Source organism: Pantoea sp. QMID4, from assembly GCF_030270445.1.
GTDB classification, from domain to species: domain Bacteria; phylum Pseudomonadota; class Gammaproteobacteria; order Enterobacterales; family Enterobacteriaceae; genus Pantoea; species Pantoea vagans.
Window position 1 is genome coordinate 403,701 of the sequence record NZ_BSXL01000002.1, and the last position, 57,671, is coordinate 461,371.

The 57,671-nt window shown below is 56.0% G+C and carries 50 protein-coding genes and 1 riboswitch (2 of these 51 cut by a window edge); of the genes, 29 read left to right on the top strand and 21 right to left on the bottom strand.

Annotated elements, in window-relative coordinates; genetic code table 11:
• Window positions 1-716, bottom strand: partial view of an RNA polymerase-associated protein RapA gene (rapA, locus tag QSK07_RS06690; RefSeq protein ID WP_285721170.1) — the 5' end (the start) only. Its footprint begins 2,191 nt before the window's first position; only the first 716 of its 2,907 coding nucleotides appear in the window; its start codon is at window positions 714-716; the stop codon falls past the left edge of the window.
• A 153-nt stretch (window positions 717-869) separates the two neighbouring features.
• Entirely contained in the window at window positions 870-3,230 is a 2,361-nt protein-coding gene (polB, locus tag QSK07_RS06695; RefSeq protein WP_285721225.1) for a DNA polymerase II, read from the bottom strand.
• A gap of 168 nt (window positions 3,231-3,398) precedes the next feature.
• Here polB and QSK07_RS06700 point away from each other — a divergent pair, with 168 nt between their 5' ends.
• Entirely contained in the window at window positions 3,399-4,163 is a 765-nt protein-coding gene (locus tag QSK07_RS06700; protein WP_098051515.1) for a DedA family protein, read from the top strand.
• Between the two features lie 4 nt (window positions 4,164-4,167).
• Here the strand turns inward: QSK07_RS06700 and thiQ are convergent, their stop codons facing one another.
• The 4 genes from thiQ to sgrR form a co-directional block, all read right to left on the bottom strand.
• Entirely contained in the window at window positions 4,168-4,869 is a 702-nt protein-coding gene (thiQ, locus tag QSK07_RS06705) for a thiamine ABC transporter ATP-binding protein ThiQ (protein ID WP_285721171.1), read from the bottom strand.
• A complete protein-coding gene (gene thiP, locus QSK07_RS06710; RefSeq protein ID WP_285721172.1) occupies window positions 4,856-6,463 on the bottom strand; it encodes a thiamine/thiamine pyrophosphate ABC transporter permease ThiP in 1,608 nt (535 codons plus the stop codon). Before thiP ends, thiQ begins: the two co-directional genes overlap by 14 nt.
• Complete coding sequence (gene thiB, locus QSK07_RS06715; protein WP_285721173.1) at window positions 6,439-7,425, bottom strand: thiamine ABC transporter substrate binding subunit; 987 nt, start codon at window positions 7,423-7,425, stop codon at window positions 6,439-6,441. Before thiB ends, thiP begins: the two co-directional genes overlap by 25 nt.
• Before the next feature lie 46 nt (window positions 7,426-7,471).
• Window positions 7,472-7,574: riboswitch (TPP riboswitch) on the bottom strand.
• Between the two features lie 35 nt (window positions 7,575-7,609).
• Window positions 7,610-9,271, bottom strand: coding sequence for an HTH-type transcriptional regulator SgrR (gene sgrR / locus QSK07_RS06720; protein WP_275220561.1), 1,662 nt, complete (start codon window positions 9,269-9,271; stop codon window positions 7,610-7,612).
• A 253-nt stretch (window positions 9,272-9,524) separates the two neighbouring features.
• Between sgrR and QSK07_RS06725 the strand changes: the two genes are divergently transcribed.
• Complete coding sequence (locus QSK07_RS06725) at window positions 9,525-10,703, top strand: MFS transporter (RefSeq protein ID WP_098051510.1); 1,179 nt, start codon at window positions 9,525-9,527, stop codon at window positions 10,701-10,703.
• Window positions 10,704-10,936: 233 nt separating this feature from the next.
• On the opposite strand, the gene leuD is transcribed toward QSK07_RS06725, so the two are convergent.
• From leuD to leuL, 5 genes are all read right to left on the bottom strand, one after another.
• Window positions 10,937-11,542: a 3-isopropylmalate dehydratase small subunit gene (gene leuD / locus QSK07_RS06730; RefSeq protein WP_098051509.1), complete on the bottom strand. Its 606-nt coding sequence runs from the start codon at window positions 11,540-11,542 to the stop codon at window positions 10,937-10,939.
• A gap of 3 nt (window positions 11,543-11,545) precedes the next feature.
• Window positions 11,546-12,952 carry a 3-isopropylmalate dehydratase large subunit gene (gene leuC, locus QSK07_RS06735; RefSeq protein WP_285721174.1) on the bottom strand — a complete coding sequence of 469 codons (1,407 nt, stop codon included), beginning with the start codon at window positions 12,950-12,952 and terminating at the stop codon, window positions 11,546-11,548.
• Between the two features lie 4 nt (window positions 12,953-12,956).
• The gene (gene leuB / locus QSK07_RS06740) at window positions 12,957-14,048 is read right to left on the bottom strand and encodes a 3-isopropylmalate dehydrogenase (protein WP_098051507.1); all 1,092 of its coding nucleotides are present in this window, start codon (window positions 14,046-14,048) and stop codon (window positions 12,957-12,959) included.
• Between the two features lie 2 nt (window positions 14,049-14,050).
• A complete protein-coding gene (gene leuA / locus QSK07_RS06745; RefSeq protein WP_098051506.1) occupies window positions 14,051-15,613 on the bottom strand; it encodes a 2-isopropylmalate synthase in 1,563 nt (520 codons plus the stop codon).
• A gap of 90 nt (window positions 15,614-15,703) precedes the next feature.
• Window positions 15,704-15,787, bottom strand: a complete 84-nt coding sequence (leuL, locus tag QSK07_RS22830; protein ID WP_099257765.1) for a leu operon leader peptide — start codon at window positions 15,785-15,787, stop codon at window positions 15,704-15,706.
• A gap of 730 nt (window positions 15,788-16,517) precedes the next feature.
• Here leuL and ilvI point away from each other — a divergent pair.
• The 22 genes from ilvI (at window position 16,518) to mutT (ending at window position 42,367) form a co-directional block, all read left to right on the top strand.
• Complete coding sequence (ilvI, locus tag QSK07_RS06750; RefSeq protein WP_275220568.1) at window positions 16,518-18,242, top strand: acetolactate synthase 3 large subunit; 1,725 nt, start codon at window positions 16,518-16,520, stop codon at window positions 18,240-18,242.
• A gap of 2 nt (window positions 18,243-18,244) precedes the next feature.
• On the top strand, window positions 18,245-18,736 hold the full coding sequence (gene ilvN / locus QSK07_RS06755; RefSeq protein WP_010253849.1) for an acetolactate synthase small subunit: 492 nt from the start codon (window positions 18,245-18,247) through the stop codon (window positions 18,734-18,736).
• Between the two features lie 196 nt (window positions 18,737-18,932).
• Window positions 18,933-19,943 carry a catabolite repressor/activator gene (cra, locus tag QSK07_RS06760; protein ID WP_098051504.1) on the top strand — a complete coding sequence of 337 codons (1,011 nt, stop codon included), beginning with the start codon at window positions 18,933-18,935 and terminating at the stop codon, window positions 19,941-19,943.
• Between the two features lie 494 nt (window positions 19,944-20,437).
• Window positions 20,438-20,896, top strand: a complete 459-nt coding sequence (gene mraZ, locus QSK07_RS06765; protein WP_009092149.1) for a division/cell wall cluster transcriptional repressor MraZ — start codon at window positions 20,438-20,440, stop codon at window positions 20,894-20,896.
• A 2-nt stretch (window positions 20,897-20,898) separates the two neighbouring features.
• Window positions 20,899-21,840, top strand: a complete 942-nt coding sequence (gene rsmH, locus QSK07_RS06770; protein ID WP_098051503.1) for a 16S rRNA (cytosine(1402)-N(4))-methyltransferase RsmH — start codon at window positions 20,899-20,901, stop codon at window positions 21,838-21,840.
• Window positions 21,837-22,157 (top strand): cell division protein FtsL, encoded by a 321-nt coding sequence (gene ftsL / locus QSK07_RS06775; RefSeq protein ID WP_003854764.1) that lies wholly within the window; start codon window positions 21,837-21,839, stop codon window positions 22,155-22,157. The genes rsmH and ftsL overlap by 4 nt, the downstream gene beginning before the upstream one ends.
• 16 nt (window positions 22,158-22,173) lie before the next feature.
• Window positions 22,174-23,943 carry a peptidoglycan DD-transpeptidase PBP3 gene (gene ftsI / locus QSK07_RS06780; protein WP_013356760.1) on the top strand — a complete coding sequence of 590 codons (1,770 nt, stop codon included), beginning with the start codon at window positions 22,174-22,176 and terminating at the stop codon, window positions 23,941-23,943.
• On the top strand, window positions 23,930-25,417 hold the full coding sequence (gene murE / locus QSK07_RS06785; RefSeq protein ID WP_285721175.1) for a UDP-N-acetylmuramoyl-L-alanyl-D-glutamate--2,6-diaminopimelate ligase: 1,488 nt from the start codon (window positions 23,930-23,932) through the stop codon (window positions 25,415-25,417). The genes ftsI and murE overlap by 14 nt, the downstream gene beginning before the upstream one ends.
• Complete coding sequence (murF, locus tag QSK07_RS06790) at window positions 25,414-26,772, top strand: UDP-N-acetylmuramoyl-tripeptide--D-alanyl-D-alanine ligase (protein ID WP_285721176.1); 1,359 nt, start codon at window positions 25,414-25,416, stop codon at window positions 26,770-26,772. The genes murE and murF overlap by 4 nt, the downstream gene beginning before the upstream one ends.
• Complete coding sequence (mraY, locus tag QSK07_RS06795) at window positions 26,766-27,848, top strand: phospho-N-acetylmuramoyl-pentapeptide-transferase (RefSeq protein ID WP_013356763.1); 1,083 nt, start codon at window positions 26,766-26,768, stop codon at window positions 27,846-27,848. Before murF ends, mraY begins: the two co-directional genes overlap by 7 nt.
• 2 nt (window positions 27,849-27,850) lie before the next feature.
• Window positions 27,851-29,167, top strand: a complete 1,317-nt coding sequence (murD, locus tag QSK07_RS06800) for a UDP-N-acetylmuramoyl-L-alanine--D-glutamate ligase (protein ID WP_285721177.1) — start codon at window positions 27,851-27,853, stop codon at window positions 29,165-29,167.
• A complete protein-coding gene (gene ftsW / locus QSK07_RS06805; RefSeq protein ID WP_098051498.1) occupies window positions 29,167-30,381 on the top strand; it encodes a cell division protein FtsW in 1,215 nt (404 codons plus the stop codon). The genes murD and ftsW overlap by 1 nt, the downstream gene beginning before the upstream one ends.
• Window positions 30,378-31,436: an undecaprenyldiphospho-muramoylpentapeptide beta-N-acetylglucosaminyltransferase gene (murG, locus tag QSK07_RS06810; RefSeq protein WP_285721178.1), complete on the top strand. Its 1,059-nt coding sequence runs from the start codon at window positions 30,378-30,380 to the stop codon at window positions 31,434-31,436. Before ftsW ends, murG begins: the two co-directional genes overlap by 4 nt.
• Before the next feature lie 70 nt (window positions 31,437-31,506).
• Window positions 31,507-32,985, top strand: a complete 1,479-nt coding sequence (gene murC / locus QSK07_RS06815) for a UDP-N-acetylmuramate--L-alanine ligase (RefSeq protein ID WP_098051496.1) — start codon at window positions 31,507-31,509, stop codon at window positions 32,983-32,985.
• A complete protein-coding gene (locus QSK07_RS06820; RefSeq protein WP_285721179.1) occupies window positions 32,975-33,895 on the top strand; it encodes a D-alanine--D-alanine ligase in 921 nt (306 codons plus the stop codon). The genes murC and QSK07_RS06820 overlap by 11 nt, the downstream gene beginning before the upstream one ends.
• Before the next feature lies 1 nt (window position 33,896).
• On the top strand, window positions 33,897-34,736 hold the full coding sequence (gene ftsQ / locus QSK07_RS06825; protein ID WP_275220575.1) for a cell division protein FtsQ: 840 nt from the start codon (window positions 33,897-33,899) through the stop codon (window positions 34,734-34,736).
• Complete coding sequence (gene ftsA, locus QSK07_RS06830) at window positions 34,733-35,989, top strand: cell division protein FtsA (protein ID WP_003854739.1); 1,257 nt, start codon at window positions 34,733-34,735, stop codon at window positions 35,987-35,989. The genes ftsQ and ftsA overlap by 4 nt, the downstream gene beginning before the upstream one ends.
• 71 nt (window positions 35,990-36,060) lie before the next feature.
• Window positions 36,061-37,215 (top strand): cell division protein FtsZ, encoded by a 1,155-nt coding sequence (gene ftsZ / locus QSK07_RS06835; RefSeq protein WP_003854738.1) that lies wholly within the window; start codon window positions 36,061-36,063, stop codon window positions 37,213-37,215.
• A 101-nt stretch (window positions 37,216-37,316) separates the two neighbouring features.
• Window positions 37,317-38,234 carry a UDP-3-O-acyl-N-acetylglucosamine deacetylase gene (gene lpxC, locus QSK07_RS06840; RefSeq protein ID WP_285721180.1) on the top strand — a complete coding sequence of 306 codons (918 nt, stop codon included), beginning with the start codon at window positions 37,317-37,319 and terminating at the stop codon, window positions 38,232-38,234.
• Between the two features lie 301 nt (window positions 38,235-38,535).
• Window positions 38,536-39,042: a secA translation cis-regulator SecM gene (secM, locus tag QSK07_RS06845; protein WP_336748355.1), complete on the top strand. Its 507-nt coding sequence runs from the start codon at window positions 38,536-38,538 to the stop codon at window positions 39,040-39,042.
• 74 nt (window positions 39,043-39,116) lie between these two features.
• A complete protein-coding gene (secA, locus tag QSK07_RS06850; protein WP_285721182.1) occupies window positions 39,117-41,822 on the top strand; it encodes a preprotein translocase subunit SecA in 2,706 nt (901 codons plus the stop codon).
• 149 nt (window positions 41,823-41,971) lie between these two features.
• Window positions 41,972-42,367: an 8-oxo-dGTP diphosphatase MutT gene (mutT, locus tag QSK07_RS06855; RefSeq protein WP_098051491.1), complete on the top strand. Its 396-nt coding sequence runs from the start codon at window positions 41,972-41,974 to the stop codon at window positions 42,365-42,367.
• 27 nt (window positions 42,368-42,394) lie between these two features.
• Here the strand turns inward: mutT and yacG are convergent, their stop codons facing one another.
• The 3 genes from yacG to coaE are packed head-to-tail and all read right to left on the bottom strand — an operon-like array spanning window position 42,395 to window position 43,960.
• Entirely contained in the window at window positions 42,395-42,595 is a 201-nt protein-coding gene (yacG, locus tag QSK07_RS06860) for a DNA gyrase inhibitor YacG (protein WP_013356775.1), read from the bottom strand.
• Window positions 42,596-42,603: 8 nt separating this feature from the next.
• Complete coding sequence (gene zapD, locus QSK07_RS06865) at window positions 42,604-43,347, bottom strand: cell division protein ZapD (RefSeq protein WP_098051490.1); 744 nt, start codon at window positions 43,345-43,347, stop codon at window positions 42,604-42,606.
• Window positions 43,348-43,351: 4 nt separating this feature from the next.
• A complete protein-coding gene (coaE, locus tag QSK07_RS06870) occupies window positions 43,352-43,960 on the bottom strand; it encodes a dephospho-CoA kinase (protein WP_285721183.1) in 609 nt (202 codons plus the stop codon).
• 234 nt (window positions 43,961-44,194) lie between these two features.
• Here coaE and QSK07_RS06875 point away from each other — a divergent pair, with 234 nt between their 5' ends.
• Window positions 44,195-45,235, top strand: a complete 1,041-nt coding sequence (locus QSK07_RS06875; RefSeq protein ID WP_098051488.1) for a GMP reductase — start codon at window positions 44,195-44,197, stop codon at window positions 45,233-45,235.
• A 26-nt stretch (window positions 45,236-45,261) separates the two neighbouring features.
• Here QSK07_RS06875 and hofC read toward each other — a convergent pair whose 3' ends face one another.
• The 4 genes from hofC to nadC all read right to left on the bottom strand — a co-directional run bounded on the left by hofC (window position 45,262) and on the right by nadC (window position 49,350).
• Window positions 45,262-46,461, bottom strand: coding sequence for a protein transport protein HofC (gene hofC, locus QSK07_RS06880; protein WP_285721184.1), 1,200 nt, complete (start codon window positions 46,459-46,461; stop codon window positions 45,262-45,264).
• Window positions 46,454-47,839: a type II secretion system protein GspE gene (gene gspE / locus QSK07_RS06885; RefSeq protein ID WP_285721185.1), complete on the bottom strand. Its 1,386-nt coding sequence runs from the start codon at window positions 47,837-47,839 to the stop codon at window positions 46,454-46,456. The genes hofC and gspE overlap by 8 nt, the downstream gene beginning before the upstream one ends.
• On the bottom strand, window positions 47,826-48,281 hold the full coding sequence (ppdD, locus tag QSK07_RS06890) for a prepilin peptidase-dependent pilin (RefSeq protein ID WP_098051485.1): 456 nt from the start codon (window positions 48,279-48,281) through the stop codon (window positions 47,826-47,828). Before ppdD ends, gspE begins: the two co-directional genes overlap by 14 nt.
• A 172-nt stretch (window positions 48,282-48,453) precedes the next feature.
• Window positions 48,454-49,350: a carboxylating nicotinate-nucleotide diphosphorylase gene (gene nadC / locus QSK07_RS06895; RefSeq protein ID WP_098051484.1), complete on the bottom strand. Its 897-nt coding sequence runs from the start codon at window positions 49,348-49,350 to the stop codon at window positions 48,454-48,456.
• Window positions 49,351-49,547: 197 nt separating this feature from the next.
• Between nadC and ampD the strand changes: the two genes are divergently transcribed.
• Together ampD and ampE are read left to right on the top strand one after the other, a co-directional pair.
• Window positions 49,548-50,099, top strand: coding sequence for a 1,6-anhydro-N-acetylmuramyl-L-alanine amidase AmpD (ampD, locus tag QSK07_RS06900; protein ID WP_285721186.1), 552 nt, complete (start codon window positions 49,548-49,550; stop codon window positions 50,097-50,099).
• 16 nt (window positions 50,100-50,115) lie between these two features.
• On the top strand, window positions 50,116-50,970 hold the full coding sequence (gene ampE, locus QSK07_RS06905; protein WP_098051482.1) for a beta-lactamase regulator AmpE: 855 nt from the start codon (window positions 50,116-50,118) through the stop codon (window positions 50,968-50,970).
• Here ampE and QSK07_RS06910 read toward each other — a convergent pair.
• The 3 genes from QSK07_RS06910 to aroP all read right to left on the bottom strand — a co-directional run bounded on the left by QSK07_RS06910 (window position 50,952) and on the right by aroP (window position 54,874).
• Entirely contained in the window at window positions 50,952-51,911 is a 960-nt protein-coding gene (locus QSK07_RS06910; RefSeq protein ID WP_285721187.1) for a glycoside hydrolase family 43 protein, read from the bottom strand. The two genes, ampE and QSK07_RS06910, sit on opposite strands and share 19 nt — an antisense overlap.
• Complete coding sequence (locus QSK07_RS06915) at window positions 51,908-53,320, bottom strand: glycoside-pentoside-hexuronide (GPH):cation symporter (RefSeq protein WP_285721188.1); 1,413 nt, start codon at window positions 53,318-53,320, stop codon at window positions 51,908-51,910. Before QSK07_RS06915 ends, QSK07_RS06910 begins: the two co-directional genes overlap by 4 nt.
• A 198-nt stretch (window positions 53,321-53,518) precedes the next feature.
• Complete coding sequence (aroP, locus tag QSK07_RS06920; protein ID WP_098051479.1) at window positions 53,519-54,874, bottom strand: aromatic amino acid transporter AroP; 1,356 nt, start codon at window positions 54,872-54,874, stop codon at window positions 53,519-53,521.
• 516 nt (window positions 54,875-55,390) lie between these two features.
• Here aroP and pdhR point away from each other — a divergent pair.
• A complete protein-coding gene (pdhR, locus tag QSK07_RS06925; RefSeq protein ID WP_033731582.1) occupies window positions 55,391-56,155 on the top strand; it encodes a pyruvate dehydrogenase complex transcriptional repressor PdhR in 765 nt (254 codons plus the stop codon).
• 101 nt (window positions 56,156-56,256) lie between these two features.
• Window positions 56,257-57,671, top strand: partial view of a pyruvate dehydrogenase (acetyl-transferring), homodimeric type gene (aceE, locus tag QSK07_RS06930; RefSeq protein ID WP_285721189.1) — the 5' portion only. Its footprint extends 1,252 nt past the window's final position; 1,415 of the gene's 2,667 nt are visible here — the first part of the coding sequence; the start codon lies at window positions 56,257-56,259; its stop codon lies beyond the right edge, outside the window.

Sequence of the window (57,671 nt, forward strand, 5' to 3'; positions counted from 1 at the left end):
TGCGCTTCGGTATAGCGATCGTCATCAAACAGCGCAAAGCGCAGGTTGAAGCGGCGCAGCATTTCGACCAGCCACTGATGCTGTAAGGTTTCAGGCACTACGATCAGGACGCGCTCAGCACGACCCGCCAGCAGCTGCTGCTGGATGATCATCCCGGCTTCAATGGTTTTCCCCAGGCCAACTTCATCGGCCAGCAGCACGCGCGGCGCATGGCGACGGCCGACATCGTGGGCGATATGCAGCTGGTGAGGGATCAGGTTGGTGCGCATACCGCGTAAGCCGCTGATCGGCAGGCGGTACTGCTCGCTCTGGTATCTACGGGCGCGGAAGCGGAGGGCGAAACGATCCATCCGGTCGAGCTGGCCGGCAAACAGGCGATCCTGCGGCTTACTGAATACCAGCTTGCTGTCGAGCATCACTTCGCGCAGCATCACGTCGCTTTCTTCGGTATCCAGCCGGGTACCGATATAGGTCATCAGGTCATTTTCGTTGCGTACTTCATCGACGCGCATCTGCCAGCCTTCGTGGCTGGTGATGGTATCACCCGGATTAAAGATGACGCGGGTAACCGGCGAATCGTTGCGGGCGTAGAGGCGGTTTTCCCCCGTGGCCGGAAACAGCAGGGTGATCATGCGGGTATCGATCGCCACCACGGTGCCCAGTCCCAGTTCACTTTCCGTATCACTAATCCAGCGCTGACCTAATGTAAAAACCATATATTTTATGCTCAAATTTTAACGTTTTCAGAGGTGTTCCCAAAGCTCAGGCAATAGCGTTACCGCCAGACAAATGAGGTCTGGAGCGGAAGTAAGAGCGGTGAGTTTCAGGAGGGGCGCTATGGTACTGGATGGCAGGGCGTTCGTCACCTGTCAAAAAAGCCCCAGCTGCCCTGTAATCAGTGTAGCAAAGTCCCCTTTAACAAAGGGCAGAATCCCCTCCGCGACCGGCTGGAGTTGCTTCGTTACATAGTGGTCATAATCCAGTGGCGTGCTGCGCGCTTCCAGTGGTTCCGGGCCTGCCGTCGCCATAACATAACGAATACGGCCTCCCTTCTGGTACTGCAATGGCCGGTTTAATTTACGATTCTGCTCATCGGCCAGCCTGGCGGCACGCACATGCGGGGGCACGTTTCGTTCATATTCATTCAGCGGCCGCCGCAGACGCTTTTTATAGATCAGCTGATCGTCGAGTTCACCCGCCAGCAGCTGCGCTACGGTGGTGCGAATGTAGTCCTGCCACGGCTCACGATGAAAAATGCGATGGTAGAGCTGCTGCTGAAACTGTTTGGCCAGCGGCGTCCAGTCGGTTCGCACCGATTCCAGCCCCCTGAAGACCATGCGCTCACCGGCAGCGTCACGAATTAGTCCGGCGTAGCGTTTCTTGCTGCCCTGTTCCGCGCCGCGAATGGTCGGCATCAGGAAGCGGCAGTAGTGGCTTTCATACTCCAGCTCTAGCGCGCTGGTCAGCCCGTGGGTCTGTTGTAAGTGGTCACGCCACCAGGCATTTACTTTCTGCACCAGTTGCTGACCGATCGCGGCAGCATCTTCTTCACTGTGCGCCGACCTGAGCCAGACAAAGGTGGAGTCGGTATCGCCATAGATAACGTCGTAGCCTTCCGCTTCAATCAGCGTGCGGGTCTGCTGCATGATGGTGTGACCGCGCAGGGTAATCGAGGAGGCGAGACGCGGATCAAAGAAGCGGCAGGCGCTGGTGCCCAGCACGCCGTAAAAGGCATTCATGATGATCTTCAGCGCCTGGGACAGCGGCTGATTATTCTGCTTTTTAGCCGCTTCACGACCCAGCCAGATCTGCTCAACAATCGCGGGCAGGCAGTGGGTATGCCGTGAGAAGCGCGCTTCGCGGAAACCCTCAACTGAATCGGCATCATCCGGATGGGCCAGTCCCTCTACCAGACCCACCGGGTCGATCAGGAAGGTGCGGATAATCGACGGATAGAGACTTTTGTAATCCAGCACCAGCACCGAGTCATACAGGCCGGGGCGCGAATCCATTACATAGCCGCCCGGGCTGGCTTCCGGGGCGACATCACCCCTGTTCGGGGCGACAAAACCGGCGCGATGCATCCGCGGAATATAAAGATGGCCAAAGGCCGCCACCGAACCGCCGTGGCGATCGACGGCCAGGCCATTCACCGCCGCGCGCTCCAGCAGAAACGGCATAATCGCCGTTTTGTGAAAAATGCGCGTCACCAGCTCGCAGTCTTTCAGGTTGTAGCGTGCCAGCGCTGGTTTATCGTTGGCAAAGCGCCAGTTGATCTCCTCCATGCGCTGCCATGGATTGTCGATCGCTTTCCCTTCACCCAGCAGCTGTTGCGACACCGACTCCAGGCTGAACGACGGGAAATCCCAGAACGCCGATTTCAGTGCGTCGATGCCGTCAATAATTAACCGGCCGCTGGCCTGCGCAAAAAAAACGCCGGGCTTGAAGCCATGTTCGCGCCACTCCAGCGTGGTCTGCTGACGGCCTAGACGCAGCGGGATACTGTAGCGATCGGCATGCTTCTGCAGCACCCGCAGGTCAAACTGCACCACGTTCCAGCCAATCAGCACGTCCGGGTCATGCTCTGCAAACCACTGATTCAGCGCTTCAAGCAGCAGCGGGCGGCTGTCGAGATAGATCAGCTCGAAGTCCAGCGTGCTGGCATCACCGTTTGGCGGGCCGAGCATAAAGACCTGGCGCTGACCGCAACCCTCCAGCCCGATGCAGTAAAGCTCACCATGCTGCGTGGTTTCAATATCCAGTGAGACCCATTTCAGCGGCGGGCGATAGTCGGGGTGGGGTTTGAGCCGCGCATTGACCACGCTGTCGCCGCGCTGCTCGCCGTCAAACCAGACCGGGGCGGTGATGAAACGCTCCATCAGGTAGCGCTCCGGCGGGCGGATATCCGCCTCGTAGACCGGAATGCCCTGTTCGCGCAACCGTTTTTCGATGTGCTGTAGCTGACGGTTCTGCGGACAGTAGAGGCCAAAAACCGGGCGGCGGCGGAAATCTTTCAGCGCCAGCGACTGAATCCGAAACTGATGTTCATCTTTGAGTAATTCGCTGACCTGCGCCTGAAACTCCTCGGGAATAAACGCAACGGACTCCTGTACCGGCAGTACCACGCGCTGCGCGCCAGCATCCGTGGCGAGCCAGAGGATAATTTCGGTGCCTTGCGGGCTGTCGCGCCAGTGGCGGGTGAGCAGAAAACCTGCGCGGGCCATATTCAGATGTTCTCCGGACTCAGCAATTCAGGGATGAGAAAACGACTTTAGTATATCATGGATATTTATACAGTTCCCGCCGCCGCTTTTGTCAACATTGTCCTACAATTCTTGCCTTGACGCTGTGTGGCTGGCTCTGGACAATCCAGCCTTCTGCTTTGACTAAGGACGACTATGGAAGCCTGGATTCAACAACTGATTACGCAGTCCCTGGAATGGGCGCTGTTTGCCGTTGCGCTGGTGACGTTTCTGGAGTCGCTGGCGCTGGTCGGGCTGTTGCTGCCAGGTACGGTGATGATGGCAAGTCTGGGCGCGCTGGTCGGCAGTGGCGAGCTTGGCCTTTATCCTGCCTGGGCGGCGGGCTTTGCCGGCTGTCTGATTGGTGACTGGGTCTCCTACGGCATTGGCTGGAAATTTCAGGGGCCGCTGCATCGCTGGAAGTATCTGCAAAAATATAAAGGCCTGCTGGATAAAACCGAGCACGCCCTGCATCAGCACAGCATGTTTACGATTCTGGTCGGGCGCTTTGTGGGGCCGACACGTCCGCTGATTCCGCTGGCGGCAGGTATGCTGGAGTTGCCGGTGCGTAAATTCCTGCCGCCGAACATTATTGGCTGCATTCTCTGGCCGCCGCTCTATCTGCTGCCCGGTATTCTGGCGGGGGTGGCGATCGATGTGCCCAAAGCCGCGCAGGGCAGCAGCTTTAAATGGCTGTTACTCGGCGCAGCACTGCTGATCTGGCTGGGCGGCTGGTTATGCTGGCGCTGGTGGCGCAGCGGCAAGAGCCGCGACTGGGCCACTGCCTGGCTGCCGCCTGAACGTTTACGCTGGGCAGGTCCGCTGGGACTGGTAATCGCCGTCGCAGCGTTTGTTAGCATTCAGTTCCATCCGATGATGCCGGTTTTCCGTCATCTGCTGTGGCAGGTTTTCTTCGCGTAAAAGCTTAGCGACGCGGGATGCCTAGCACCTCAGCCTCCCGCGTCTCGCCCGACAGCAACTGTCGGGTTTCGCCATCCCAGTAGACCCGTCCATCCACAATCACCACACTGCGCGGTGCAATCTGCTGTGCATCTTCCAGACTGTGCGACACCATCAGCAGCGTGATGCTGCGCGCTTCGCACACTGAACCCACTCGTTGCAGCATCTCGCCACGCAGCGCCGGATCCAGCGCAGAAAAAGGCTCATCCAGCAGCAGCACCGGTCGGTCACGCAGCAGACAGCGTGCCAGCGCCACGCGCTGACGCTGTCCGCCTGACAGTTCGCCCGGCAAACGGTTGAGCAGATCGCCTAATCCCACCTGGTCGGCCAGCGCGGCCAACTGCTGACACTGCTCAGCGCTGAGTTTTAATCCCGGATGCAGCCCCAGCGCCATGTTCTGCTGTACGCTGAGGTGTGGAAACAGGTTGTTCTCCTGAAACAGCATGGAAACCGGTCGTCTGGCCGGGACGCTGTGGGTGTGCTCCTGACCGTCAATCATCAGAGTGCCCTGGTTCACCGGCAGGAAACCGGCGATCAGGCTCAGCAGCGTACTTTTACCCGCCCCGCTGGGTCCGAGGATCGCGATGCGCTCCCCACGCGTGGCACTGAGGCTGAAGCGCATCGGCAGATGCTGATAAAGGTAAGTGAGGTTATCAAGTGTCAGCATGGCGGCCTGGTAATTTTTCCATTAGTGTGAACAGCAATAAGCAGAGCAGCAGCAACAGCAGGGCGGTGACCGCGCCATCTGCGCCGCGATAGGCGCCAATCTGCTGATAAAGGTAGAACGGCAGTGTGCGGAAGTCGGTATTGCCAAACAGCGCCACCACGCCGAAATCGCCAATAGACAGCACGCTGGCAAAGGCCAGCGCCTGGGCCAGTGGGCGTTTCAGCGCCCGCAGCTCGATCAGCCGCAGCCGGTTCCAGCCGTGGATATCCAGTGAATCGCAAAGTCTGCCGTAGCGCTCTGCGACATCCCGCATCGGGTTTTCCAGCACTTTCAGCGCATAGGGAATGGCGATTAGCGCATTGGTAAAGATCACCAGCCCGTCGGCCGACTCGGGCAGGCCGATGGTGGCGTTGAACAGCAGGAAAAAGCCGGTGGCGAGCACGATGCCTGGCATTGCCAGAATCAGCATGCCACTGCTGTCGATCAACTGTGCCGCCGCCGGACGCTGACGCAGACGCAGTTCCCGACTGCTCCACAACAGCATCATGGTCAGCACCACTGAGAGTAAACCGGCACCCATGGCGATGCGGAATGAGGTAAAGGTGGCCTGCCACAGTGCAGGTTGCGCCAGCGCGCCACGCAGTCCGCCGTGCAGACCATCAACGATGACCGCCGCCAGCGGGGGCAGCAGCAGGATCAGCGCCAGCCCGATCAGCAGCGTATCGACCAGCTGTGCGCCGCGCGAATCCTGCGGGTCACGCCAGCCGTTCAGCTGGCTGGTTCCGGCGGGAATCGCCTTGCTGAAGCGCTGGCTGAGCAGCACCAGCGTCAGACAGCAGCCGAGCTGGATCAGTGCCAGCAGCGCAGCACGCCCGGGATCGTAGTCATAACTCAGCGCCTGAAAAATCGCCAGCTCAATGGTGGTGGCCTGAGGACCGCCGCCCAGTGACAGCACGGTGGCAAAGCTGGCGAAACACAGCATGAAAATCAGCGCGCCGGTTGGCAAGAGCTGACGCCGCAGCCACGGCCACTCCAGCAGACGAAAATGGTGCCAGCCGCGCAGGTCGAGCTGAGCCGCCAGCTGACGCTGTTCCGCCGGGATGCTCTCCAGCGCCTGCAGCATCAGGCGGGTCGCCAGCGGCAGGTTAAAGAAGACGTGTGCCAGCAGAATGCCCGGCAGACCATAGGGGGAGAAGTGATAATCCAACCCTGCCAGCTGGCACAGCTGCGCCAGCCAGCCATGGCTACCGTAGACGGTCAGCAGGCCAAACACCGCGACCAGCACCGGCAGCACCAGCGTCATGGCGCACAGGCGCAGCAGCAGGTGGCGGCCAGGGAAACGACGTCGATAGAGCGCCCGCGCCAGCGGCACCGCAGGCAGCAGCGACAGCAGGGCGGAGAGCAGCGCCTGACCGAAAGAGAACGCGATAACGTGATGCAGGTAATCATCCTGCAGCACGCTGCGCCAGTCCGTGTCCGGCGCGGCGTTCCACAGTGCACAGAAGGCCAGCATTGCCACGCAGGTTAACAGCAGCGTGGCGATGGAACCGGGAATCAGCCAGCGCGGCATCAGCGACTGACGGCGCGTTGCCACTGGCTAATCCAGACTGAACGCTGGCTGGCAACTTCCTCTGGCGAGAGCTGCAGAGCAGTTGAAGGCACGCTGAGCGCCGTGAAACCGGCAGGCAGTGGCGTGTCGATCACCGGGTACATCCAGTTGCCGGTGGGGATAGTGCGCTGGAAGTCAGGCGAGACCATAAATTTCATGAACTGCTGTGCCAGTGCCGGCTGTTTGCTGCTGGCCAACTGCGCGGCAACTTCAACCTGCAGATAGTGTCCTTCGGCAAAGGACGCGGCAGCATAGTTCTCTTTCTTCTCTTCGATGATGTGATAAGCCGGTGAGGTGGTGTAGCTCAGCACCAGATCGCCTTCGCCCTTCAGGAACAGGCCGTAGGCTTCACTCCAGCCTTTGGTCACCGTCACGGTTTTCTGCGCCAGCTTTTGCCATGCCTGCGGAGCCTGATCGCCATAGACCTTCTGCATCCACAGCAGCAGACCTAAGCCGGGCGTGCTGGTGCGGGGATCTTCGTAGATCACCCGCCACTTCTCCGGACTGTCGACCAGCTCTTTCAGGCTTTTGGGTGGATTTTTCAGCCGCGTTTTGTCATAGACAAAGGCGAAGTAGCCATAATCGAACGGCACGAAGGTGGTGTTGTGCCAGCCATCGGGCAGTTTTAATCTTGAGGTGTCGACCTGACTTTGGGCAAACAGACCGGTTTTCTGCGCCGCCTGCACCAGATTGTTATCCAGCCCCAGCACCACATCCGCTTTACTGTTTTTGCCTTCCATGCGCACGCGGTTCAGCAGCGAGACGCCATCTTCCAGCGTGACGAATTTCAGCTCACAATTACACTGGGCTTCAAAGGCTTTTTTAACCGCCGGGCCAGGGCCCCAGTCGGCGGAGAAGGCGTCGTAGGTGTAGACCGTGAGAACCGGCTTAGCCGCCAGAACGGGGGCGGAGAGTAACAGCAGCACCGGCAGAACTTTGTTTAACACTTTGCGCTCCTTCAGGAGAATAGGGGATGAGTCGCAAAGGATCTGAGCACAGAGGCCTCTCAAATCCCTACGTCGGTATTAACCGAATCAGGTTCGACGGGTCTCTCTCAGCGGCTTGCTTGTGGCAGGCCGCACCCCGTTGAGAACGTCACATTCTAGTCATTTCAGCGCCGGGGCGAAAGCGTCACAGCGCCGGTGGCGCGAACCAGGCCGATTTAAAATCAAACCAGCCCAGCGTATTCATCCTGACGCCGCGCATACTGCGCTGTCCTTCAAGCAGCAGCCAGTGATGAAACAGCGGATGCAGACCGGCTTCTTCGACTAACTGCTTGCTCCATTCGGCCAGCGGCAGCGTTTTCTCGCGCCAGCGGGCCGCATCGCTGTGCCAGTCGATCGGCAGACAGTGATGCAGCAGCGGAATCTCATAAAGCTGCGCGAACAGGGAATAATTCAGCGGCAGGGTAAAGTTCACGCTGCCCAGCCAGATGTCACTTTCCGCCTCGCCCTGATACCAGCTCTCGTAGCTGATCTCGCGTGTCTCCAGCGTGACGCCATGCGCTGCCAGCAGCGGCCGCAGCGCGTTGGCGATGCCTTCGTGCTCCACATGCTGACTGTACCAGGTCAGCGTCAGATGGGTTAAGCCGGGCGGTTTTTCCACGGGCGTCAGATCGCGCCGATGGTGCCAGCGCGGCAGCAGACCATACGCCGGAAACCAGTAGCGCTGATAGCCGACGCCGGCGTGATTGAGTAGGGCGATGGGGTTAAACAGGTAGCTGACCCAGCGCCGCACCGCCTCGTTGCACCCCTGTTCTGAACGCTGATCGAACAGCAGATAGTAGCAGCCCTCTTCAAGGCGGCTCTCTTCCTGAACTTCATCAACGCTGTCGCCCTGAAGCCGGACACCAGCATAGACCAGCTCATCGCTGATGTCGGGCAGGACCCAGATAGAGACATCATCAATCAGGGCGCGAAAACCGAAGTAGTCATCAAACGCTTCGATCTTCAGCTGGCTCTCCTGATTGCGGATTACCCGATAAGGCCCCGTCCCAACAGGCTGACGGGCGAAATCGCGCAGTGTCGGCCATTCGCGCGGCAGGATCATCGCACTGACGCTGCCCAGCAGCCAGGGCAATCCCTCGTCGGGCTGGCTTAAACGGATATCCAGCGTCCAGGGGGCAGGCGAGTCGATCTGCGCGATATGGGAAAAGAGTGGATGGGCGCGCTGACGCTCCAGCGTGGCCAGCACATCCTCCATCTCCAGTTCTCTGCCGTGATGGAAGCGAATCGCCGGACGCACAAAGAAGCGCCAGTGAAGCGGGGAACTCTGCTGCCAGTGATGTGCAATATCGGCCTCGATTTCCCCGTTTTCCTCATTTATTCGCGTGAGGCCGTTAAAAATCTGTCGGGCAATATGGGTTTCCGAGCGCCGCAGCGGCGAACCAGGCAGCAGGTTAAGCAGTGGACGATAGTAGAGCACCCGCAGGATATGCTTGCCCTGGCGGAAACTGCGCCCCAGATGCGCGCCGATCATCTGCCGCACCTGATTTTTATCGCCCACCAGCTGGACCAGTTGATCGATGCGATCCTGTTCCAGCAGATCCTCGGCACGCTGCTGCTGCAGGGCCAGTCCGGTGTAGCAGAAGGTGAGTTGCGATCGCCTGCCGCGACCGGCTTCCGCCTGCCAGATCAGCCAGCCTGCAGCCTGCATCCGGTTGAGCAGATTACGCATATGACGACGAGAGCAATGCAGCAGGTCAGCCAGTTCGCTGAGGGTAATCTCCTGCGTTTGCCCCTGGCAGCTCTGCCACAGGCGAATGAACTGCTGCTTCAGACGTGATGAGGACATAAAAGGGGAACTCCAGGTGAAAAGCGCTCTGTTTTTTCTGCCCCATTTTAAGAGCAAACTTTGCGCTATGGGAAGAGCGGGAGGCATTCAGCAATGAATGGCGTTCGACCCTCACTTCGCTGTTCAGTGGAGTGCTTTTCTGAGTAGGGTGCATTTACACCGCCAGCAGATGATCTCTGCTGGCTTTTTTCATGTTGCGCGGTATCGTCTACCCTTCTTTTTTCCCTCTGTTTGTTCTGAAAGGGATTTCGCTATGAAATCGCTGTTAACGCGGCAGCGCCGCATCAATCCGGTTTACCTCGCTTTTATGGTTGCCTCGTTCATGCTGGGCATCGCGGGCGCATTACAGGCGCCGACGCTTAGCCTGTTTCTGACGCGCGAGGTGCAGGCGCGGCCCTTCTGGGTCGGGCTGTTTTTCACCATCAACGCGGTGGCCGGTATCGTGGTGAGTATGCTGGTGGCTAAGCGCTCAGACAGTGTTGGCGATCGTCGGCATATCATTCTCATCTGCTGCCTGATGGCGCTGATGAATGCGCTGCTGTTTGCCTTTACCCGCCACTATCTCACCCTGCTGACGCTGGGTGTGCTGCTCTCGGCGCTGGCCAGCGTCTCTATGCCTCAGCTGTTTGCGCTGGCGCGTGAGTATGCCGATCAGTCGGCACGGGAAGCGGTGATGTTCAGTTCGGTGATGCGTGCGCAGCTGTCACTGGCCTGGGTAATCGGGCCGCCGTTATCGTTCGCGCTGGCGCTGAACTACGGCTTTGTGACGCTGTTTATGGTGGCCGCCGCGCTGTTTCTGATCTGTATCCTGCTGGTCTGGTTTACGCTGCCGTCTGTGCCACGCACGCAGCCGCTGATGCAAAGCGGCGGGCTGCCGATAAGCGGCTGGCGCGATCGGGATGTGCGGTTGCTGTTCATCGCCTCCGTCGTGATGTGGACCTGCAACACGATGTATATCATCGATATGCCGCTTTATATCAGCACCACGCTGGGACTGCCGGAGAAGCTGGCCGGTCTGCTGATGGGGACGGCGGCCGGGCTGGAGATTCCGGTGATGCTGCTGGCGGGTCATTACGCCCGTAGCATTGGAAAGCGCCGCTTAATGCTGATCGCAGTGGCGGCGGGCGTGCTGTTTTACCTGGGGCTGGTGCTGTTCAACTCCCGCACTTCGCTGATGGTGTTGCAGCTGTTTAACGCGGTGTTTGTTGGGATTATCGCGGGTATCGGGATGCTGTGGTTCCAGGATCTGATGCCCGGGCGGCCTGGCGCGGCGACCACAATGTTCACTAATTCGATCTCGACCGGCATGATTCTGGCCGGAGTGATTCAGGGAACGCTGAGTGAGCGCCTGGGGCATGAGGCCGTTTACTGGCTGGCATTCGGACTGGCGATTGTGGCGCTGGTGATGTCGGCGCGGGTGCGCGACGTTTAAAAGAGAAGGGCGACCGGATGTCGCCCTTATTTGAAGTTATTCACGAAATCTGGCCCGGCCATCTGTGATATCGAGCCTGCTCAGGGAACACGGTCAGATCGGAAAGTCGCTTAAGCCAATCCCTGGCCGCTCGGCCCGCGCCGTCCATGGCGCGGGACGCTTTCCTCCTCTGCCCGTGTTCCCGGCGCGTTAAACTTAATCGTTGCTGCCAGATTAGGCCTGCTTTAAGTGAATCAGCACAGGAAAGCGGGCTGATTCTGCTCGTACTGCGAAATCGAGGCTTCGTGCTGCAGGGTCAGGCCGATGCTGTCGAGCCCGTTAATCATGCAGTGTCGGCGGAAGCTGTCGAGTTCAAACGGATAGACTTTATCGCCTGCAGTGACCGTTTGCGCTTCCAGATCGACCGTGAAGCTGATACCCGGCTGGGCCGCAACCAGTCTGAACAGCTCATCCACTTCCTCTTCGCTTAACTTCACCGGCAGCAGCTGGTTGTTGAAACTGTTGCCGTAAAAAATATCCGCGAAGCTGGGCGCAATCACCACGTGGAAACCGAAATCGGTCAGCGCCCAGGGCGCATGCTCACGTGAAGAGCCGCAGCCAAAGTTCTCGCGCGCCAGCAGGATGCTGGTGCCTTTGAACTCGGGCTTGTTCAGCACAAAGCCGGGCGTTGGCACCGTACCGGCGTCATCTTCAAAGCGCCAGTCATGGAACAGATGCTGACCGAAACCGGTGCGGGTGACCTTCTGCAAAAACTGCTTGGGAATGATCGCGTCCGTATCGACGTTCGCGGCATCCAGCGGCGCAACAATGCCGGTGTGCTGAGTAAATTTATTCGCCATGACTTAAGCTCCTGTCGTCATTTCACGGATGTCGGCAAAGTGGCCGGTCACGGCAGCCGCCGCGGCCATCGCCGGGCTGACCAGATGGGTACGTCCACCACGGCCCTGGCGACCTTCAAAGTTACGGTTGCTGGTTGAGGCACAGCGCTCGCCCGGATTCAGGCGGTCATTGTTCATCGCCAGGCACATTGAGCAGCCAGGCAGGCGCCATTCAAATCCCGCTTCCAGGAAGATTTTATCCAGACCTTCCGCTTCAGCCTGCGCTTTCACCGGGCCGGAACCCGGCACCACCATAGCGACCACACCAGGCGCAACTTTGCGGCCTTTGGCGATGGCGGCGGCGGCACGCAGATCTTCAATACGTGAGTTGGTGCAGGAGCCAATAAACACTTTATCAATCACAACATCGGTCAGTTTAATGCCCGGCTGCAGGTTCATGTAGGCCAGCGCCTTTTCCGCTGAGGCACGCTCAACCGGATCGGCGAATGAGGCTGGGTTCGGGATCAGCTGATCAACGGCAATCACCTGACCCGGGTTGGTGCCCCAGGTGACCTGCGGTGCAATCTCTTCAGCATGCAGCGTCACTACCGCATCATACTTCGCGCCCTCATCAGATTTCAGGGTGCGCCAGTATTCAACGGCCTGCTCCCAGTTCTCGCCCTGTGGCGAGAACTGACGACCTTTCAGGTAGTTGAAAGTCGTTTCATCCGGTGCCACCAGGCCCGCTTTCGCGCCCATCTCAATCGCCATGTTGCACAGGGTCATACGACCCTCCATGCTCAGCGCCTGAATGGCCGGGCCGCAGAATTCAACCACATAGCCGGTGCCGCCTGCGCTGCCGGTTTTGCCGATGATCGCCAGCACGATATCTTTGGCGGTAATGCCGGTGGACGCCTGGCCCAGTACTTCAATCTTCATGGTTTTCGCCCGACCCTGTTTCAGGGTCTGGGTCGCAAACACATGTTCCACTTCAGAGGTGCCGATACCAAAGGCCAGCGAGCCGAACGCGCCGTGGGTGGCGGTATGCGAGTCGCCGCACACAATGGTCATGCCCGGCAGCGTCATACCCTGCTCAGGACCGATAACGTGGACGATACCCTGGAATGGGTGATTCAGGTCATACAACTGTACGCCAAATTCTTCGCAGTTCTTCATCAGCTCCTGCATCTGAATACGCGCCATCTCGCCCGACGCATTGATGTCTTTGGTCTGGGTAGAGACGTTGTGATCCATCGTGGCAAAGGTTTTGCCCGGCTGACGCACTTTACGTCCGTGTGCACGCAGACCATCAAAGGCCTGTGGCGAGGTCACTTCATGGATCAGGTGACGATCGATGTAGAGTAACGGCGTTTCGTTGGGCGCTTCGTGGACGACATGTGCATCAAATAACTTCTGGTATAAAGTTTTCATTTTTTTATTTTTCCTCGGCGATAAAGCGGGCAATGATGCTGCCCATCTCATCTGTGCTGACCGCAGGGCCATCACCGGCTAAATCTTTGGTGCGGTAGCCCTGTTCCAGCGCACGGCTGATGGCGCGTTCAATACTGTCGGCTGCCGCATCGGCATTCAGGCTGTAACGCAGCAGTAATGACAGCGACAGAATCTGGGCGACCGGGTTAGCAATATTCTGACCGGCGATATCCGGCGCTGAACCCCCCGCTGGTTCGAACAGGCCAAAGCCCGCTTCATTCAGGCTGGCTGACGGCAGCATGCCCATCGAGCCGGTGATCATGGCGCACTCATCAGAAAGAATGTCACCGAACAGATTGGAGCAGAGCAGCACGTCAAACTGCGACGGGTCTTTGATCAGCTGCATGGTCGCGTTGTCGATATAGATGTGGCTCAGCTGCACGTCCGGGTACTCTTTCGCCACTTCATTAACAATTTCACGCCACATCACCGAGGTCTGCAACACGTTGGCTTTATCCACCGAGGTGACTTTGTTGCGACGTTTGCGCGCCGATTCAAACGCGATACGGGCGATGCGCTCAATTTCGAAACGGTGATAGACCTCGGTATCAAAGGCACGCTCTTCCGGGCCGCTGCCTTCGCGTCCTTTAGGCTGACCAAAATAGATGCCGCCGGTCAGTTCACGTACGCACAGAATGTCGAAGCCCTTTGCGGCGATATCGGCGCGCAGCGGGCAGAAGGCTTCCAGTCCGCTATAGAGCGCCGCCGGACGCAGGTTACTGAACAGCTTAAAATGCTTTCGCAGCGGCAGCAGCGCACCGCGTTCCGGCTGTGATGCCGGGGGTAAATGCTCCCACTTTGGACCGCCAACGGAGCCAAACAGGATCGCGTCAGCCTGCTCACAGCCAGCAACGGTGGCGGGCGGCAGAGGTTCACCGTGCTGATCGATAGCAATGCCGCCGACCGCATATTCCTGGGTGGTAATCTGCATATCAAAGCGCTGACGAATGGCATCCAGTACTTTCATCGCCTGTGCCATCACTTCCGGGCCGATACCGTCACCCGGTAAAACTGCGATATGAGAGGAGGTGGACATGGTTATACGGTTTCCTTCTGATCTTTGAATTTGCGCTGCAGTTCTTGTTCAACCTGACGGGCACGCCAGATATTGTTCAGGGCGTTGACCATCGCTTTCGCAGAGGACTCGACGATATCGGTCGCCAGACCAATGCCGTGGAATTTGCGGCCGTTGTAGCTCACAACGATATCGACCTGTCCCAGCGCGTTCTCGCCGTGGCCTTTCGCGGTCAGCGTGTAGTTAACCAGCTCAGCGTCAAACTGCGTGATGCGGTTAATCGCCTGATAGACTGCATCAACCGGGCCATTGCCGGTGGCGGCATCCGATTTAGCGACATCGCCGCAGCCCAGATTGACAGAGGCGGTGGCGGTGATGCCGGAACCGGTCTGGACGTTAAATTCGTGCAGCTGGAAATGCTCCGGCTCTTCATTCTGTTTGTTGATGAAGGCCAGCGCCTCCAGGTCATAATCGAAGACCTGACCTTTTTTATCAGCCAGCTTCAGGAAGGCGTCATACAGCGTATCCAGATTGTAATCCTGTCCGGCATAGCCCATCTCTTCCATGCGATGTTTTACCGCCGCACGGCCTGAACGTGAGGTCAGGTTCAGCTGGATTTTGTGTAAGCCGATTGATTCCGGCGTCAGGATTTCATAGTTCTCGCGATTCTTCAGCACGCCATCCTGATGAATACCGGAGGAGTGGGCAAAGGCGTTGGAACCGACGACTGCCTTGTTAGCCGGGATCGGCATGTTGCAGATCTGGCTGACCATCTGGCTGGTGCGATAGATTTCCTGATGATTAATAGTGGTGTGCACGTTCATGATCTGCTGACGGGTTTTAATCGCCATGATTACCTCTTCCAGCGCACAGTTACCGGCACGTTCACCCAGGCCATTCATCGTGCCTTCAACCTGACGCGCGCCGGCCTGAACAGCAGCCAGAGCGTTACCGGTTGCCATCCCCAGGTCATCATGGGTATGCACAGAGATAATCGCTTTATCGATGTTAGGAACGCGGTTCATCAGTTCACTTATGATATGTGCGTACTCGCCTGGCAGGGTGTAGCCAACGGTATCCGGGATGTTGATGGTGGTCGCACCGGCGTTAATCGTCGCTTCTACCATCCGGCACAGGTCATCAATTGGCGTACGGCCGCCATCTTCACAGGAGAACTCAACGTCACTGGTGTAATTACGCGCACGTTTCACCATATGCACCGCGCGCTCAATCACTTCCGGCAGCGTGCTGCGCAGTTTGGTGGCGATGTGCATGGGTGACGTCGCGATAAAGGTATGGATACGGAAGGCTTCGGCAACGCGCAGTGATTCGTATGCCGCGTCGATGTCTTTCTCCACACAACGCGCCAGCCCGCAGACCCGGCTGTTTTTGATGGTGCGGGCAATGGTCTGTACTGATTCAAAGTCGCCTGGGGAGGAGACCGGGAAACCAACTTCCATCACGTCCACGCCCATACGCTCCAGCGCTAAGGCAATCTGCAATTTTTCTTTCACACTCAGGCTGGCCTGTAATGCCTGCTCACCATCGCGCAGAGTGGTATCGAAAATAATGACTTGCTGGCTCATCGTATTCATCCTTTTGCTTTTTTCGGGCCTGGCAACGAGCATAAAAAAACCCGCGACAGGCGCGGGTTTTTAACTTTCAGCAGGTTTGAATCAGTGTTTGATTCCGCCCACAAGTCTACCGCGCAAGCTAAGTGCGTTTAGTAGTAGACCGAGAAGGCGAACAGAACGAAACATGGATTCAAACCTTATAAAATGTTGTGCTGTACATATTGGTACTGGAATTGTTCAGGGATGTCAACCTTCAATGCAGGGGTATTATCCGGGACGATGAAGGAAGATATTCTGTTATTTGACGGTCAGGCAGCGTAATGAACAGCGCGTCAGTCACTGCGTAAGCAATCAGCTCCGGAATGCCGCCTTTCACGAACTTATTAAAGCTTTATTTGATTGAAAATTAATAATTTTCTTCGTTTTTTGTCCGGCGGTGGCACAGGATTTATCACCTGCCGGTTAGCATAATTGAATGCACTTGCGTGATTTACTGGTTAATTACGCCAGAAAAGAAAAATGTCAGGGGATTGTGGGCTATTGCAGGCGGTAATAAGTTTTCGTTATTTCTTATATCACGCTGAAAATAATTTCTTACTTAGCATTTTCGTCTGCAGTTCTGCGACGTAATTAGTTTAATCCGCGCAGCCAATTCTTATCAGGCAGAGCCTTTACGTCCCGGCCTTTTAATTTACGCGGGTTTGCGGTTTGCCTGCCCGGTTAACTGCGGTTATGGTAATTGACCTACTCTCAGAACAATGAACTCAACAGATTTCTCTGTAACAGGACAGCGGCACATGTTTTCGCTGTCGTGCATAAACATAAGATTTTGATTGGCAAAGCAGGCACCAGGGCAACGTGTTACGCACCAACGAGCGTAGTAACCGGGCCGGGTCCTCAAGCCTGGAGGCAGAAGATGGAGATGTTGTCAGGAGCCGAAATGGTCGTCCGTTCGTTAATCGATCAGGGCGTTAAGCAGGTATTCGGTTATCCGGGTGGCGCAGTCTTAGATATCTATGATGCGCTGCAAACCGTCGGGGGTATCGATCACATTCTGGTGCGCCATGAGCAGGGCGCGGTGCATATGGCTGACGGTCTGGCGCGTGCTACGGGTGAAGTCGGCGTGGTGCTGGTTACCTCAGGACCCGGTGCAACCAATGCGATTACCGGTATCGCTACCGCCTATATGGATTCGATTCCGCTGGTAATCCTGTCGGGTCAGGTTCCCTCGTCGCTGATTGGCTATGATGCTTTTCAGGAGTGCGACATGGTCGGCATCTCTCGTCCGGTCGTGAAGCACAGCTTCCTGGTGAAAAGCACCGAAGAGATCCCAACCGTACTGAAAAAGGCGTTCTGGCTGGCCTCCAGCGGACGTCCGGGACCCGTGGTGATCGACCTGCCAAAAGATATTCTGAATCCGGCTAACAAACTGCCTTATCACTGGCCGGATTCGGTAAGCATGCGCTCTTACAACCCGACCATTCAGGGCCATAAAGGGCAGATTAAGCGCGCACTGACCACCTTGCTGGCCGCGAAAAAACCGGTGATCTACGCGGGTGGCGGGGCTATTACCGCAGGCTGCGAAGCGGAACTGTTACAGCTGGCCGAAAGCCTGAATATTCCGGTGACAACTTCGCTGATGGGCCTGGGTGCATTTCCGGGTACCCACCGTCAGTGCGTCGGCATGCTCGGTATGCACGGCACGTACGAAGCCAACATGACGATGCACAATACCGACCTGATTTTTGGTATTGGTGTTCGCTTCGATGACCGCACCACCAACAACCTGGCGAAATATTGTCCTGACGCCACGGTGATGCACATCGATATCGACCCTACCTCTATTTCCAAAACGGTTGCGGCGGATATTCCGATTGTGGGCGATGCGAAACAGGTACTGCAGCAGATGCTGGAGTTGCTGGCGCAAAGCGAGACGCCATCGCGTGCTGAAAGCCTGCACGACTGGTGGCAGGCGATCGAAGGCTGGCGCCGTCGTCACTGCCTGGAATTTGATCGCACCAGCGACAAAATTAAGCCACAGGCCGTGATTGAAACCATCAGCCGCCTGACCAAAGGCGATGCTTATGTCACGTCGGATGTGGGCCAGCATCAGATGTTTGCTGCGCTCTATTATCCTTTCGACAAACCGCGCCGCTGGATCAACTCTGGCGGTCTCGGCACCATGGGCTTTGGTCTGCCTGCAGCGCTGGGCGTGAAGATGGCGCTGCCGGAAGAGACCGTCATCTGCGTAACGGGCGATGGCAGTATCCAGATGAACATTCAGGAGCTCTCTACCGCACTGCAGTACGATCTGCCGGTGCTGGTGCTGAACCTGAATAACCGGGTGCTGGGCATGGTGAAGCAGTGGCAGGATATGATCTATTCCGGTCGTCACTCCCAGTCTTATATGGAGTCGCTGCCTGATTTCGTGCGTCTGGCGGAAGCCTACGGTCATGTCGGCATCGCGATTGAACATCCGGCTGAGCTGGAAGAGAAGCTGACGCTGGCGCTGGAAACGCTGGCAAAAGGACGTCTGGTGTTTGTGGATGTCACCGTTGACGGTAGCGAGCACGTTTACCCGATGCAGATTCGCGGTGGCAGCATGGATGAGATGTGGTTAAGCAAAACGGAGAGGACATAATTATGCGTCGCATTTTATCAGTTCTGCTGGAGAACGAATCCGGCGCATTATCCCGTGTCGTCGGTCTGTTTTCGCAGCGCGGCTATAACATTGAAAGCCTGACCGTGGCACCGACCGACGATCCGACGCTGTCGCGGATGACCATTCAGACGGTGGGCGATCAGAAGGTGCTGGAGCAGATTGAAAAGCAGCTGCACAAGCTGGTGGATGTGCTGCGCGTTACCGAACTGGGGCAGGGCGCCTATGTTGAGCGCGAAATCATGCTGGTGAAAATTCAGGCCAGCGGTTATGGCCGTGAAGAGGTGAAACGAAACGCCGAGATCTTCCGCGGTCAGATCATTGACGTGACGCCGACGCTGTACACGGTTCAGCTGGCAGGTACCAGTGACAAACTGGACGCCTTCCTGAACACCGTCCGCGATGTTGCCGAAATTGTTGAAGTGGCACGCTCCGGGATCGTGGGCGTTTCGCGCGGCGATCGCATCATGCGTTAATTACGCCCCGTCATCATCAATCCTCACCTAACCCGGCGAAATGCCGGGTTTTTTTAATTTTTATGCGCCAGGCGGGTTACATTCAGAAAAGCGGTTGCTCCGCGCACTTTTCTGCTGTTAGATGATAGTCATAAGTTATCCATAGCTTAACTGCGGCTATTTTTGCCGTTAAAGCGGATTTGATGGTGGGGTTATTGTGAAACTGGATGAAATTGCGCGTTTGGCAGGCGTGTCGCGCACCACGGCCAGTTATGTGATCAATGGCAAAGCGCGGCAGTATCGTGTCAGCGACAAAACCGTTGAGAAAGTCATGGCGGTGGTGCGTGAGCATAATTATCACCCTAATGCGGTGGCTGCCGGGCTACGCGCCGGGCGAACGCGCTCCATTGGGTTAGTGATTCCCGATCTGGAAAATACCAGCTATACCCGTATTGCGAACTATCTGGAGCGCCAGGCGCGTCAGCGCGGCTATCAGCTGCTAATTGCCTGTTCTGAAGACCAGCCTGATAACGAGATGCGCTGCATTGAACATCTGTTACAGCGGCAGGTCGATGCGATTATCGTCTCTACCTCATTACCGCCAGAGCATCCCTTTTATCAGCGCTGGATCAACGATCCCCTGCCGATTATCGCGTTAGACCGCGCGCTGGATCGTGAACATTTTACCAGCGTGGTCGGTGCCGATCAGGATGATGCACAGACGCTGGCCGCTGAACTGCGTCAGCTTGAGGTTAAAAATGTGCTGTTCCTTGGCGCGTTACCTGAGCTCTCAGTGAGTTTCCTGCGTGAGATGGGGTTCCGCGATGCCTGGAAAGACGATCCTCGTCCGATTGACTATATCTATTGCAACAGCTTTGAACGCACCGCCGCTGCCGCGCTGTTTGAAAAATACCTTGAAGATCACCCGATGCCGGAGGCGCTGTATACCACCTCATTTGGTCTGCTGCAGGGTGTCATGGATGTGACGCTGAAACGTGACGGAAGGCTGCCGACCGAGCTGGCTATTGCCACTTTTGGCGACCACGAATTACTGGACTTTCTTGAGTGTCCGGTACTGGCGGTGGGTCAGCGTCATCGTGACGTGGCAGAGCGTGTACTGGAATTAGTTTTAGCCTCGCTGGATGAACCCAGAAAACCGAAACCGGGTTTAACCCGCATTCGTCGTAATTTATACCGTCGCGGACAATTAAGCAGAAAAGTTAAATGAGTAACGGGCAGTATTAAGCTGCCCGCCCATTTTATTTCCGTGATATACTGATTAAATAAACAGGTCGACGTAAAAAAGCGTAAATTCTGCTCATCAAATCTAACAAAGTCGATCGGCTTATTTTTATTATCTGCTTACAACTTCAACAAACTTCCTGCCCCGTCTCGCCTGAAGCTGCTGTGCTTCCTTTCGGAAATCCCCTAAAATGCCGCCGCTGTCTCAGAAACGACGATAAATATTCATCGCTTCATATTGTTTCATTTTTAGTCGTTTTTTCGCGGGTCCTTATTTTTATTCAGGTATTCATTGGCTTAATTTTTACTTTCCCTTTTTATTCGTTTATATCGTCGCCAGAGATTAATTTTGCGCTCTGTAAAGAGTGATATTCAACTACCGCTCCGGCTTGACAAGGATTTCATGGGATCCTTAAACTCGTTTCGTGGTAAAAAGTGGGATAAAGTGGCGTAAATGGGTGACCAGGAGGAGAGACTGGCATGTTCCGCGGAGCAACGTTAGTCAATCTCGACAGCAAAGGGCGGCTCGCCGTACCTACGCGATATCGCGATTTGCTGATTGGGGAATCTCAGGGGCAGATGGTCTGTACCATCGACCTCCACCAGCCATGCCTGTTGCTTTATACCCTGCCCGAATGGGAAATCATTGAAAAAAAGCTGGCACGCCTTTCCAGCATGAATCCGCTTGAGCGCCGCGTGCAGCGTTTGCTGCTGGGACATGCCAGTGAATGTCAGATGGACAATGCAGGCCGCCTGCTGCTGGCAAATACGCTTCGGCAGCATGCAAAATTAACCAAAGAAGTGATGCTGGTTGGGCAGTTCAACAAGTTTGAGCTGTGGGATGAACAGACCTGGTATCAACAAGTCAGGGACGATATTGACGCAGAACAGTCGGCTCAGGAACCTTTATCTGAGCGGTTGCAGGACTTGTCGCTATAGCTATGCAGGAAAATTTCAAACATACCACCGTACTGTTGGATGAGGCGGTTAACGGCCTCAATATCAGGGAAGACGGTATTTATATCGACGGCACTTTTGGCCGTGGTGGCCATTCACGCCTGATTCTTTCGCAACTGGGAGAGAAGGGAAGGCTGATCGCCATCGATCGCGATCCGCAAGCTATCGCCGCTGCAGCGGAGATCACTGACCCGCGTTTTTCAATTATTCATGGCCCTTTTTCCGCGCTGGCAGAGTATGTCGCTGAACGGGATTTAGTCGGGAAAATTGACGGCATTTTACTCGATCTGGGGGTTTCATCACCGCAACTGGATGACGCCGAGCGCGGCTTCTCCTTTATGCGTGATGGACCGCTGGATATGCGAATGGACCCTTCGCGCGGTCACTCTGCCGCAGAATGGTTGCTGCACGCGGAAGAAGCAGATATCGCTTTCGTCCTGAAAACCTACGGTGAAGAGCGATTTGCTAAACGTATTGCCCGGGCCATCGTCGAGCGTAATCGTGAACAGCCGATGACCCGCACCCGGGAGCTGGCTGAAGTCATCTCTGTCGCCATGCCGGTAAAAGATAAGTTTAAGCATCCGGCTACACGCAGCTTCCAGGCGATTCGTATCTGGATTAACAGCGAACTGGAAGAGATCGATATTGCTCTGAAAGGGGCGGTTGAAGTCCTGGCACCGCAGGGTCGCCTCTCTGTTATCAGCTTCCATTCACTTGAAGATCGGCTGGTGAAACGCTTTATGCGCGACCAGAGTCGCGGGCCACAGGTGCCTGCCGGGATACCGATGACTGAACATCAGTTGCGTGCCCTGGGCGGGCGTGAGCTGAAGCTACTTGGCAAGATGTCGCCAGGAGATGCTGAAGTCTCTGAGAATCCACGTGCGCGCAGTTCGGTCTTACGTATCGCGGAGAAAACCGACGCATGATCGGTAATGAGCGCCACAGTCTGCCCGCCGTCATCGGCGGGGATTTGCTGCGAAAAGGCAAGATTCCGGTGCTGTTGCTGATCGCTGTAGTGGTGTCTGCCGTGCTGGTGGTCACCACCACCCATAAAACACGACTGCTGACTGCGCAGCGCGAACAGCTGGTGCTGGAGCGGGATGCGCTGGATATCGAGTGGCGTAACCTGATTCTGGAAGAGAATGCGCTGGGCGACCATAGCCGGGTTGAACGCATTGCCACAGAGAAGCTGCAGCTGCAGCACGTTGATCCTTCACAAGAAAATATCGTGGTGCAGAAATAAGGATTTCAGATAGCGAATGAGCGGCACAGGCAGAACGCTGAAGTTAAAGAAACCGGAAGATAAAGCCAGCTTTGTAAGCTGGCGTTTTGCGTTGCTGTGCGGCTGTATTTTACTGGCGCTGGGCGGTTTGCTGTCGCGTGTGGCCTGGCTGCAGGTCATCAATCCCGGCAAGCTGGTAAAAGAGGGCGATCTGCGCTCGCTGCGCGTTCAGGCAGTGCCGACTTCGCGCGGGATGATCAGCGATCGCGCTGGTCGCCCACTGGCTGTCAGTGTACCGGTTAATGCCATCTGGGCTGATCCAAAAGAGCTGCATGCCGGTGGTGGCGTAACGCTCGACAGTCGCTGGAAAGCACTGTCCGATGCGCTCTCTATTCCACTTGACCAACTGGCGGCCCGCGTTAATGCCAACCCTAAAGGCCGCTTTGTCTATCTGGCGCGCCAGGTTAATCCGGCCATCGGTGAATACGTCAAAAAACTCAAACTTCCCGGTATTCATCTGCGCGAAGAGTCGCGTCGTTACTATCCTGCCGGGCAGGTCACCTCTCATCTGATTGGCTTTACCAATATCGACGGCCAGGGCATCGAAGGCATTGAAAAGAGCTTTGATAAATGGCTGACCGGTGCGCCGGGCGAGCGGACGGTGCGCAAAGATCGCTATGGCCGCGTCATCGAAGATATCTCCTCTGTGGACAGCCGCGCCGCCCATAACCTGACCCTGAGCATTGATGAGCGCTTACAGGCGCTGGTTTACCGTGAACTGAATAACGCCGTTGCTTTTAACAAAGCGGAATCGGGTACGGCGGTGCTGGTGGATGTGAATACCGGTGAAGTGCTGGCGATGGCCAACAGTCCGGCTTACAACCCGAATAATCTCACCAATACGCCTAAAGATCTGATGCGTAACCGCGCGATTACCGACATCTTCGAGCCGGGTTCTACCGTGAAGCCGATGGTGGTGATGACCGCGCTGCAGCGTGGCGTGGTCAGAGAGAACAGCGTCCTGAATACCGTGCCGTATCGCGTCAATGGTCATGAGATCAAAGATGTGGCGCGCTACAACGAATTGACCCTGACAGGGGTTTTACAGAAGTCGAGTAACGTCGGTGTTTCACGTCTGGCGTTAGCGATGCCTTCCTCAGCGCTGGTAGAAACTTACGCGCGCTTTGGACTGGGCAAACCGACCAATTTGGGGCTGGTCGGGGAAAGTAGTGGCTTATACCCTAAAAAACAACGGTGGTCTGACATAGAGAGGGCCACCTTCTCTTTCGGCTACGGGCTAATGGTAACGCCGTTACAGTTAGCGCGAGTCTACGCAACGATTGGCAGCTATGGCATTAACCGTCCGCTGTCGATTACCAAAGTGGATCCGCCCGTCGCGGGACAACGCGTTTTCGATGAGTCACTGGTTAAAACCGTGATGCACATGATGGAAAGCGTGGCGCTGCCCGGTGGCGGTGGCGTTAAAGCGGCAATTAAAGGTTATCGCATCGCGATAAAAACCGGTACGGCGAAAAAAGTCGGGCCGGACGGACGCTACGTCAATAAATATATTGCTTATACCGCAGGCGTTGCGCCTGCCAGTCATCCCCGATTCGCGCTGGTGGTGGTGATCAACGATCCCCAGGCCGGCAAGTATTACGGCGGTGCGGTTTCTGCACCGGTGTTTGGTGCCATCATGGGCGGCGTACTGCGCACCATGAACATCGAGCCGGACGCATTACCGACGACCAATGACAGGAATGAGTTGGTGACTAACAGAAGTGAGGAATCAAGTGACAGATCGTAACCTGCGCGACTTACTCGGCCCCTGGGTGCCAGGCGCGCCGGCGCGCCCACTGCGCGACATGACCCTGGATAGCCGCATTGCGGCGTCTGGCGATCTGTTTGTCGCTGTTGCAGGCCATCAGGTTGATGGCCGCCGTTTCATTCCGCAGGCGATTGCGCAGGGCGTAGCCGCCGTGGTGGCTGAAGCTGAAGGTGAAGCGACCGACGGCGAAATCCGTGAAATGCACGGCGTACCGGTTATCTATCTGGCACAGCTGCATCAGCGACTGTCGGCTTTAGCAGGACGTTTTTATCAGCAGCCGGGCGAGAAGCAGACGCTGATTGGCGTCACCGGCACCAACGGTAAAACCACGACCACCCAGCTGCTGGCGCAGTGGGCGACGCTGCTGGGTGAGACCAGCGCAGTGATGGGCACCGTTGGCAACGGGCTGGTAGGTCACTTAGTCGCTGCAGAAAATACTACCGGTTCAGCAGTGGACGTTCAGCATATGCTGCACGAGCTCGCTGAAAAATGGGCGACCCTGACCGCGATGGAAGTCTCGTCACACGGTCTGGTGCAGCATCGCGTTGCGGCGCTGCCGTTTGCTGCGGCGGTCTTCACCAACCTCAGTCGCGATCACCTCGATTACCACGGTGACATGCCGAGCTATGAGTCGGCCAAATGGCTGCTGTTTTCTGAGCATCAGGTCGGACAGGCGATTCTTAACGCTGATGATGAAATCGGCCGTCGCTGGCTGACGCGCTTACCTGATGCGGTTGCCGTCACCATGGAAGATAACCTTCAACCGGGCTGCCATGGCCGCTGGCTGAAAGCCGATGCGGTGGAGTATCACGACAACGGGGCTCATATCCGTTTCAGCTCAAGCTGGGGCAACGGTGAAATTGACAGCCCGCTGATGGGCGCGTTCAACGTCAGCAATCTGCTGCTGGCGCTGGCGACCCTGCTGTCACTGGATTATCCGCTGGCGACGCTGGTAAGCGTTGCACCACAGTTACAGCCCGTTAACGGGCGTATGGAAGTGTTCAGCGCTGCAGGAAAACCGACGGTCGTGGTGGATTATGCCCACACGCCGGATGCGCTGGAAAAAGCGCTGGAAGCGGCACGTCTGCATTGCAAAGGAAAACTCTGGTGCCTGTTTGGCTGCGGCGGCGACCGTGACAAAGGTAAGCGCCCGTTAATGGGGGCGATTGCTGAACAATTTGCGGATGTGGTGCTGATTACCGACGACAATCCGCGCAGCGAAGATCCGCAGGCGATAGTAAAAGACATTCTGACCGGTTTGCTGGATCCGGGCCGCGCCCGGGTGGTATCGGGACGTGCGCAAGCGGTCACTAACGCCATTATGCAGGCACAGCCTGACGATATCGTGCTGGTGGCGGGCAAAGGCCATGAAGATTATCAGATCATCGGCAACCGTCGTCTCGACTACTCCGATCGTGCCACGGTAGCGGCACTGCTGGGAGGCGCAGCATGATTCCGGTTTCATTAAAGACCCTGGCGGAAATTACCGGCGGCACGCTGCACGGCAGCGATTTAACCCTGAACGATGTGACTACCGATACCCGCCAGGTGACGGCGGGCAGCCTGTTTGTCGCGCTGGTGGGCGAACGCTTCGATGCACACGACTTCGCCGGAGAGGCCATTGCGAATGGCGCACAGGCGCTGCTGGTAAGTAAGCATTTACCTGTCGCTGTGCCTCAGGTGGTGGTTGAAGATACCCGTATTGCCTTTGGCCGACTGGGTGCCTGGGTTCGTCAGCAGTCGACCGCCCGCGTAGTCGCGCTGACCGGCTCCTCCGGCAAAACCTCGGTCAAAGAGATGACCGCAGCGATTCTGCGTCAGTGCGGCGAAACGCTCTACACCGCAGGCAATCTCAACAACGATTATGGCGTACCGATGACCCTGCTCCGCCTGACCGCAGAACATCAGTATGCGGTCATCGAGTTGGGTGCAAATCATCAGGGCGAAATCGCCTACACCACTGACCTGGTTAAACCGGAAAGCGCGCTGGTCAATAACCTGGCCGCGGCCCATCTGGAAGGTTTTGGTTCGCTGGCGGGTGTGGCTAAAGCGAAAAGTGAGATCTTTCAGGGCCTGCCGGCTCACGGCATTGCCATTCTCAACGCGGAGAGCAACGACTGGCCGAACTGGCAGAGCACGCTGCAGGATAAAACCGTGTGGCGCTTTTCTCCGCAGGCGGCAGAGTGTGATTTCTCCGCCCGTGATATCCGTATTATGCAGGATGGCACCCATTTTGTGATGAACACACCGCGCGGCACGGCTGAGATCGTTCTGCCGTTGCCGGGCCGTCATAACATTGCTAATGCTCTGGCGGCGGCGGCACTGGCCCTGTCAGTGGATGCGCCGCTTAGCGCCGTTCAGCAGGGACTGAAAAACCTGCAATCGGTGCCGGGTCGTTTGTTTCCGGTGCGCCTCTCTGCGCATCAGCTGCTGCTGGATGACAGCTACAACGCGAACGTCGGCTCAATGACCGCAGCCGTCCAGGTCCTGTCAGAGATGCCAGGTTACCAGGTGCTGGTCGCGGGTGATATGGCGGAACTGGGTGAAGAGACTGAAAAATGTCATCGCGAAATCGGTGAAGCGGCACGCGAAGCAGGCCTTGACCGCGTACTGACCTGTGGAAAATTCAGCCACTTCATCAGTGAAAACAGTGGTGTTGGTGAACATTTCGGCGATAAGACGGCGCTGACTGAACGTTTGCGAGAATTGTTGTCCGAACACTCAGAAATTACCGTCCTGATAAAAGGTTCACGTAGTGCCGCCATGGAGCAGGTAGTACAGAGCTTAAAGGAGAAAGGAACATGTTAGTTTGGCTGGCCGAGCATCTGGTCGCTTTTTATTCGGGCTTCAACGTCTTTTCTTATCTGACGTTTCGCGCCATTGTCAGCCTGCTGACCGCGTTATTTATCTCGCTCTGGATGGGGCCGCGCCTCATCGCCTGGCTGCAGAAATTACAGATTGGCCAGGTCGTCCGTAACGACGGTCCGGAATCGCACTTCAGTAAGCGCGGGACGCCTACCATGGGCGGCATCATGATTCTGACCTCCATCACCATTTCGGTACTGATGTGGGCCTATCCGTCGAACCCCTATGTCTGGTGCGTGCTGTTCGTGTTAGTCGGATTTGGCATCATCGGCTTTGTCGATGACTACCGCAAAGTGGTGCGTAAAGACACTAAAGGCCTGATTGCCCGCTGGAAATATTTCTGGATGTCGGTGATTTCGCTGGGTGTGGCGTTCGGACTTTATGCGGCGGGCAAAGATACCCCTGCGACTCAACTGGTTGTGCCGTTTTTCAAAGACATCATGCCGCAGCTTGGCCTGTTTTATGTGCTGCTGGCCTACTTTGTGATTGTCGGAACGGGTAATGCGGTCAATCTGACCGATGGCCTGGATGGCCTGGCGATTATGCCAACCGTCTTTGTTGCTGCGGGTTTCGCGCTGGTTGCCTGGGCAACCGGTAACGTGAAGTTTGCTGAATACCTTCATATTCCCTATCTGCGGCACGCCGGTGAGCTGGTTATTGTCTGTACCGCCATCGTCGGGGCAGGGCTGGGCTTCCTGTGGTTCAACACCTATCCGGCTCAGGTCTTTATGGGTGACGTCGGCTCGCTGGCTTTAGGCGGCGCGCTGGGAACCATCGCGGTGTTACTGCGTCAGGAATTTTTACTGGTGATCATGGGCGGCGTATTTGTGGTTGAAACGCTGTCGGTGATCCTGCAGGTGGGATCGTTTAAGTTGCGCGGCCAGCGTATTTTCCGCATGGCGCCGATCCATCACCACTATGAACTTAAGGGCTGGCCGGAACCTCGCGTCATCGTGCGCTTCTGGATTATTTCGCTAATGCTGGTGCTGATTGGCCTGGCCACGCTGAAGGTGCGTTAATCATGGCTGACTATCGGGGTAGAAAAGTCGTCATCATCGGACTGGGCCTTACCGGGCTCTCCTGTGTTGATTTCTTTTTAGCGCAGGGCGTCACGCCTCGCGTGATGGACACCCGTGTCTCGCCGCCGGGGCTGGATAAATTGCCCGGGCAGGTTGAACGCCATCTGGGCGGCATTAACGGCGACTGGTTACTGGCGGCCGATCTGATTGTTGCCAGTCCTGGCGTCGCGCTGGCGCATCCGATTCTCAGCGAAGCGGTAGAAGCCGGAATTGAAATCGTCGGTGACATTGAGCTGTTCTGCCGCGAGGCGCAGGCACCCATTGTGGCAATTACCGGTTCCAACGGCAAAAGCACCGTGACCACGCTGGTGGGTGAGATGGCGAGAGCCGCAGGCTGGCAGGCAGGCGTCGGCGGCAATATTGGTCTGCCCGCGCTGAGTCTGCTGCAATCACCGGCCCAGCTTTATGTACTGGAACTCTCCAGCTTCCAGCTTGAGACCACCCACAGTCTGAAAGCGGCTGCGGCAACCGTGCTTAACGTCACCGAAGATCATATGGATCGCTATCCGCTGGGTATGCAGCAGTATCGTGCCGCCAAGCTGCGGGTCTATGAGAATGCGCAGATCTGCATCGTTAACGCCGATGATGCGCTGACGATGCCGGTACGGGGTGCGGATAAGCGCTGTGTCAGCTTTGGTGTCGATTTTGGTGACTACCACCTTAACAAGCAGCAGGGCAGTATCTGGCTGCGGGTGAAAGGCGAGAAAGTCCTGAACACCGCTGAAATGAAGATGGTGGGACAGCATAACTACACCAACGCGCTGGCTGCGCTGGCGCTGGCCGATGCGGTCGGTCTGCCACGCGCCTCCAGCCTGGCGGCCTTAACGCACTTTAATGGTCTGGCGCATCGCTTCCAGCTGGTCCATGAACACCAGGGTGTGCGCTGGATTAATGACTCCAAAGCGACCAATGTCGGCAGCACCGAAGCGGCACTGAATGGCCTGCAGGTAAAAGGAACGTTGTGGCTGCTGATGGGCGGTGATGGTAAATCAGCCGATTTCACGTCGCTGATCCCCTGGCTGCAGGGCAACAACGTACGCCTTTACTGCTTTGGCCGTGACGGCGATGCGCTGGCCGCGCTGCGTCCTGACATTGCCGTGCGCACGGAAACGATGCGACAGGCAATGGAGCAGATCGCGCCACAGGTTAACACCGGCGATATGGTTCTGCTGTCGCCAGCCTGCGCCAGTCTTGACCAGTTCCGTAACTTTGAGCAGCGTGGTGAGCAGTTCGCGCAACTGGCGAAGGAGCTGAGCTGATGCGAATTCCTGGCGCCGGACTGGCGGGTTACTTCTCAGGACGCCTGAAAAACTGGGTGATGGGCGCACGCGAAAGTGATGATTCATCGCTGGTGCTCTATGACCGCACTCTGTTATGGCTGACGCTGGGCCTGGCGGTAATTGGTTTTGTGATGGTGACGTCGGCGTCAATGCCGGTAGGTCAGCGTCTGAATGATGACCTCTTTTACTTCGCCAAGCGTGATGCGTTCTACATCGCACTGGCTTTAGGTATGGCGCTGGTCACACTGCGGGTGCCGATGGATTTCTGGCAGCGCTACAGCAACGTGATGCTGATGGTCACGGTGGCAATGCTGCTGATTGTTCTGGTGGTCGGCAGCTCGGTTAACGGTGCCTCGCGCTGGATCGCGCTGGGTCCGCTGCGTATCCAGCCAGCGGAGCTGTCGAAGCTTTCTCTGTTCTGCTATCTCGCCAGCTACCTGGTGCGCAAAGTGGAAGAGGTGCGAAACAACTTCTGGGGCTTCTGTAAGCCGATGGGCGTGATGGTCGTGCTGGCGGTGTTACTGCTGGCGCAGCCGGACCTGGGTACGGTGGTGGTGCTGTTTGTCACCACGCTGGCAATGCTGTTCCTGGCCGGTGCCAAGCTGTGGCAGTTCATGGCCATCATCGGCTCCGGCATTTTTGCGGTGATCCTGCTGATCATTGCAGAACCTTATCGTATGCGCCGTGTGACCTCGTTCTGGAATCCATGGGAAGACCCGTTTGGTAGTGGCTACCAGCTGACGCAGTCTCTGATGGCATTTGGTCGCGGAGAATTCTGGGGGCAGGGACTCGGTAACTCGGTGCAAAAGCTGGAATATCTGCCGGAAGCGCATACCGACTTTATTTTCGCCATCATCGGGGAAGAACTCGGCTATGTCGGTGTGGTACTGGCACTTTTAATGGTATTCTTCGTCGCTTTTCGTGCGATGTCGATTGGCCGTCGTGCTCTGGAACTGGATCAGCGTTTTTCCGGCTTTTTAGCCTGTTCAATCGGTGTCTGGTTCAGCTTCCAGGCACTGGTTAACGTCGGGGCTGCAGCCGGTATGTTACCGACCAAAGGCCTGACCTTACCGCTGATCAGTTACGGTGGTTCGAGTCTGATCATTATGTCGACCGCCATCGTCTTTTTATTACGCATAGATTATGAAACGCGCCTGACGAAAGCGCAGGCGTTTACCCGAGGTGGTCGATGAGCGGTAAGCGATTGATGGTGATGGCAGGCGGAACCGGCGGACATGTCTTTCCCGGTCTGGCTGTCGCCCATCATCTGATGGAACAGGGCTGGCAGGTTCGCTGGTTAGGCACTGCCGATCGTATGGAAGCCGATCTGGTGCCAAAGCACGGCATCGACATCGACTTTATCCGCATCAGCGGGTTACGTGGGAAAGGGATGAAAGCACTGCTGCTGGCACCGCTGCGTATCTTCAATGCCTGGCGCCAGGCGCGTCGCATTATGAAAGCCTGGCAGCCGGATGTTGTGCTGGGGATGGGCGGCTACGTTTCAGGACCAGGCGGCTTAGCGGCCTGGAGCTGCGGGATTCCAGTGGTGCTGCATGAGCAGAACGGAATCGCCGGGCTGACTAACAAATGGCTGGCGAAAATCGCCACCCAAGTTTTGCAGGCGTTTCCGGGCGCGTTTCCCGCCGCCGATGTGGTGGGGAATCCGGTTCGTACCGATGTTCTGGCGCTGCCTTTACCCGCGCAACGTCTGGCGGATCGTCATGGCCCGATTCGGGTGCTGGTGATTGGCGGCAGTCAGGGGGCGCGAATACTGAACCAGACGCTGCCGCAGGTTGCGGCACTGGTAGGTGATGAGATCACCCTGTGGCATCAGACCGGTAAAGGGGCACAGCCCGAAACAGAGAAAGCGTATCAGCAGGCCGGACAGACGCAGCATAAGATCACTGAGTTTATTGATGACATGGCTGCCGCCTACGCCTGGGCTGATGTGGTGGTATGTCGCTCCGGCGCATTAACCGTGAGCGAAGTCGCTGCCGCTGGTTTACCGGCGATTTTCGTGCCGTTTCAGCACAAAGATCGCCAGCAGTACTGGAACGCGCTGCCGCTGGAGAAAGCGGGCGCCGCCAGAATTTTTGAGCAGCCGCAATTTACTGCGGAGGCTGTAGCGGATTTGCTACGCCACTGGGACCGCGCAACACTGCTGACGATGGCTGAGCAGGCCCGTCAGGTGGCGATCCCCGATGCGACTGAACGGGTCGCTCAGGAAGTGGCTCGCGCCGCAAAGTAATCATTCCGGTCAGCGCGTCTGACCTGTACCCAAAGTGGGTACAAACTGAAATAGCAGGTAACTGAGAGCGATGAATACACAACAATTGGCAAAACTGCGTTCTATCGTGCCCGAGATGCGTCGCGTCCGGCACATCCACTTTGTCGGCATCGGTGGTGCTGGCATGGGCGGTATTGCCGAAGTGTTAGCAAATGAAGGCTACCATATCAGCGGTTCAGATCTGGCCCCTAACCCGGTGACACAGAATCTGATTGCCCTGGGCGCCACCATTTATTTTAACCATCGCCCCGAAAACGTGACCGATGCCAGCGTCGTCGTGGTCTCCAGCGCCGTATCGCAGGATAACCCGGAACTGGTTGCGGCTCGTGAACAGCGTATCCCGGTGATCCGACGCGCTGAGATGCTGGCTGAACTGATGCGTTTCCGTCACGGCATCGCCGTTGCGGGTACGCATGGCAAAACGACCACGACGGCGATGGTGTCGAGTATTTATGCGGAAGCCGGTCTTGATCCGACGTTCGTTAACGGCGGCCTGGTCAAAGCAGCAGGTACCCATGCGCGTCTGGGTAACAGCCGCTATCTGATTGCCGAAGCGGATGAGAGCGATGCGTCGTTCCTGCATCTGCAGCCAATGGTGGCCATTGTGACCAACATCGAAGCTGACCATATGGACACCTATCAGGGTGATTTTGAGAACCTGAAGCAGACGTTTATTAACTTCCTGCACAACCTGCCGTTTTACGGTCGTGCAGTAATGTGTGTGGACGATGTGGTCATCCGTGACCTGATCCCGCGCGTGGGCCGTCATATCACCACCTACGGTTTCAGTGACGATGCGGATCTGCGCATTGAAAATTACGAGCAGAGTGGCGCGCAGGGGCATTTCACCCTGATTCGTCAGGACAAAGCGCCGCTGCAGATTACGCTGAATGCGCCGGGTCGCCACAACGCCCTGAACGCGGCTGCCGCGGTTGCCGTCGCCAGTGAAGAGGGCATTGAAGACAATGCCATCCTGGCTGCGCTGGAGAGTTTCCAGGGCACGGGCCGACGCTTTGATCTGCTGGGTGAATTCCCGACAGAGCCGGTCAACGGTCAGCCGGGCACTGCGATGCTGGTAGATGATTACGGACATCATCCCACTGAAGTGGACGCGACGATTAAAGCCGCGCGCGCAGGCTGGCCGGATAAAAAACTGGTGATGGTGTTTCAGCCGCACCGTTACAGCCGCACCCGCGATCTGTTTGATGATTTCGCCAACGTGCTTTCGCATGTCGATGTTTTGCTGATGCTGGATGTGTACTCCGCCGGTGAAACCGCGATTCCGGGTGCCGACAGCCGGTCGCTGTGCCGTGCCATTCGTAACCGGGGCAAGGTTGATCCGATTCTGGTGCCGGAACATGACGCGCTACCAGAAATGCTGGCGCCGTTACTGTCAGGCAATGATCTGATCCTGGTGCAGGGTGCCGGTAACGTCGGCAAGGTTGCCCGCAAGCTGGCGGAGAATAAGCTCCAGCCGGAACGCAAAGCGGAGGATCGTCATGGTGGATAAAGTTGCCGTATTAATGGGCGGCACCTCAGCAGAGCGTGAGGTTTCGCTGAACTCGGGTCAGGCCGTCGTCGCCGGACTGCGGGAGATGGGCATCGATGCGCATGGCGTCGATACCCGTGATGTGTCAGTGCTGACGCTGAAAGAGCAGGGCTTTACCAAAGCATTTATCGCGCTGCATGGCCGGGGCGGAGAAGATGGCACAATGCAGGCTGTGCTTGAGTTCCTGCAACTGCCTTACACCGGCAGCGGCGTAATGGCATCGGCTGTGACCATGGATAAGCTGCGCACCAAACTGCTGTGGCAGGGTCGCGGTTTACCGTCAGGAAAATTTGTCTGGCTGACGCGTCAGCAGTTTCAATCCGGGCTGGATGAAGAGAGCAATGCGGCGATTACCGCACTGGGGCTGCCACTGTTTGTTAAGCCAGCCTGTGAAGGCTCGAGCGTGGGTATCAGCCGGGTTAACAATCTGAGCGCGCTGCCTGCCGCACTGGAAATGGCGTTTAAGCACGACGATGACGTACTGGTCGAGGCGTTTCTCAGCGGCGCAGAGTATACCGTCGCGATTGTGGGCGATCGCATTCTGCCCTCAATTGAAATAAAGAGCGCCAGTGAGTTCTATGACTATGAAGCTAAATACATTTCTGACGATACTCAGTACGTCTGTCCGGCCGATTTAAGCGCTGAACGTGAAGCTGAATTACAACAGCTGGTGCTGGCGGCCTGGCGTGCACTGGGCTGTCGTGGCTGGGGACGGGTTGATGTGATGACGGATGGGGCTGGGAATTTCCAGCTACTGGAAGCCAATACCTCTCCGGGTATGACCAGTCACAGTCTGGTTCCTATGGCAGCGAAACAGGCGGGCATGAGTTTCCCGCAGCTGGTTGCCCATATTCTGGAGCTGGCCGACTGATATGTCACAGGCGGCGATGAGAGTTCGAAACCGTGAACCGCAGGAGCGTATTCGCACCGGGCGCAGTAACGGAGCCCGACTGTTCGGCATTGTTTTTCTGCTGATGGTTATCGGAATTATGGTTGCCGGCGGGCTGGTAGTGCTGAAGTGGATGAATGATGCGTCCCGACTGCCGCTATCAAAACTGGTGGTGACAGGACAGACGCACTACACCACCCATGACGATATCCGCCAGGCGATTCTGTCGCTGGGTCCGCCTGGCACGTTTATGTCTCAGGATGTGGATATCCTGCAGCAGCAGATTGAGCGGCTGCCGTGGATTAAGCAGGTCAGCGTCCGTAAGCAGTGGCCAGACGAACTGAAAATCCATCTGGTGGAGTACACGCCAGTGGCGCGCTGGAACGATTTGCATATGGTGGATGCTGAAGGTGTCTCCTTCAGCGTACCCGCCAGTCATGCCGGCAAAGAAACAATGCCGATGTTGTATGGGCCAGAAGGGAGTGAGAAAGAGGTCCTGGCGGGCTATCACAGCATGGATGATGTGCTGAAAGCCCGGAAGTTTACCCTGAAGGTGGCGTCGATGACGGCCCGTCGTTCATGGCAGTTGGTCACCAGCGATGATGTACGTATCGAACTGGGCCGCAGTGACACCATGAAACGACTGAATCGCTTTATTGAGCTCTACCCGGTGCTGCAACAGCAAGGTCAGAATGAGAGCAAACGTATCAGCTACGTGGATTTGCGATACGACTCTGGCGCTTCTGTTGGCTGGACACCGGTCGTGATGGAGCCACAGGACAGTAATCAGCAACAGAACCAGGTACAGGCTAAACAACAATGATCAAGGCAACGGACAGAAAACTGGTAGTTGGACTCGAAATCGGCACTGCAAAGGTTGCCGCCCTGGTTGGGGAAATTCTGCCCGATGGTATGGTCAACATTATTGGGGTGGGCAGCTGCCCTTCCCGCGGTATGGATAAAGGTGGCGTAAACGACCTTGAGTCGGTGGTGAAATGCGTTCAGCGCGCCATCGATCAGGCTGAGCTGATGGCAGATTGCCAGATCTCCTCTGTCTACCTTGCTTTATCGGGCAAACATATCAGTTGTCAGAACGAAATCGGGATGGTTCCGATTTCGGAAGAGGAAGTGACTCAGGATGATGTAGAGAACGTTGTACATACCGCCAAATCGGTGAGAGTACGTGACGAGCACCGCATCCTGCACGTGATTCCTCAGGAATACGCAATCGATTATCAGGAAGGGATTAAGAATCCGGTCGGACTGTCCGGCGTGCGCATGCAGGCAAAAGTGCACCTGATCACCTGCCACAACGATATGGCGAAGAACATCGTTAAAGCCGTTGAGCGTTGCGGACTGAAAGTGGATCAGCTGATTTTTGCCGGCCTCGCCTCCAGTTTTGCGGTTCTGACTGAAGACGAACGTGAGCTGGGCGTCTGTGTTGTCGATATTGGTGGCGGTACAATGGACATAGCCGTATATACCGGCGGCGCTTTACGGCACACTAAGGTGATTCCGTATGCAGGCAACGTCGTCACCAGCGATATCGCCTATGCGTTTGGTACGCCACCAACGGATGCTGAGGCGATTAAAGTGCGCCATGGCTGTGCGCTGGGCTCGATCGTCGGCAAAGATGAGAACGTTGAAGTGCCAAGCGTAGGCGGACGCCCACCGCGCAGCCTGCAACGTCAGACGCTGGCGGAAGTGATTGAGCCGCGTTATACCGAACTTTTGAATCTGGTCAATGACGAGATTCTGCAGTTACAGGAACAACTGCGTCAGCAGGGCGTGAAACATCATCTGGCCGCAGGCATTGTCCTGACCGGTGGTGCAGCGCAAATCGAAGGACTGGCGGCCTGTGCGCAACGCGTATTCCATACGCAGGTGCGTATCGGACAGCCGCTGAATATTACCGGCCTGACTGATTATGCGCAGGAATCGTACTACTCCACCGCCGTGGGACTGTTGCATTACGGCAAAGAGTCGCACATGAACGGTGATGCAGAGACCGAAAAACGGGTTTCAGTAGGTAACTGGTTCAAGCGTATTAACAGTTGGTTAAAAAAAGAGTTTTAATTTTTGTAAAAGGGGATCATGCTGTTTTCTTTAGTGATCTCCAGGCGACAGGCACATAACGGAGAGAAATCATGTTTGAACCTATGGAATTAACCAACGACGCGGTGATTAAAGTCATCGGCGTCGGTGGCGGCGGCGGTAACGCCGTAGAGCACATGGTACGCGAACGTATCGAAGGTGTGGAATTCTTTGCTGTGAATACCGACGCGCAAGCGCTGCGTAAAACAGCGGTCGGCCAGACCATCCAGATCGGTAATAACATTACCAAAGGTCTGGGTGCGGGTGCGAACCCGGAAGTGGGCCGTAACTCTGCAGAAGAAGATCGCGAAGCACTGCGGGCTGCGCTGGAAGGGGCAGACATGGTCTTCATCGCAGCAGGCATGGGCGGCGGTACCGGTACCGGTGCAGCACCTGTAGTCGCTGAAGTGGCCAAGGATCTCGGTATCCTGACGGTGGCGGTTGTCACCAAGCCATTCAACTTCGAAGGCAAGAAACGCATGGCGTTTGCCGAGCAGGGGATCGCTGAACTCTCCAAGCATGTCGATTCACTGATCACCATTCCGAACGACAAGCTGCTGAAAGTGCTGGGTCGTGGCATTTCCCTGCTGGATGCGTTTGGTGCGGCCAACGACGTGCTGAAAGGCGCAGTCCAGGGTATTGCCGAACTGATCACCCGCCCGGGCCTGATGAACGTCGACTTTGCTGATGTGCGTACCGTGATGTCCGAAATGGGCTATGCAATGATGGGCTCAGGCGTGGCATGTGGTGAAGATCGTGCGGAAGAAGCGGCTGAAATGGCGATCTCCAGCCCGCTGCTGGAAGATATCGACCTGTCTGGCGCCCGTGGCGTGCTGGTCAACATTACTGCGGGCTTCGACCTGCGTCTGGATGAGTTCGAAACCGTGGGTAACACTATCCGCGCCTTCGCTTCTGACAACGCGACCGTGGTAATTGGTACGTCGCTGGATCCGGAAATGAACGACGAACTGCGCGTCACTGTCGTGGCAACCGGTATTGGCATGGACAAGCGTCCGGAAATCACGCTGGTCACTAACAAGCCAGCCAGCCAGCCCGTGATGGATCATCGCTATCAGCAGCACGGTATGTCACCGCTGCCGCAGGAGCAGAAGCCTGCTGCCAAAGTCGTTAACGACCAGGCTGCGCAGTCGAATAAAGAGCCAGACTATCTTGATATTCCGGCCTTTTTACGTAAGCAGGCCGACTAGGATTAACCCTATAATTGGGATTCTCCGCTCTTTGTGCTAAAGTGTCTGTCCGCTGGTAAAGTATACTGGCGGTCGGAAAGGTGATACTGCGAGATAATGCGATGATCAAACAAAGGACATTAAAACGTATTGTTCAGGCGACTGGCGTCGGTTTACATACCGGCAAAAAAGTCACACTGACATTACGCCCTGCGTCGGCTAACACCGGGGTCATCTATCGTCGCACCGACTTGAATCCACCGGTAGATTTTCCGGCTGATGCAAAATACGTGCGCGACACCATGCTGAGTACCTGCCTGGTGAATGATGAAGGCGTGCGTATTTCAACAGTTGAACACCTTAATGCCGCCCTGGCGGGTCTGGGTATCGACAACATTATTGTTGAAGTCGATGCGCCAGAAATTCCGATCATGGATGGCAGCGCAGCACCGTTTATCTATCTGCTGATGGATGCGGGTATCGAGCAGCTCAACAGTGCGAAGAAATTTGTGCGTGTTAAGCAGACCGTGCGTGTGGAAGAGGGTGACAAATGGGCTGAGATCAAACCGTATAACGGTTTCTCGCTCGATTTCACCATTGACTTTAAACACCCGGCTATCGATTCCAGCTCACAGCGCTACGCGATGAACTTCTCCGCTGACGCCTTTGTTCGTCAAATCAGCCGGGCGCGTACATTTGGCTTTATGCATGAAATCGAATATCTGCAGTCTAAAGGCCTGTGCCTGGGCGGTAGCTTAGATTGTGCGATAGGTCTGGATGATTTCCGTGTACTGAATGAAGAAGGTCTGCGTTTTGAAGACGAGTTTGTCCGTCACAAAATGCTGGACGCGATTGGCGACTTGTTTATGTGTGGTCACAACATCATTGGCGCATTCACTGCGTTCAAATCGGGCCACGCGCTGAACAACAAACTGTTGCAGGCGGTTCTGGCTAAGCAGGAAGCCTGGGAATGGGCAACCTTCGAAGACGAAGCTGAACTGCCAGTGGCATTCAAAGCACCGAATCTGGTTCTGGCTTAACTACCCCAGAACGTGAAACGGCTGGTTATGCTGACACCCTCTCCGGTCAGCGTCACCAGCCGTTTTTTTATCGCCTTCCTTAACACACCTGATGACTGCGACCTTGCTCGCAAAGCGTTGTCTGTTCTGCTGAATTGCTGAACAATCACACGCGTTTTCTCACGCCGCCGCTTTAATCCCAGGTGTGGATGCCCCACATTAATGTTACTATCTGTGGCGCTTTTACAGGCCGAAATCCGTTGCGGCTCGCGGCGGGTACACGAAATCAAGAGCGCAACAGAGCATGCGCGATGGAAAAGTTGTGATCGGAATTCTTCTGCGCTGGCGACAATTAGGTAGACGCTACTTCTGGCCCCATCTCCTGTTAGGGATGGTAGCGGCCAGCTTTGGCTTGCCAGCCTGTGCGCAAAGCTCCGAACTCAACGCCTCGTCTGAATCGCCGGTCAGCAGTCTTTTTCTCGGCAATGCTACCCGCTTTGATCATTTAATCCGGCTTCAGGAAACATCCCGGCGTCCAGGCTTCAGCGTGGATTACTGGCATCAGCACGCCATCCGCACCGTTATTCGTCACCTCTCTTTCACGCTGGCACCTCAGGTGCAGGCGGAGCAACAGCAGTTACCGCTGGCGGCACAAAAGCTGGCGCTGATCGACTCACTGCATAATTTACTGACATCACATTCTGCGCTGCACACTGCACCGCAGCAGATATCTGTACCCCCTCTTTTCACAGCCGCTACCCGCTCATGGGTAGAATGGCATGCCAGCGTGCATGGCATTCGCGCCGGACCCGCCCGATTGTTCTGCTAATATTTTTGGTTTTATTCACTCTGTTTAGATGTTGCAGTCCGGAATGCGCCGGCTGAATTGAGAATATATTTACTATGTTAAGCAAAATATTGACCAAGGTTTTTGGTAGCAGTAACGATCGTACGCTGCGCCGTATGCGTAAAGTGGTGGACGTCATCAATAAGATGGAGCCCGATTTTGAGAAGCTCTCTGACGATGAACTGAAAGCGAAAACCGATGAGTTTCGCGAGCGCCTGAAAAAAGGCGAATCGCTGGAAAGCCTGATTCCGGAAGCGTTCGCGACCGTGCGTGAAGCGAGTAAACGTGTGTTCGGCATGCGCCACTTCGACGTGCAGTTGATCGGTGGCATGGTGCTTAACGACCGCTGCATCGCTGAAATGCGTACCGGTGAAGGTAAAACCCTGACCGCAACGCTGCCAGCCTATCTGAATGCGCTGTCCGGCAAAGGCGTTCACGTTGTGACCGTCAACGACTATCTGGCACAGCGTGATGCGGAAAATAACCGTCCACTGTTTGAGTTCCTGGGTTTAAGCATCGGTATCAACATGTCGGGCCTGCCGGCGGTGGCGAAGCGTGAAGCCTATGCTGCTGATATTACCTACGGCACCAACAACGAATATGGCTTTGACTATCTGCGCGACAACATGGCTTTCAGCCCGGAAGAGCGCGTACAGCGTAAACTGCACTATGCGCTGGTGGATGAGGTCGACTCCATCCTGATCGATGAAGCGCGTACGCCGCTGATTATCTCCGGTCCGGCAGAAGACAGTTCTGAGCTTTACACCAAAGTGAACAAGATCATCCCTCATCTGGTTCGCCAGGATAAAGAAGATACCGAAACCCATCAGGGTGAAGGTGACTTCTGGGTCGATGAGAAAGCGCGTCAGGCTCACATGTCTGAGCGTGGTCTGGTGAAAGTGGAAGAGCTGCTGGTCAGCCAGGGCATCATGGAAGCGGGCGAGTCTCTCTACTCACCGACCAATATCATGTTGATGCACCACGTCACTGCGGCGCTGCGTGCGCACGCACTTTTTACCCGCGATGTTGATTACATCGTGAAAGATGGCGAAGTGGTGATTGTTGATGAACACACCGGCCGTACCATGCAGGGCCGTCGCTGGTCCGATGGTCTGCATCAGGCGATTGAAGCGAAAGAAGGCGTTGAAATTCAGAACGAGAACCAGACGCTGGCCTCCATCACCTTCCAGAACTACTTCCGTATTTACGAGAAGCTGGCCGGTATGACCGGTACTGCTGATACCGAAGCGTTCGAATTCAGCTCTATTTACAAGCTCGACACCATTGTGGTGCCGACCAACCGTCCGATGGTGCGTAAAGATCTGGCCGACCTGGTCTACATGACCGAGAAAGAGAAGATCGATGCCATTATCGAAGATATCCGTGAGCGTACTGCCAACGGTCAGCCAGTGCTGGTGGGAACCATCTCGATTGAAAAATCAGAAGTGGTTTCTAACGAACTGACCCGTGCCGGTATCAAACATAACGTCCTGAACGCCAAATTCCACGCCCGCGAAGCGGACATCGTGGCGCAGGCCGGTCAGCCGGGTGCGGTCACTATCGCCACCAACATGGCCGGACGGGGTACGGATATTATGCTGGGCGGTAGCTGGCATGCGGAGGTGGCTGAACTGGAAGAACCGACTGAAGCGCAAATCGAAGAGATCAAAGCGGCCTGGCAGATTCGTCATGATGCGGTGCTGGCGTCAGGTGGTCTGCACATTGTCGGTACCGAACGTCATGAATCGCGTCGTATCGATAACCAGCTACGTGGTCGTGCCGGCCGTCAGGGTGACGCCGGTTCTTCACGCTTCTACCTGTCGATGGAAGATGCGCTGATGCGTATTTTCGCATCAGACCGCGTCTCCAACATGATGCGCAAACTGGGCATGAAGCCAGGCGAAGCGATTGAGCATCCATGGGTCACCAAAGCGATTGCCAACGCACAGCGTAAAGTTGAAAGCCGCAATTTCGATATTCGTAAGCAGCTGCTGGAATATGATGATGTGGCGAATGACCAGCGTCGCGCGATCTACAGTCAGCGTAATGAGCTGCTGGATGTCTCTGACGTTAGCGAAACCATTAACAGTATTCGCCACGATGTCTATAAAGCCACCATCGATACCTATATTCCGCCGCAGTCGCTGGAAGAGATGTGGGACGTGCCGGGTCTGGAAGAGCGTCTGCGTGCTGACTTCGATCTGAACCTGCCGATTGCAGAATGGCTGGATAAAGAGCCTGACCTGCATGAAGAAGTGCTGCGTGAGCGCATCATGACCCACGCCACGGAAAGCTACGCAGAGAAAGAGCAGATCGTTGGCGAAGAGATGATGCGCAACTTCGAAAAAGGCGTGATGCTGCAGACGCTGGACTCATTGTGGAAAGAGCATCTGGCTGCGATGGACTATCTGCGTCAGGGTATCCATCTGCGCGGCTATGCGCAGAAAGATCCGAAGCAGGAGTACAAGCGTGAGTCCTTCGCTATGTTTGCCGCAATGCTTGAATCACTGAAATATGAAGTGATCAGTACGCTGAGCAAAGTGCAGGTGCGCATGCCAGAAGAAGTTGAAGCGATGGAGCAACAGCGTCGTGAAGAAGCTGAACGTCTGGCGCAGCAACAGCAGCTAAGCCATGTAGAAGAAGATCTGCTGGCAGCCGAGCCTGTGGCGGAGCAGAGTGGCGAACGCAAAGTCGGCCGCAACGATCCCTGCCCATGCGGTTCCGGTAAAAAGTACAAGCAGTGTCATGGCCGTATTGCCTGAGACTGAATGCTGATGAAAAAGGAGCCGATGGCTCCTTTTTTATGCACTCTGCTAACGTAATCTCTTCGCCAGCGCAGAGCTAAAGCGGTTAACTTCCGCTCCGGCATGCTCTAGAATCAGCCTTCATTCACCTAGACCGGATAGTTTCCATGAAGCACCTGCAGGTTGCAGTTGGCATCATTCGCAATGCCAATAAACAGATTTTCCTTGCCCAGCGCGCGGCAAACTCTTACATGGCGAACAAGTGGGAGTTTCCTGGTGGTAAGATTGAAGCGGGCGAAAGCGCCGAACAGGGGCTGATCAGGGAGCTACACGAAGAGACCGGAATTGACGTCACTGAGGCGCGCCCGATTGGTCATGCAGACCACAGCTATGACGATCTGCGCGTAACGCTGCATTTCTTCCTGGTTGAAGGCTGGAAAGGCGAGCCGTGGGGCAAAGAGGGTCAGCCACAGCGTTGGGTTGATCAGCATGCGCTGGTGGCGGAGGAGTTTCCACCCGCGAATCACCAGCTCATTGCGCGTCTGGTCGCGGGCGAACTCTGACTGGATGGGGCAATGCGCCCCATCTCATCAACGATCTTCTTCTTCGCTCCAGTTGTCACTGTCGTTCATGTCGTTGCTGCTGGGAATGCGTTTTTCTTCTGCGGCCCATTCCCCTAAATCGATGAGCTGGCAGCGCTTACTGCAAAAAGGGCGCCACGGGCTGAGCTCATCCCAGATCACATCTTTGCCGCACTGCGGACAGGAAACGGTCATCACTTCTTGCTGCATATTTACCTCTAACAACAGGCCAGCTGGAAGTTAAGGCGGGCCGGAACTTCACCGCGCTCACTATCAAGTGGCATAAAACGAATGGCGTAACGGCTTTTATGTCCGGACACCTGTGGATAGAGCGCATCGTCCAGCGACAACTGCAGTCGCAGCAGATCGGCATCCTCGGCATTATCCTGATAAAAACCATTAAGGCTGGTCTGCATATGGAACGCGCCGGACTGGCGGATCAGATCCAGTACCATCGCCAGCGCATGATGCAGAGGCTCCAGCGTCTGCATCCAGGCCTCGACCTGCGCATCGCGAGTTTCCTGCGGCAGATGGAGCCAGATGTGCAGTCCCGGCAAATCAAAGCTGCAGCATCCGCCTGGGATGCTCAGTCGCTGACGCACCAGGGCAATCAGACGATCCTCGCGCAGTTGCTGGCCCATACGAGGTGCATTCATCAACAGCGTTGACTGAATTTTGAGTTTATCGCGCAGAGCATCCACCAGCCTCATATCGACGCCAGGCACGTCAGCCCACGCCCGTAATTTTTGCTGCTGACGCTCAAGCTCTTTCAACAGTTCTGTCCGCATATCGCCGCGCTCAAAAATATCGAGTAACTCGCCAGTCAGGCGAAAAAAGGTCAGCGCATTAACGGTTTTATCCAGTGGTGTCGTTTCATCTAACTGATTAATCAAAAACTCAACCCGTAACCAGGTTCGCATTTTTTCATTCAGTGGGTGTTCAAACAGAACGGGTGTGCTCATGGTATTAATCCTGTTTCGTTGCCGCCAGCCTGAGATAGCGCTGATGGAGTTCGGCAACCTGTGGCAAGGCATCGTCGGGCTCACCACTGTTATCAATAATGTCATCGGCACAGGCGAGGCGCTGCTGGCGCGTGGCCTGTGCGGCAATAATACGTTTCGCCTGTTCGACGGAAAGGTGGTCACGCTGCTGGGTGCGCGTTAACTGCGTTGCTTCATCAACGTCTACCACCAGTACCCGATCAGCCTGGTGCTGTAACTGATTTTCCACCAGTAACGGCACCATCCAGAGCACATAAGGTGAGGTGGCCTGGGCGATCAGTTCGCGTGTCCGGGCGTTAATCAGCGGATGCAGCAGGGCGTTTAACCAGCTTTTCTCTTCAGGCTGCTGAAAAATAATGTCGCGAAGCTGTTTACGATCAAGCATACCCTGTTCCGCCACGATTGATGAGCCATAGCGTGACTGAATAGCCTGCAAAGCGGGCGTGCCAGGTTCAACAACTTCACGGGCGATCAGGTCAGCATCAATAATGTTCACGCCAGACGCGGCGAATGCCTGGGCAATCGTACTCTTTCCACTGCCGATTCCCCCTGTAAGCGCGACGATATAGGGCATGTTTCTCACCTGGCTTCATATTCCGACATAAGTTCAGGGTAATGATCTGGCTAAAAAAGGCAAAAATGCGCGGCAGATCACACCGATAAAGCACAACTAAATTTAACGGATTGTAGCGTAAATAAAGTGAAATTCGCAGTCTTGTCGCGCAGCGAGAGGCGCGTATCATAACGTCACTGGAGCTGTGCTTATTTCGTGAACGACGATTCATTGCCACTTACCAGGACACTGTTTATGCGTATTGAAGAAGATTTGAAACTGGGCTTTAAAGATGTCTTGATCCGCCCCAAACGTTCAACGCTGCAAAGTCGCTCACAGGTTGAGCTAGAGCGCAGCTTTACCTTCAGACATTCATGTCTCAGCTGGAGCGGCGTACCCATCATCGCCGCCAACATGGATACCGTCGGCACATTTTCGATGGCCGAGGCGCTGGCCAGTTTCAATATCCTTACTGCCGTCCACAAGCATTACAGCATAGACGACTGGCGGGCGTTTATTCAGCGCGTGCCTGCGACAGTCCTGAACCATGTGATGGTTTCAACCGGCACCTCAGAAGCCGACCTCACTAAATTGGTCGCGATTATGACGCTGTCCGACGATCTGCAGTTTATCTGCATTGACGTGGCTAACGGCTACTCACAGCATTTTGTCGATTTCCTGCAGCGCGCGCGTGAAATGTTCCCGGTTAAAACCATCTGTGCCGGTAATGTGGTCACGGGCGAAATGGTGGAGGAGCTCATCCTCTCCGGCGCGGATATCGTTAAAGTCGGTATTGGCCCGGGTTCGGTCTGCACTACGCGGGTGAAAACCGGCGTGGGCTATCCGCAGCTTTCTGCAGTCATTGAGTGTGCCGATGCGGCGCATGGCTTAAGCGGACAGATTGTCAGTGATGGTGGCTGTTCCGTGCCGGGCGATATCGCAAAAGCCTTTGGCGGCGGCGCTGACTTTGTGATGCTGGGTGGCATGCTGGCGGCGCATGATGAGTGTGAAGGGCAGGTGGTCGAAGAGAATGGTGAAAGCTTCATGCTCTTTTACGGCATGAGTTCCGAATCGGCAATGAAGCGTCATGTCGGCGGTGTCGCGCAATACCGTGCCGCAGAAGGTAAAACCGTGAAGCTGCCATTGCGCGGTCCGGTGGTTGACACCGCGCGTGATATTCTGGGTGGACTGCGTTCCGCCTGTACGTATGTCGGGGCTGAGCGCCTCAAAGAGCTGACCAAGCGCACGACTTTTATCCGGGTTAACGAGCAGGAAAACCGCGTTTTCAATCGATAGTCTTTCGGGGCGCACTCTGCGCCCCCTTAATGCATCGCATCTCCAAGCCCGAACACCGGCAGATACATCGCAATTACCAGCGTGCCGACAATGCCACCTATCACCACCATCATCATCGGTTCCAGTGATGCCGCCAGTGTGTCAACGCGCTCTCGCGTTTCTGCCTCGTGCCATTCCGCCAGGCGGGCCAGCATCAAATCCAGTGCGCCCGCCTCTTCACCCACCCGAATCAACTGACCACATAAGGGCGTGAACAGCGGATGCTGCATCAGCGCCTGATGCAGAGGACTTCCCTGAGCAATATGCTGCTGCAGTCCGGCCATCGCTTCCCGCCAGAGTAATGAGGAGAGCGTGACTTCCACGGCGGCCAGCCCCTGTAACAGCGTTAACCCGGCGCGCTGCGTGAGATTCAGGATGGTATAGATCTGCGTCAGTTGCGTGCCTCGCCACAACCCGGAAAGCAGCGGGATGCGCAGGAAAAGCGTCTGTTCACGGCGTTGCCAGCCTGGAGAGCGTCGTCGCAGCTGATGCCATCCAGCCAGCATCAGCGAAATATTAAAGGCCAGCACACCGCCCCATTCCTGAAGCGCGGCAGATAACTGCATGACCGCGGCTGTAAAAGCGGGCAGGGGCGCGTTAAAGGAGTCATACACCGCAACAAACTCTGGCAGAACGAACAACAGCATGCCGCAGGTGACAGCTATCGCCACCAGCAGAATGAACAGCGGATAGCGCAATGCCTTTGCCACCTGATGCCATAACTGCTGCTGGCGGATCTGCTGCTGAGCCAGCTCACTACAGCAGACATCCAGCTGTCCCGTCAGTTCGCCCACTTCCATCAGCGCCGGATAGAGCGGCGGAAAAATCTGCGGCCATTCACGCAAAGCCTGTGAAAAAGGGGCACCGCTGAGTATCCGATGATGCAGGGCGAGCATCAGGGCGCGCCAGCCTGCGTGAGGATGCCCCTCAGCCAGTAAAGCCAGACTCTCAGCCAGCGGCAGGCCAGCTTTGAGCAGGGTCGCCAGCTGACGAATCAGGTCAGTTTTGTGCTGCCACTTCCACTCTCTCTGACGCCAGACCTTTTCCCGCTTCCAGCTCACTGGCAGAAGATCGCGCTGCGACAGCATCTGCAGCAGGTTGTCAGTGTCGACAGCCAGTAGCTGACCACTGCATAACTGGCCCTGGCTATCGACCGCCAGCCAGCTGAATAAAGCTGCGTTAGCCATCGTCCAGCCCAATCACCCGTTGCATCTCTTCCAGCGAGGTATCGCCGCGGCTTACCGCTTCCAGGCCGGAAACCAGTAAAGTGCGCAATCCCTGCTGTTTCGCCAGACTGAGCAGATTCTCCAGCGGCATCTCGGCTGCAATCGCATTCTGCAGTTTGGCATTGATCGGCAGCAGCTCAAACAGCGCCAGCCGGCCAAAATAGCCGGAAAAGCAGTGGTCGCAGCCGGGGGCCCGCCAGGTCTGCAGGGTGCCGGGCCAGAGTTCCGCAGGATAGTGCGCCACCGCCTCAGCAGGCTGACGGCAATGGGGGCAGAGGCGTCGGACCAGACGCTGCGCAACGATCAGTTTCAGTGCCGACCCAAGCAGATAACCGGGAATCCCCATCTGTCGAAGCCGGGTTAGCGTTTCGGCGGTGGAGTTGGTGTGCAGCGTCGACAGCACCATGTGGCCGGTCTGCGCCGCTTTTACCGCAATCTCCGCTGTTTCGGCATCGCGGATCTCGCCCACCATGATCACATCCGGATCCTGTCTCAGCAGCGCCCGCAGCACGCGGTTAAAATCGAGACCGTTTTTGGTATGGATCTGCGTCTGGTTAATGCCGGGTAGTGGGATCTCAATAGGATCTTCAACGCTACACAGATTTTTTCCTGGTTTATTCAGGGCACTGAGTCCGCTATAGAGCGTAAACGTCTTGCCGCTGCCGGTGGGGCCGGTGACCAGGATCAGTCCCTGTGGCTGGGCCAGTGCGGCACAGAACAGACGCAACTGGGCAGCGGGTAAGCCAAGCTTATCCAGAGACAGCGCCGCGCTTTCACTCTGCAACAGCCGGACCACTGCTTTCTCGCCGCCATAGATGGGTAGGGTCGCCAGGCGGAAAGAGGCGGGTTTACCGGCAATCTCCATGCTGAACTGACCATCCTGCGGTAACCGGCGTTCGGCGATATCCAGCCCGCCAAGGATCTTCAGTCGTGCCAGCAACGCCGCAGGCTCAGTCGAAGGCAGTGAAGAGAGCGGATGCAGTACGCCATCAATGCGCAGTCGCACACGCAGACCCTCGCGGCAGGGTTCGATATGCACATCGGAGGCCCGTCGCTCCAGCGCCTGACGCAGGATGAGCTGTGTCGCTTCAATTGCTGACTCGGCAGGTGTCTCTTCGCGCGCAACCAGCGGTTTATCAGCGTGCTGGAGCTGGTCAAGCCGGGCCTGCGGCCAGCATTCGATCTCAATCTGACACTGGCTGGCAAAATTGAGCGCTTCAGCCAGTCCGGGCGGCACGCTCTCCGCAACGGCAACGTGCAGCAGACTGGCATCATGGTGCAGAAGCAGAGCGCGATAGCGCTGGCATAATGCCGTAATCGTCTCATCAGGCTTGCTCATCGCTGGCTCCTTTATCCGCAAAGCGGAATTGTTCCCGGCAATTGTCCTGCAGGCTGGTGTTACTGCTTGTGCAGCTGCGTTGCCAGCTGATGCCGCCCTCTGCGCTGTCCCAGATCGGGAGCATTTCAACGCTCAGGCCATTCAGACTCTCCTGGCCAGTCAGCGTAATCACCCCGTTGGTCACGCTCAGTAATGAGACATAGCGCGATCCTCTGGCTGCCGGAATGCCTGCTTCTCCGGCCTGACATTGTGTGAGGCCACCCCGCTCCATGGCGCAAAGCTCTACTGCGGTTTTATAAGGCACCATCGTTTGCAGCATGTCGGTGAGGGCGGCGCGCTGCAGATAGTTTTGATAAGCGGGCAGGCCAATGGCACTTAAGATCGCCACAATACCCACCACAATCATCAGTTCAACCAGCGTAAATCCACGTTGATAATCCATGATATCGTCTCCTGAGTTAAGAAGGCGACAGGGTAAAAATCGGGGGCGGTAAAAGACAGTCAGAGATCGGCGAACTGGAAAGCGTAATGTGAAGAGGTTTCAGAATTTCAGCGCAGTCGAAACTGCGCCGGAAGCGGGGTCGCAAAATCGCCGTGTTGGATGACGGCTCAGGCTATTTTTGTTTGAAACGCATTGAGAGATCCAGCGCCCGCACATGCTTGGTCAGCGCACCAACCGAGACGTAGTCCACGCCGGTCAGGGCAATCTGCGGCAAAGTGGTTTCGGTGACGTTGCCGGAGACCTCCAGCAGCGTCCGCCCCTGGTTGAGTTCGACGGCTTCACGCATCGCTTCCAGACTGAAGTTATCCAGCATCACGATGTCGGCTTCGGCCTCCAGCGCCTGACGCAACTCCTCCAGTGATTCCACCTCAACTTCAACCGGCACATCGGGCTGCAGCCATTGCGCTCTTTCCACTGCCTGAGCAATCGATCCGCTGGCAATAATATGGTTTTCTTTGATCAGATAGGCGTCAGAGAGGCCCAGGCGATGATTGCTGCCTCCGCCGCACAGTACGGCATATTTCAGCGCAGTGCGCAGTCCTGGCAGAGTTTTGCGCGTGTCCAGCAGCTGCGTCTGGCTTCCCGCCAGCAGCGCAACATAGCGGCTGACTTCAGTGGCAACGCCCGAGAGCGTCTGTACAAAATTAAGCGCCGTGCGCTCGGCGGTCAGCAGCAGGCGGGCAGGCCCCTCAATTTCAAACAGCAACTGATCCGCTTCGATTCGATCACCATCTTCAACATGCCAGTTCAGAGTCGCATGCGAGCCAAGCTGAATGAACACCTCTTCAACCCAGCGTTTACCACAGAAAACACCGGCTTCACGGGTGATGACCTGCGCATGGGCCTGCGTTTCAGCAGGTAACAGCTGCGCGGTAATGTCGCGATCAGCGTCGATTTCACCACCGAGATCCTCTTTTAACGCCCGTGCAACGGCAGCCGGGATGTCACTTTCGATGCGTTTAATCAGAGCCTGACGGCGGCTGTCGGGATCGTAACCACGGCATGACATAGGCATTTTACTCCAGAAACAGGAAGGACAGAGGCGGTCACAATAGCCTGAACTGGCACCATGTTCCAGCAACGGATAGCATTTTGTTTAGTATCCTTAACAAAGGGCAATCGAATGTCACCGGACCGACACACTAAGAGGCAAGAATCCTTTATTATTCATGCTATTCTCAGCCTGACGATATAAGGAAAATCGGTATGAAAATTAAACAGGGCTGGCTGACCGGTGTGCGTCACGTGCCGTCAACGCATTGTAATGAACGCCCTGACAATGAGGCGCCTTCATTGCTGGTGATCCACAATATCAGCCTGCCACCCGGTGAATTTGGCGGCCCCTGGATCGACAGACTGTTTACCGGCACATTACCGCCCGATGCCCATCCCTATTTTGCGGATATCGCCGCGCTGAAAGTGGCAGCACACTGCCTGATTCGTCGTGACGGGGAGATCGTGCAGTATGTCCCCTTTGACAAACGCGCCTGGCATGCAGGCATTTCGCAGTTTGAAGGACGTGAAAACTGCAACGACTTCTCCATCGGTATTGAGCTGGAAGGAACTGACAGCGAGCCGTATAGCGAGGCGCAGTATCGGGCCTTGCAGCAGGTCACGCTGTTACTGTTGCAACACTATCCGGTGACGCCTTCACGTATCACGGGGCACAGCGACATCGCGCCGGTACGTAAAACTGATCCCGGACCTGCTTTTGACTGGGACTACTACAAACAGCTGTTAACGCAGCAAAAATCGTGATTTTTGCGGAGTCAGTATGACGTTGTTTACCTTATTATTAGTTTTAGGCTGGGAGCGCCTGTTTAAACTGGGCGAGCACTGGCAGCTCGAACACCGGCTGGAGCCGATTTTTCGCCATCGCCGCCATTACTCCATGATGCGAACCCTGCTGATGACCGTACTGGCGATGGCGCTGACCGCGCTGGTGGTCTGGAGTCTGAAAGGATTGCTGTTTGGCGTACTGCAACTGCTGTTCTGGATCGTTGCCGGACTGCTGTGCATCGGTGCCGGCTCAGTACGTCAGCACTACCATAGCTACCTGAAAGCGGCCAGCCATGACGACGACGCGGCACATCAGGCGATGGCGGCTGAGCTGACGCTAATCCATGGTGTACCGGTGGAGTGCAGCGAACGTGAGTTCCTGCGCGAGCTGCAGAATGCGCTGATCTGGATAAACTTCCGTTTCTATCTTGCCCCGATGTTCTGGCTGGTGGTGGGTGGGCCGTGGGGGCCGGTGCTGCTGGTGGGTTACGCGTTTCTGCGCGCCTGGCAAGGCTGGCTGGCAAAATTCGGCACACCAATGGCGCGAGTGCAATCAGGCGTGGATGCGCTTCTGCATCTGCTCGACTGGATCCCGGTGCGGCTGGCGGGTGTCGCTTACGCGTTGCTGGGCCATGGCGAAAAAGCGCTGCCCGCCTGGTTTGCCTCGCTGACCGATCGTCACCGTTCTCAGTATCACGTGCTGACGACGCTGGCGCAGTTCTCCCTGTCACGCGATCCGCACACCGATAAAGTTGAAACGCCACGGGTGGCCGTGGCGTTAGCGAAACGGACTTCGCTGGTGCTGGTTGTTGCCGTCGCGTTGCTGACGATTTACGGCGCGCTGGTGTAATCGGCAGGTGGCACGCCGAAATCAGGCGTGCCATCTTCCCGCCAGCTGAAATATTTCAGTCGGGTATGGCGGTTCGGATCCCAGAGCGGATCGCCCTCAATCTCAGTGTAATTACGCGCGTGGTAAACCAGCACGTCGCGTCCTGCCTCATCCTGGGTAAAACTGTTGTGGCCCGGCCCGTACTGGTGGTTGTTCCAGCTGGTTACAAATACCGGCCGCGCTGATTTCTGCCAGGCAGCGACATCAAGCGGGTTGGCATCCGCGGCGATCGACAGTATCCCCAGACAGTAATTCTCATCGGTGGCGCTGGCGGAATAGGTCACAAACAGCCGATCGCCGTGACGGATGACCGCCGGTCCTTCATTAACGCTGAACCCTGCACACTCCCACTCATATTCCGGCCGGCTCAACATTACGGGCGTACCTTTTATCGTCCAGGGATTCAGCAGCTCAGCCAGGTAGAGGTTAGAGTTGCCGGGAATCAGAGGATCTTTCTGCGCCCAGAGATACCAGTTTTTGCCCTGATGCACGAAGTGGGTGGCATCAAGTGAGAAGCTGTCCAAATGGGTGGAGACCCTGCGGCAGGGCTGCCATTCGCCCTGCAACGGATCTGCCGCCTCACACACCAGCGCATACATCCGGTGCTGAAAGAGTCCTTCTTTGATTTCGCGTGTGGGTGCTGCCGCAAAATAGATGATCCATTGGCCATCAATGTAGTGCAGCTCGGGTGCCCAGATTAACTCGCTGCAGGGACCGCTCCCGGGCTTACACCAGACCACCACTGGCTCGGCACTGCGCAGGCCAGCCAGCGTGGTAGCGCGACGGATCTCCAGCCGGTCATACTCCGGCACCGAGGCCACAAAATAGTAGTGCTGCTCATGGCGCAGGATAAAGGGATCGGCGCGCTGCTCGATAAAAGGATTCGGCAGGATTGCGGTCATTTAACATCTCCGGTTGGCGTGACAACATCGTTGCGCAGGCGAACAGTGTGTAACGCGTGGAAGTTTTCGCGGCGCAGCGCAAGATCCTGCTGGATGGTAATCATCATTTTGCGGTCAACTTTCATCAGCCGCACCACACCTGCAGTAATCAGATAGCCGATGCCCGGAATAACGGTGAACAGCAGCATGATGCCGTTAATCGCCTCAGGTGACTGCTGTTTAGCGCCTGCATTGTAGCCATAGATCGACAGCAGAAAGCCGACCATCGCACCGGCGACTGCCAGTCCTACCTTAAGGAAGAAGAGGTTGCCGGAAAAGCTGATACCGGTAATACGTTTGCCGGTTTTCCATTCGCCGTAGTCATCCACATCGGCCATCAGCGACCAGTGCAGCGGAGAGGGGATCTGATGCAGAATGTTCAGCACAAAATAGGCGGCCACAACCATCACGGTAGCGTGGGGATCGATCCAGTAGAAGGCGCTGGAAAAGAGGGCCAGCGCGATATTGGTCCAGAAGAAGACTTTGAGTTTGCACCAGCGATCGGTGAGCAGTTTTGCCAGCGTGCTGCCAAACATCATGCCAATGACTCCCAGGCTGATAAACAGCGTGGCAAAGTGCGTTGACTGACCCATCACCCAGGTCACGTAATACATGGTGGCCGCCATGCGGATGAAGCCAGGGCAGACGTTGCAGAAGGTGAGCAGCAGAATGCGCACCCACTGGTCATTTTTCCAGACGTCACGCAGATCTTTCTTCAGGTCATCATTACTCGGCACGGCCGGGCGAATACGTTCCCGCACCGTGGCAAAGCAGAACAGAAACATCGCCAGACCAATGGTGGCCAGTACCGCCATCGCCATCTGGTAGCCGCGTGCTTTGTCTTCACCGCCAAACCACTCCGCCATCGGCAGAAGCGACAGAGACAGTATCAGCGTGGCGATGCCGACCATGACAAAACGGTATGACTGGCAGGAGACACGCTCACCGGGATCGTTGGTAATCACGCCGCCCAGAGAACAGTAAGGAATGTTTATCGCTGTGTAGGTGAGCGACATCAGGAAGTAGGTGACGAAGGCCCAGATCACCTTGTTGTGGTAAGTCCAGTCGGGCGTGGTGAACATCAGTACACTGAAGACCACATAGGGCACGGAAACCCACAGCAGCCAGGGACGAAAACGGCCCCAGCGACTCTGTGTACGATCGGCGATGGCACCCATAATCGGATCGGTGACCGCATCCAGCACTCTGACTGAGAGCAACAGGGTCCCCACCAGCGCCGGGGCCAGCCCGAAAACATCGGTATAGAAGTAGTTCAGGAACAGCATGATGGCACCGCCAATCATGTTGCATCCGGCATCACCCATGCCATATCCCAGTTTTTCCCGAAACGGGAGGGCTGCACCTTTCATGGTTTTCTCCTGCGCATCCTGTGTGAACAGGAATTATTGTCATCAAATCAGCGAGATGAACGGGAGTAATTCGTCATGAAGATGGACAAAACAGGTGCAGGAAGAGAAGTGTGAGCTGGATCGGGGCTGAAGAGGGGGCAGGGAAACGCGGGTGGCATACTGCAACCCCCACAGGAGGTTGCAGTATGCGGTAAGGCATCAGGCCTTTTGCGTCTGGTTCTTGATAAAGTAACCAATACCCAGAATGACCAGCCAGACGGGGATCAGCCAGACAGAGATCGCCATGCCCGGCGTGGTCGCCATCAGCACCAGAATCGCCGCCAGGAAGACCAGGCAAATCCAGTTACCCGCCGGATAGAGCAGCGCTTTGAAGCGGGTGGTGACGCCCTGCTGATCTTTCTTACGACGGAACCTGAGGTGCGCCAGGCTGATCATCGCCCAGTTAATCACCAGCGCGGAGACGACCAGCGACATCAGCAGGCCAAATGCTTCACCCGGCATCAGGTAGTTGATCAGCACGCACAGCGCAGTGGCGACAGCCGAGACCAGAATGGTTAAGACCGGCACACCGCGACGATCGACTTTCAGCAGCGCTTTCGGCGCATTGCCCTGCTGTGCCAGACCAAACAGCATGCGGCTGTTGCAGTAAACGCAGCTGTTATAGACCGACAGGGCCGCCGTCAGGATCACCACGTTCAGGGCATTCGCCACCATGGCATCGCCCAGCTCGTGGAAAATAAAGACGAACGGGCTGACTTCTGACGTGACACGGCTCCACGGCATCAGAGACAGCAGCACCGCCAGTGAACCAATGTAGAAAATCAGGATACGCCACAGCACCTGGTTAGTTGCTTTTGGAATGCTTACTTCCGGGTTGTCAGCCTCTGCAGCGGTGATACCCACCAGCTCCAGTCCGCCGAATGAGAACATGATAATGGCCATGACCGCAACCAGACCGCCAATGCCGTGCGGGAAAAAGCCGCCCTGTTCCCACAGGTTGCGCACGGTCGCCTGCGGACCCGCGTGACCGCTGAACAGCAGCCAGCCACCAAACAGAATCATGCCGATGACCGCGACCACTTTAATAATGGCGAACCAGAACTCCATCTCACCAAACACTTTCACGTTGGTCAGGTTGATGGCGTTGATCATCACGAAGAAGATGGCGGCTGAGGCCCAGGTCGGAAAGTCTGGCCACCAGAACTGGATATATTTACCGACGGCGGTAAGTTCCGCCATGGCAACCAGTACGTAAAGGACCCAGTAGTTCCAGCCCGAGGCGAAGCCGGCAAAGTTTCCCCAGTATTTATACGCGAAGTGGCTAAAGCTCCCGGCGACCGGCTCTTCCACCACCATTTCACCCAGCTGACGCATGATTAAAAAGGCAATAAAACCGGCAATCGCATAGCCCAGAATAACGGCCGGTCCGGCGGATTCAATGACCGATGCGCTGCCCAGAAACAGCCCGGTTCCCACTGCACCACCCAGCGCGATGAGCTGAATATGGCGGTTCTTAAGACCACGTTTCAGCGCTTCGCCTTGCTGTTGTTCCATACAAACCTCGTAATGTTTTTATTCTTCGTTCGCAGCGCAGTCCGCTGTAATGAAGTAGTTACAATAACGTATTGATTATTTTACGGTATCTGGCGTGCTGAATGCTGCCATCTGCTACCCTGGCGACAAGAATAGTGATAAGCGAATCGCTTTGCACCTGCTTTTGCTTTTCGTGCTGAGAGTTGACTGAAAAAACGCCGTCCCGGTCACGTCTGTCCCCCGCAAACTTCTGCCATGAAATGCCGTTAATGACGAATAGCTTTCACTTATGGTTATCGCTGCGCTCAGGCCCTGGGTGGGTGTAAGGTTTGGTAAAAGTGCATTTATTTAACATTTACAGAAACGTGGATTTTTCATTTTTTTAACCGCGAGTTAGCGTCAGCACAGGCTTGCGAGGGAGGTGAATGTCGCAGACACCATATAGACACAAGGTGAATACTTTGTTACTTTACCGGCACCTCTTTACAATTGGTATTACCAATTTACTCCGGACGATTGGCTTAATAAGAAGGGATGATGGCTTACAGTAAGATTCGCCAACCCAAGCTCTCCGATGCTATCGAGCAACAGCTCGAATCCCTGATTATGGAAGGGACCCTGCGTCCGGGAGAGAAGCTTCTCCCTGAGCGCGAACTCGCTAAACAATTCGATGTCTCACGTCCATCTCTTCGCGAAGCGATCCAGCGCTTAGAAGCCAAAGGATTATTGCTGCGCCGACAGGGTGGCGGAACATTTGTACAGGAGCATCTCTGGCAAAGCATGAGCGATCCCCTCGTTGAGCTTCTCGCCGACCATCCGGAATCACAATTTGATCTGCTGGAAACGCGCCATGCCTTAGAAGGCATCGCCGCCTATTACGCGGCACTGCGCGGCACAGAGGAAGACCTGCTGCGCATTCGCGACTGCCATGTGAACATCCAGCAGGCACAGGACAGCGGCGATTTAGACGCTGAAGCGGACGCAGTGATGCAGTATCAGATCGCTGTCACAGAAGCGGCCCATAATGTTGTGCTTTTACATTTGCTACGCTCAATGGGCCCTATGCTGGAACAAAACGTCCGTCAGAATTTCGAATTGCTCTACTCGCGCCGGGAAATGCTGGCAAAAGTGAGCGGTCACCGCGCCAGAATCTTTGAGGCGATTGTGGCTCGTGAGCCAGAAAAAGCGCGCGAGGCTTCACACCGTCACCTGGCGTTCATAGAGGAAATCTTGCTGGACAGAAGTCGGGAGCAGAGCCGTCGGGAACGCTCCCTGCGTCGTTTACAGCAACGTAAGGAATAACGTGCGACAAAGATCGTACGGACATCAGACGAGGCTGCCTGCATCTGCTTTAACAGGCTCCCGATTATTCAACGTATTAGACACAGATAAGGAACACACCCATGTCAGAACGTTTACACAATGACGTGGATCCGATCGAAACTCGTGACTGGCTACAGGCGATCGAATCGGTCATCCGTGAAGAAGGTGTTGAACGTGCACAGTATCTGATTGATCAGGTACTGGGTGCAGCCCGCAAAGGCGGCGTAAAAGTGGCTGCAGGTTCGTCTGCAATCAGCAACTACATCAACTCTATTGCCGTTGAAGATGAACCCGATTATCCGGGCAACACCTCTCTTGAACGTCGTATCCGTTCCGCAATCCGCTGGAACGCCATCATGTCGGTGCTGCGCGCATCCAAGAAAGATCTGGAACTCGGTGGCCATATGTCCTCCTTCCAGTCTTCTGCAACGATTTATGAAGTGTGCTTCAACCACTTCTTCCGCGCGCGCAGTGACAAAGATGGCGGCGATCTGGTCTATTTCCAGGGCCATATCTCTCCAGGCATCTACGCCCGTGCGTTCCTTGAAGGTCGCCTGACTGAAGATCAGATGAACAACTTCCGTCAGGAAGTTGACGGTAAAGGCCTCTCTTCTTATCCGCACCCGAAATTAATGCCGGAATTCTGGCAGTTCCCGACCGTATCAATGGGTCTGGGTCCATTGTCAGCGATCTATCAGGCGAAGTTCCTGAAGTATCTGGAACACCGTGGGCTGAAAGACACCTCTGCTCAGACCGTTTACGCCTTCCTGGGTGACGGCGAGATGGATGAGCCGGAATCTAAAGGTGCGATCACCATCGCCACCCGTGAAAAACTGGATAACCTGGTCTTCATCATCAACTGCAACCTGCAGCGTCTGGATGGCCCGGTAACCGGTAATGGCAAGATCATCAACGAGCTGGAAGGCATCTTTGCCGGTGCTGGCTGGGAAGTGATCAAGGTCATCTGGGGCGGACGCTGGGATGAGCTGCTGCGCAAAGATACCAGCGGTAAGCTGATTCAGCTGATGAACGAAACCGTTGACGGCGACTATCAGACCTTCAAATCCCGTGATGGTGCCTATGTGCGTGAGCACTTCTTCGGCAAATATCCGGAAACCGCGGCGCTGGTTAAAGATATGTCCGATGATGAAATCTGGGCATTGAACCGTGGCGGCCACGATCCGAAGAAAATCTATGCAGCACTGAAAAAAGCGCAGGATACCAAAGGCAAGCCCGTACTGATCCTGGCGCATACCATTAAAGGTTATGGTATGGGCGACACCGCGGAAGGCAAAAACATTGCCCACCAGGTGAAGAAGATGAACATGGATGGCGTACGCTATATCCGTGATCGCTTCAACGTGCCGGTTGCTGACGATAAAATCGAAGAACTGCCGTACGTCACCTTCGAGAAAGGCACAGAAGAGCATGCTTATCTGCACGGTCAGCGCGAGAAGTTAGGCGGCTACCTGCCAACGCGTCAGCCGAAGTTCAC

Bases quoted from the DNA above. Each gene is read 5' to 3' on its own strand.
- QSK07_RS06700 (WP_098051515.1), top strand. From the start codon at position 3,399: ATGGAAGCCTGGATTCAACAACTGATTACGCAGTCCCTGGAATGGGCG.
- thiQ (WP_285721171.1), bottom strand. From the start codon at position 4,869: ATGCTGACACTTGATAACCTCACTTACCTTTATCAGCATCTGCCGATG.
- sgrR (WP_275220561.1), bottom strand. From the start codon at position 9,271: ATGTCCTCATCACGTCTGAAGCAGCAGTTCATTCGCCTGTGGCAGAGC.
- QSK07_RS06725 (WP_098051510.1), top strand. From the start codon at position 9,525: ATGAAATCGCTGTTAACGCGGCAGCGCCGCATCAATCCGGTTTACCTC.
- leuD (WP_098051509.1), bottom strand. From the start codon at position 11,542: ATGGCGAATAAATTTACTCAGCACACCGGCATTGTTGCGCCGCTGGAT.
- leuC (WP_285721174.1), bottom strand. From the start codon at position 12,952: ATGAAAACTTTATACCAGAAGTTATTTGATGCACATGTCGTCCACGAA.
- leuB (WP_098051507.1), bottom strand. From the start codon at position 14,048: ATGTCCACCTCCTCTCATATCGCAGTTTTACCGGGTGACGGTATCGGC.
- leuA (WP_098051506.1), bottom strand. From the start codon at position 15,613: ATGAGCCAGCAAGTCATTATTTTCGATACCACTCTGCGCGATGGTGAG.
- leuL (WP_099257765.1), bottom strand. From the start codon at position 15,787: ATGTTTCGTTCTGTTCGCCTTCTCGGTCTACTACTAAACGCACTTAGC.
- ilvI (WP_275220568.1), top strand. From the start codon at position 16,518: ATGGAGATGTTGTCAGGAGCCGAAATGGTCGTCCGTTCGTTAATCGAT.
- ilvN (WP_010253849.1), top strand. From the start codon at position 18,245: ATGCGTCGCATTTTATCAGTTCTGCTGGAGAACGAATCCGGCGCATTA.
- mraZ (WP_009092149.1), top strand. From the start codon at position 20,438: ATGTTCCGCGGAGCAACGTTAGTCAATCTCGACAGCAAAGGGCGGCTC.
- rsmH (WP_098051503.1), top strand. From the start codon at position 20,899: ATGCAGGAAAATTTCAAACATACCACCGTACTGTTGGATGAGGCGGTT.
- ftsL (WP_003854764.1), top strand. From the start codon at position 21,837: ATGATCGGTAATGAGCGCCACAGTCTGCCCGCCGTCATCGGCGGGGAT.
- ftsI (WP_013356760.1), top strand. From the start codon at position 22,174: ATGAGCGGCACAGGCAGAACGCTGAAGTTAAAGAAACCGGAAGATAAA.
- murF (WP_285721176.1), top strand. From the start codon at position 25,414: ATGATTCCGGTTTCATTAAAGACCCTGGCGGAAATTACCGGCGGCACG.
- mraY (WP_013356763.1), top strand. From the start codon at position 26,766: ATGTTAGTTTGGCTGGCCGAGCATCTGGTCGCTTTTTATTCGGGCTTC.
- murD (WP_285721177.1), top strand. From the start codon at position 27,851: ATGGCTGACTATCGGGGTAGAAAAGTCGTCATCATCGGACTGGGCCTT.
- ftsW (WP_098051498.1), top strand. From the start codon at position 29,167: ATGCGAATTCCTGGCGCCGGACTGGCGGGTTACTTCTCAGGACGCCTG.
- murG (WP_285721178.1), top strand. From the start codon at position 30,378: ATGAGCGGTAAGCGATTGATGGTGATGGCAGGCGGAACCGGCGGACAT.
- murC (WP_098051496.1), top strand. From the start codon at position 31,507: ATGAATACACAACAATTGGCAAAACTGCGTTCTATCGTGCCCGAGATG.
- QSK07_RS06820 (WP_285721179.1), top strand. From the start codon at position 32,975: ATGGTGGATAAAGTTGCCGTATTAATGGGCGGCACCTCAGCAGAGCGT.
- ftsQ (WP_275220575.1), top strand. From the start codon at position 33,897: ATGTCACAGGCGGCGATGAGAGTTCGAAACCGTGAACCGCAGGAGCGT.
- ftsA (WP_003854739.1), top strand. From the start codon at position 34,733: ATGATCAAGGCAACGGACAGAAAACTGGTAGTTGGACTCGAAATCGGC.
- ftsZ (WP_003854738.1), top strand. From the start codon at position 36,061: ATGTTTGAACCTATGGAATTAACCAACGACGCGGTGATTAAAGTCATC.
- lpxC (WP_285721180.1), top strand. From the start codon at position 37,317: ATGATCAAACAAAGGACATTAAAACGTATTGTTCAGGCGACTGGCGTC.
- secA (WP_285721182.1), top strand. From the start codon at position 39,117: ATGTTAAGCAAAATATTGACCAAGGTTTTTGGTAGCAGTAACGATCGT.
- mutT (WP_098051491.1), top strand. From the start codon at position 41,972: ATGAAGCACCTGCAGGTTGCAGTTGGCATCATTCGCAATGCCAATAAA.
- yacG (WP_013356775.1), bottom strand. From the start codon at position 42,595: ATGCAGCAAGAAGTGATGACCGTTTCCTGTCCGCAGTGCGGCAAAGAT.
- zapD (WP_098051490.1), bottom strand. From the start codon at position 43,347: ATGAGCACACCCGTTCTGTTTGAACACCCACTGAATGAAAAAATGCGA.
- coaE (WP_285721183.1), bottom strand. From the start codon at position 43,960: ATGCCCTATATCGTCGCGCTTACAGGGGGAATCGGCAGTGGAAAGAGT.
- QSK07_RS06875 (WP_098051488.1), top strand. From the start codon at position 44,195: ATGCGTATTGAAGAAGATTTGAAACTGGGCTTTAAAGATGTCTTGATC.
- hofC (WP_285721184.1), bottom strand. From the start codon at position 46,461: ATGGCTAACGCAGCTTTATTCAGCTGGCTGGCGGTCGATAGCCAGGGC.
- gspE (WP_285721185.1), bottom strand. From the start codon at position 47,839: ATGAGCAAGCCTGATGAGACGATTACGGCATTATGCCAGCGCTATCGC.
- ppdD (WP_098051485.1), bottom strand. From the start codon at position 48,281: ATGGATTATCAACGTGGATTTACGCTGGTTGAACTGATGATTGTGGTG.
- nadC (WP_098051484.1), bottom strand. From the start codon at position 49,350: ATGTCATGCCGTGGTTACGATCCCGACAGCCGCCGTCAGGCTCTGATT.
- ampD (WP_285721186.1), top strand. From the start codon at position 49,548: ATGAAAATTAAACAGGGCTGGCTGACCGGTGTGCGTCACGTGCCGTCA.
- ampE (WP_098051482.1), top strand. From the start codon at position 50,116: ATGACGTTGTTTACCTTATTATTAGTTTTAGGCTGGGAGCGCCTGTTT.
- QSK07_RS06910 (WP_285721187.1), bottom strand. From the start codon at position 51,911: ATGACCGCAATCCTGCCGAATCCTTTTATCGAGCAGCGCGCCGATCCC.
- QSK07_RS06915 (WP_285721188.1), bottom strand. From the start codon at position 53,320: ATGAAAGGTGCAGCCCTCCCGTTTCGGGAAAAACTGGGATATGGCATG.
- aroP (WP_098051479.1), bottom strand. From the start codon at position 54,874: ATGGAACAACAGCAAGGCGAAGCGCTGAAACGTGGTCTTAAGAACCGC.
- pdhR (WP_033731582.1), top strand. From the start codon at position 55,391: ATGGCTTACAGTAAGATTCGCCAACCCAAGCTCTCCGATGCTATCGAG.